This window comes from Eubacterium uniforme, from assembly GCF_900167115.1.
Taxonomy (GTDB): domain Bacteria; phylum Bacillota; class Clostridia; order Lachnospirales; family Lachnospiraceae; genus Eubacterium_S; species Eubacterium_S uniforme.
This window is the reverse complement of record NZ_FUXZ01000006.1, coordinates 112,708-170,378: the sequence shown is the minus strand read 5'-3', so window position 1 is coordinate 170,378 and position 57,671 is coordinate 112,708. Positions and strand designations below refer to the sequence as shown.

The 57,671-nt window shown below is 31.8% G+C and carries 55 protein-coding genes and 1 riboswitch (1 of these 56 running past the window's edge); of the genes, 49 read left to right on the top strand and 6 right to left on the bottom strand.

The features are described 5' to 3' along the window. Nucleotides 1-1,608, top strand: the 3' portion of a protein-coding gene (locus tag B5D16_RS05855) for a carbohydrate-binding domain-containing protein (RefSeq protein ID WP_078766046.1). It extends 1,320 nt beyond the left edge of the window; only the last 1,608 of its 2,928 coding nucleotides appear in the window; its start codon lies beyond the left edge, outside the window; its stop codon occupies nt 1,606-1,608. An 87-nt stretch (nt 1,609-1,695) separates the two neighbouring features. Here B5D16_RS05855 and B5D16_RS05850 read toward each other — a convergent pair whose 3' ends face one another. Next, nucleotides 1,696-2,613 carry a hypothetical protein gene (locus B5D16_RS05850; protein ID WP_078766045.1) on the bottom strand — a complete coding sequence of 306 codons (918 nt, stop codon included), beginning with the start codon at nt 2,611-2,613 and terminating at the stop codon, nt 1,696-1,698. 277 nt (nt 2,614-2,890) lie between these two features. On the opposite strand from B5D16_RS05850, the gene B5D16_RS05845 reads away from it, so the two are divergent. The 4 genes from B5D16_RS05845 (at nt 2,891) to B5D16_RS05830 (ending at nt 6,835) form a co-directional block, all read left to right on the top strand. Continuing rightward, the gene (locus tag B5D16_RS05845; RefSeq protein ID WP_078766044.1) at nt 2,891-4,789 is read left to right on the top strand and encodes a leucine-rich repeat protein; all 1,899 of its coding nucleotides are present in this window, start codon (nt 2,891-2,893) and stop codon (nt 4,787-4,789) included. A 233-nt stretch (nt 4,790-5,022) separates the two neighbouring features. Beyond that, nucleotides 5,023-5,799 carry a GNAT family N-acetyltransferase gene (locus B5D16_RS05840; RefSeq protein WP_078766043.1) on the top strand — a complete coding sequence of 259 codons (777 nt, stop codon included), beginning with the start codon at nt 5,023-5,025 and terminating at the stop codon, nt 5,797-5,799. 16 nt (nt 5,800-5,815) lie between these two features. Beyond that, nucleotides 5,816-6,109, top strand: coding sequence for a hypothetical protein (locus B5D16_RS05835; protein WP_078766042.1), 294 nt, complete (start codon nt 5,816-5,818; stop codon nt 6,107-6,109). Nucleotides 6,110-6,223: 114 nt separating this feature from the next. Continuing rightward, the gene (locus tag B5D16_RS05830) at nt 6,224-6,835 is read left to right on the top strand and encodes a sugar O-acetyltransferase (RefSeq protein ID WP_078766041.1); all 612 of its coding nucleotides are present in this window, start codon (nt 6,224-6,226) and stop codon (nt 6,833-6,835) included. An 837-nt stretch (nt 6,836-7,672) separates the two neighbouring features. Here the strand turns inward: B5D16_RS05830 and B5D16_RS05825 are convergent. Then, nucleotides 7,673-10,792: an HD domain-containing phosphohydrolase gene (locus B5D16_RS05825; RefSeq protein ID WP_078766040.1), complete on the bottom strand. Its 3,120-nt coding sequence runs from the start codon at nt 10,790-10,792 to the stop codon at nt 7,673-7,675. Nucleotides 10,793-11,051: 259 nt separating this feature from the next. Between B5D16_RS05825 and B5D16_RS05820 the strand changes: the two genes are divergently transcribed. The 20 genes from B5D16_RS05820 (at nt 11,052) to B5D16_RS05730 (ending at nt 28,343) form a co-directional block, all read left to right on the top strand. After that, nucleotides 11,052-11,345, top strand: a complete 294-nt coding sequence (locus B5D16_RS05820) for a hypothetical protein (RefSeq protein WP_078766039.1) — start codon at nt 11,052-11,054, stop codon at nt 11,343-11,345. Between the two features lie 86 nt (nt 11,346-11,431). Continuing rightward, on the top strand, nt 11,432-11,647 hold the full coding sequence (locus B5D16_RS05815; protein WP_078766038.1) for a hypothetical protein: 216 nt from the start codon (nt 11,432-11,434) through the stop codon (nt 11,645-11,647). A gap of 37 nt (nt 11,648-11,684) precedes the next feature. Beyond that, nucleotides 11,685-12,539 carry a hypothetical protein gene (locus B5D16_RS05810; RefSeq protein WP_078766037.1) on the top strand — a complete coding sequence of 285 codons (855 nt, stop codon included), beginning with the start codon at nt 11,685-11,687 and terminating at the stop codon, nt 12,537-12,539. A 9-nt stretch (nt 12,540-12,548) separates the two neighbouring features. Further along, nucleotides 12,549-13,187 carry an ABC transporter ATP-binding protein gene (locus B5D16_RS05805; RefSeq protein WP_078766036.1) on the top strand — a complete coding sequence of 213 codons (639 nt, stop codon included), beginning with the start codon at nt 12,549-12,551 and terminating at the stop codon, nt 13,185-13,187. A gap of 1 nt (nt 13,188) precedes the next feature. Continuing rightward, complete coding sequence (locus B5D16_RS05800; protein WP_078766035.1) at nt 13,189-13,848, top strand: hypothetical protein; 660 nt, start codon at nt 13,189-13,191, stop codon at nt 13,846-13,848. A 21-nt stretch (nt 13,849-13,869) separates the two neighbouring features. Continuing rightward, nucleotides 13,870-14,673, top strand: coding sequence for a hypothetical protein (locus B5D16_RS05795; protein WP_078766034.1), 804 nt, complete (start codon nt 13,870-13,872; stop codon nt 14,671-14,673). Between the two features lie 127 nt (nt 14,674-14,800). Further along, nucleotides 14,801-15,676: a hypothetical protein gene (locus B5D16_RS05790; protein WP_078766033.1), complete on the top strand. Its 876-nt coding sequence runs from the start codon at nt 14,801-14,803 to the stop codon at nt 15,674-15,676. 36 nt (nt 15,677-15,712) lie between these two features. After that, entirely contained in the window at nt 15,713-16,393 is a 681-nt protein-coding gene (locus B5D16_RS05785) for a hypothetical protein (RefSeq protein ID WP_078766032.1), read from the top strand. Nucleotides 16,394-16,452: 59 nt separating this feature from the next. Further along, nucleotides 16,453-16,830 carry a DUF4143 domain-containing protein gene (locus tag B5D16_RS05780; RefSeq protein WP_341465191.1) on the top strand — a complete coding sequence of 126 codons (378 nt, stop codon included), beginning with the start codon at nt 16,453-16,455 and terminating at the stop codon, nt 16,828-16,830. 49 nt (nt 16,831-16,879) lie between these two features. Next, nucleotides 16,880-18,325 (top strand): hypothetical protein, encoded by a 1,446-nt coding sequence (locus B5D16_RS05775; protein ID WP_078766030.1) that lies wholly within the window; start codon nt 16,880-16,882, stop codon nt 18,323-18,325. After that, entirely contained in the window at nt 18,303-18,920 is a 618-nt protein-coding gene (locus B5D16_RS05770) for a leucine-rich repeat protein (protein WP_143405050.1), read from the top strand. Before B5D16_RS05775 ends, B5D16_RS05770 begins: the two co-directional genes overlap by 23 nt. 209 nt (nt 18,921-19,129) lie before the next feature. Beyond that, a complete protein-coding gene (locus tag B5D16_RS12450; RefSeq protein WP_159444300.1) occupies nt 19,130-19,267 on the top strand; it encodes a hypothetical protein in 138 nt (45 codons plus the stop codon). Next, entirely contained in the window at nt 19,251-19,832 is a 582-nt protein-coding gene (locus B5D16_RS05765; RefSeq protein WP_159444299.1) for a DUF4214 domain-containing protein, read from the top strand. Before B5D16_RS12450 ends, B5D16_RS05765 begins: the two co-directional genes overlap by 17 nt. A gap of 200 nt (nt 19,833-20,032) precedes the next feature. After that, the gene (locus B5D16_RS05760; protein ID WP_078766027.1) at nt 20,033-22,108 is read left to right on the top strand and encodes a leucine-rich repeat protein; all 2,076 of its coding nucleotides are present in this window, start codon (nt 20,033-20,035) and stop codon (nt 22,106-22,108) included. A 168-nt stretch (nt 22,109-22,276) separates the two neighbouring features. Next, nucleotides 22,277-24,037: a leucine-rich repeat protein gene (locus B5D16_RS05755; protein WP_242942998.1), complete on the top strand. Its 1,761-nt coding sequence runs from the start codon at nt 22,277-22,279 to the stop codon at nt 24,035-24,037. Nucleotides 24,038-24,279: 242 nt separating this feature from the next. Next, nucleotides 24,280-24,873, top strand: coding sequence for a type IV toxin-antitoxin system AbiEi family antitoxin domain-containing protein (locus tag B5D16_RS05750; protein ID WP_078766025.1), 594 nt, complete (start codon nt 24,280-24,282; stop codon nt 24,871-24,873). A gap of 108 nt (nt 24,874-24,981) precedes the next feature. After that, nucleotides 24,982-25,257, top strand: coding sequence for a nucleotidyl transferase AbiEii/AbiGii toxin family protein (locus tag B5D16_RS05745; protein WP_078766024.1), 276 nt, complete (start codon nt 24,982-24,984; stop codon nt 25,255-25,257). A gap of 121 nt (nt 25,258-25,378) precedes the next feature. Further along, a complete protein-coding gene (locus B5D16_RS05740) occupies nt 25,379-26,635 on the top strand; it encodes an AAA family ATPase (RefSeq protein ID WP_078766023.1) in 1,257 nt (418 codons plus the stop codon). Between the two features lie 91 nt (nt 26,636-26,726). Further along, nucleotides 26,727-27,641: a ribonuclease D gene (locus B5D16_RS05735; protein ID WP_078766022.1), complete on the top strand. Its 915-nt coding sequence runs from the start codon at nt 26,727-26,729 to the stop codon at nt 27,639-27,641. Nucleotides 27,642-27,650: 9 nt separating this feature from the next. Beyond that, a complete protein-coding gene (locus tag B5D16_RS05730; protein WP_242942997.1) occupies nt 27,651-28,343 on the top strand; it encodes a hypothetical protein in 693 nt (230 codons plus the stop codon). Nucleotides 28,344-28,400: 57 nt separating this feature from the next. On the opposite strand, the gene B5D16_RS05725 is transcribed toward B5D16_RS05730, so the two are convergent. Further along, on the bottom strand, nt 28,401-29,342 hold the full coding sequence (locus tag B5D16_RS05725) for a helix-turn-helix transcriptional regulator (RefSeq protein ID WP_242942996.1): 942 nt from the start codon (nt 29,340-29,342) through the stop codon (nt 28,401-28,403). 193 nt (nt 29,343-29,535) lie between these two features. Here B5D16_RS05725 and B5D16_RS05720 point away from each other — a divergent pair, with 193 nt between their 5' ends. Both B5D16_RS05720 and B5D16_RS05715 read left to right on the top strand, forming a co-directional pair. Further along, nucleotides 29,536-30,819, top strand: a complete 1,284-nt coding sequence (locus B5D16_RS05720) for a DUF4317 domain-containing protein (protein WP_159444298.1) — start codon at nt 29,536-29,538, stop codon at nt 30,817-30,819. Between the two features lie 70 nt (nt 30,820-30,889). Beyond that, nucleotides 30,890-31,594, top strand: a complete 705-nt coding sequence (locus B5D16_RS05715) for a hypothetical protein (RefSeq protein ID WP_078766019.1) — start codon at nt 30,890-30,892, stop codon at nt 31,592-31,594. A 6-nt stretch (nt 31,595-31,600) separates the two neighbouring features. On the opposite strand, the gene B5D16_RS05710 is transcribed toward B5D16_RS05715, so the two are convergent. After that, nucleotides 31,601-32,545: a helix-turn-helix domain-containing protein gene (locus B5D16_RS05710; RefSeq protein WP_078766018.1), complete on the bottom strand. Its 945-nt coding sequence runs from the start codon at nt 32,543-32,545 to the stop codon at nt 31,601-31,603. A 188-nt stretch (nt 32,546-32,733) separates the two neighbouring features. Between B5D16_RS05710 and B5D16_RS05705 the strand changes: the two genes are divergently transcribed. From B5D16_RS05705 to B5D16_RS05625, 17 genes are all read left to right on the top strand, one after another. Continuing rightward, nucleotides 32,734-32,958: a FeoA family protein gene (locus B5D16_RS05705; RefSeq protein ID WP_078766017.1), complete on the top strand. Its 225-nt coding sequence runs from the start codon at nt 32,734-32,736 to the stop codon at nt 32,956-32,958. Next, complete coding sequence (gene feoB, locus B5D16_RS05700) at nt 32,958-34,967, top strand: ferrous iron transport protein B (RefSeq protein WP_078766016.1); 2,010 nt, start codon at nt 32,958-32,960, stop codon at nt 34,965-34,967. Before B5D16_RS05705 ends, feoB begins: the two co-directional genes overlap by 1 nt. 40 nt (nt 34,968-35,007) lie before the next feature. Further along, a complete protein-coding gene (locus tag B5D16_RS05695; protein ID WP_159444297.1) occupies nt 35,008-35,262 on the top strand; it encodes a MarR family transcriptional regulator in 255 nt (84 codons plus the stop codon). After that, on the top strand, nt 35,259-35,612 hold the full coding sequence (locus B5D16_RS05690) for a heavy-metal-associated domain-containing protein (RefSeq protein WP_078766014.1): 354 nt from the start codon (nt 35,259-35,261) through the stop codon (nt 35,610-35,612). The genes B5D16_RS05695 and B5D16_RS05690 overlap by 4 nt, the downstream gene beginning before the upstream one ends. Nucleotides 35,613-35,868: 256 nt before the next feature. Further along, nucleotides 35,869-36,318, top strand: a complete 450-nt coding sequence (locus B5D16_RS05685) for a hypothetical protein (RefSeq protein WP_078766013.1) — start codon at nt 35,869-35,871, stop codon at nt 36,316-36,318. A gap of 55 nt (nt 36,319-36,373) precedes the next feature. Further along, nucleotides 36,374-37,069 carry a DUF3592 domain-containing protein gene (locus tag B5D16_RS05680; RefSeq protein WP_078766012.1) on the top strand — a complete coding sequence of 232 codons (696 nt, stop codon included), beginning with the start codon at nt 36,374-36,376 and terminating at the stop codon, nt 37,067-37,069. A gap of 536 nt (nt 37,070-37,605) precedes the next feature. Continuing rightward, nucleotides 37,606-38,925 (top strand): group II intron reverse transcriptase/maturase, encoded by a 1,320-nt coding sequence (gene ltrA / locus B5D16_RS05675; protein WP_078766011.1) that lies wholly within the window; start codon nt 37,606-37,608, stop codon nt 38,923-38,925. A 136-nt stretch (nt 38,926-39,061) separates the two neighbouring features. Beyond that, nucleotides 39,062-39,499, top strand: a complete 438-nt coding sequence (locus B5D16_RS05670) for a DUF2442 domain-containing protein (RefSeq protein ID WP_078766010.1) — start codon at nt 39,062-39,064, stop codon at nt 39,497-39,499. 205 nt (nt 39,500-39,704) lie between these two features. Next, complete coding sequence (locus B5D16_RS05665) at nt 39,705-40,538, top strand: hypothetical protein (protein WP_159444295.1); 834 nt, start codon at nt 39,705-39,707, stop codon at nt 40,536-40,538. A gap of 457 nt (nt 40,539-40,995) precedes the next feature. After that, on the top strand, nt 40,996-41,679 hold the full coding sequence (locus tag B5D16_RS05660; protein ID WP_078766008.1) for a response regulator transcription factor: 684 nt from the start codon (nt 40,996-40,998) through the stop codon (nt 41,677-41,679). Nucleotides 41,680-41,681: 2 nt separating this feature from the next. Beyond that, nucleotides 41,682-42,611, top strand: a complete 930-nt coding sequence (locus B5D16_RS05655; protein WP_078766007.1) for a sensor histidine kinase — start codon at nt 41,682-41,684, stop codon at nt 42,609-42,611. A 64-nt stretch (nt 42,612-42,675) separates the two neighbouring features. Continuing rightward, nucleotides 42,676-43,584 (top strand): ATP-binding cassette domain-containing protein, encoded by a 909-nt coding sequence (locus B5D16_RS05650; protein ID WP_078766006.1) that lies wholly within the window; start codon nt 42,676-42,678, stop codon nt 43,582-43,584. Next, complete coding sequence (locus tag B5D16_RS05645; RefSeq protein WP_078766005.1) at nt 43,581-44,249, top strand: ABC transporter permease; 669 nt, start codon at nt 43,581-43,583, stop codon at nt 44,247-44,249. The genes B5D16_RS05650 and B5D16_RS05645 overlap by 4 nt, the downstream gene beginning before the upstream one ends. 166 nt (nt 44,250-44,415) lie before the next feature. Beyond that, complete coding sequence (gene papB / locus B5D16_RS05640) at nt 44,416-45,750, top strand: PapB family radical SAM/SPASM ranthipeptide maturase (protein ID WP_078766004.1); 1,335 nt, start codon at nt 44,416-44,418, stop codon at nt 45,748-45,750. Between the two features lie 171 nt (nt 45,751-45,921). Then, nucleotides 45,922-46,725 (top strand): PHP domain-containing protein, encoded by an 804-nt coding sequence (locus B5D16_RS05635; protein WP_078766003.1) that lies wholly within the window; start codon nt 45,922-45,924, stop codon nt 46,723-46,725. Nucleotides 46,726-46,876: 151 nt separating this feature from the next. Further along, nucleotides 46,877-48,409, top strand: a complete 1,533-nt coding sequence (locus B5D16_RS05630; RefSeq protein WP_078766002.1) for a fibronectin type III domain-containing protein — start codon at nt 46,877-46,879, stop codon at nt 48,407-48,409. A 150-nt stretch (nt 48,410-48,559) separates the two neighbouring features. Beyond that, entirely contained in the window at nt 48,560-50,083 is a 1,524-nt protein-coding gene (locus tag B5D16_RS05625; RefSeq protein ID WP_078766001.1) for a fibronectin type III domain-containing protein, read from the top strand. A gap of 67 nt (nt 50,084-50,150) precedes the next feature. On the opposite strand, the gene B5D16_RS05620 is transcribed toward B5D16_RS05625, so the two are convergent. Continuing rightward, nucleotides 50,151-51,557, bottom strand: a complete 1,407-nt coding sequence (locus B5D16_RS05620) for an SGNH/GDSL hydrolase family protein (RefSeq protein WP_078766000.1) — start codon at nt 51,555-51,557, stop codon at nt 50,151-50,153. A gap of 195 nt (nt 51,558-51,752) precedes the next feature. Here B5D16_RS05620 and B5D16_RS05615 point away from each other — a divergent pair, with 195 nt between their 5' ends. Then, nucleotides 51,753-52,364 (top strand): hypothetical protein, encoded by a 612-nt coding sequence (locus tag B5D16_RS05615; RefSeq protein ID WP_078765999.1) that lies wholly within the window; start codon nt 51,753-51,755, stop codon nt 52,362-52,364. A gap of 227 nt (nt 52,365-52,591) precedes the next feature. Continuing rightward, a complete protein-coding gene (locus B5D16_RS05610) occupies nt 52,592-53,980 on the top strand; it encodes a leucine-rich repeat protein (protein ID WP_078765998.1) in 1,389 nt (462 codons plus the stop codon). A 69-nt stretch (nt 53,981-54,049) separates the two neighbouring features. Here B5D16_RS05610 and B5D16_RS05605 read toward each other — a convergent pair whose 3' ends face one another. After that, nucleotides 54,050-54,895, bottom strand: a complete 846-nt coding sequence (locus tag B5D16_RS05605; protein ID WP_078765997.1) for a hypothetical protein — start codon at nt 54,893-54,895, stop codon at nt 54,050-54,052. 402 nt (nt 54,896-55,297) lie between these two features. Between B5D16_RS05605 and B5D16_RS05600 the strand changes: the two genes are divergently transcribed. From B5D16_RS05600 to B5D16_RS05590, 3 genes are all read left to right on the top strand, one after another. After that, nucleotides 55,298-55,846 (top strand): hypothetical protein, encoded by a 549-nt coding sequence (locus B5D16_RS05600; RefSeq protein ID WP_078765996.1) that lies wholly within the window; start codon nt 55,298-55,300, stop codon nt 55,844-55,846. Nucleotides 55,847-55,966: 120 nt separating this feature from the next. Next, nucleotides 55,967-56,072: riboswitch (TPP riboswitch) on the top strand. Between the two features lie 214 nt (nt 56,073-56,286). Further along, complete coding sequence (thiS, locus tag B5D16_RS05595; protein ID WP_078765995.1) at nt 56,287-56,481, top strand: sulfur carrier protein ThiS; 195 nt, start codon at nt 56,287-56,289, stop codon at nt 56,479-56,481. A gap of 267 nt (nt 56,482-56,748) precedes the next feature. Then, entirely contained in the window at nt 56,749-57,549 is an 801-nt protein-coding gene (locus B5D16_RS05590) for a thiazole synthase (protein ID WP_078765994.1), read from the top strand. Nucleotides 57,550-57,671: the final 122 nt, after the last annotated feature.

The window sequence follows — 57,671 nt, the reverse complement described above, 5'->3', positions numbered from 1 at the left end:
TTATATTCTGGTGATGATGCAGTTAATGCAAAAAATTATTCAGTTAATATTTCAGGTGGATACTTAAAAGCTGATAATGTTTATGGTGATGGTATTCAGGCTGAAGAAGCAAATATTTCAGGTGGTAACGTTGTAATTAAGACATATTTTGAAAATGCAGGTCTTAACTATTACAATGAGGAACTTGGTGAAGGAAATTATAATACATTAATTAAAAAAGATGGTTTCACAAGTTCAAGTAAGAGCGAATATATTAATGTAGATACAGGTAGTCATAAGGGAATTAAGGTTGGTTCAAAAGATTACTATTATATATATAAATCGGTTAAACCAATAAGTAAATTAGTTGCTGGAGAAGAGTATCATAAAGATGCAAGTGGTGGATTAAATATCACAGGTGGTTATATCAATCTTGATACAACAAATACAGGTGTTAAATATGGTGCTGAAGGAGGTATGCCTCCTATGAATGGACAGCAACCACCAAAGGATGGTTATGCAGCTAGTCCTGATGAAGATTTTGAAGAAGAACAAAAAGATAGTAACCTTACAACATGTGGTGAAAATCAGGTTATCTTAGGATGCCCAGAAGATGGTATTAAGAGCCAAAACTCATTTAATATGTCAGGCGGTAAACTTGTTATTAATGCCTCAGATGATGGTATTTCAGTAGCAAATGATACATCAATTACTGGAGACAGTAAGGTATATGTTAATAGAGCATATGAAGGTGTAGAAACTAAGAATCTTATTCTTGGTACAGATGGTGGAAATGATTCACCATATCTTTACACATACACATATGATGATGGTATTAATGCAACAGAAAAGTATAAAGTTGTTTATACATATGAAGATGAAAAAGAAGAAAAATATGCAAGAGACACATATTCACGTCCAGGTGGATGTTTTAGAATTTACACAGGTGAAATAAATGTCTACATTGCAGATGATAAAAAACATGACTATAAGTTACATGTAACTAACGGTTTTGGTGTTCTTGAAGATAATAGCGATTATGAAGGAACATTTTCAGCAAATGGTGATGGTATCGATTGTAACGGTGCATTCTATGCATATGGCGGAAAAGTACTTGCATATGGTGCTGTTGCTCCAGGTAATTCACCTATAGATTGTAATGATGATTATTACATTGGAGATGGTGTTACATTACTTTCAGTTGGTGATATGGGAATGCCAGAAGATCCAACTATACTTAAGCAACCAGTAATACAGTTTGGTGGAAATGAGCATGGTGGTCCAGGTGGACCTCCTCCAGGATTCCCAGGAGATGGCGAAGGATTTAATCCAGGCGAAGGATTTATGCCACCTCCACCACCAATGGATTTTGATAGAGGAACTTCACCTCTTGGAATTGAAGTTGGAAGTTATTATAAGATAGTTGATTCTAAAGGAAATATAGTATTTTCTGAAATTGCAAGCAAGGCACTTAGATATGTTTTATATTCTTCAGCAAATATTAAGAATGGAGAAACATATACTCTTGTATGTGGAGATACAAAGACAGAAGCAACTGCTTCAACAGAAGTTAAGGAGCACGAAGGATTTGGCCCACCACCATTTGAGGGAGCATTTCCTGCAGAATAATAAATTAATCTCATGCAAAAATAGTTTATAGATATTTAAAATAAAGAGGACTATGGTCATTGACCATAGTCCTTGTTTTATGAATAATTATTTAAAACTCTTTGTTTTGTAATTAAATGTCTTTTCTGTTCCGCCAACACTAACTGTACACTGTGTTTTCTTAACACTAAAAACGACAACGTCTTCACCGTTATTACCTTTGATAGTTCCGAGAAATTTTGTGTTCTTACCAGTCTTATTGCATCTGTATAAATCACCAGCACTAAGTTCATCATTCTTATATTCCATAAAGTAGAATTTTCCACCTACTTCACCACAATACATACCATTATCGCAGAGTTTCTTAATATTCTTAAGTCCCTTATTTGTAAACTTAACTAAATCATATTCACAAGCACTAACATCTGTTGTGAATTTCTTTTTGATTACAGCGTATTTACCATTGATTGCAGCAAATTCGCCTTTAGTTTCTTTATTAACCTTATTTGTCTTTGTATTTAAACTAAAGAGATCATTTCTATATGAACCCCAGCTATATCTTGTTAAGTAAATTCTGTTTTTAACGATTGTATTGATACCGATAAAATCTGGCTCTGACTTTAAATTCTTTTTTGTCTTCTTAACTGTAGCTACCTTTTTAAACTTCTTTGTTTTTAAGTTTAACTTATAAACTTTCATACCTTTTGTAAAATATAATGTTTTTCCATTTGTGAATGCGCTGTCCTTATTGATAGCTGTTTCTTCATATTCTTTCTCACTCTTTGAAGAAACCATTACATGTTCACCATCATAACAGAATGTATAATCTCCAACTGTTTCTGCCTTGCTTGCTTTACCAGTCTCAACACCTTCAAATAAATGTACATATGCTGAGCTCTTTGTAGCTTTCTTTTCCTTTGCGCTTACTTCATATGTTCCTGTTAAACCTGCTACTGAACAAATTGCTAATGCTGTAACTCCAATATAACCAAATACTTTTCCTATTCTTTCGTTCTTCTTAATCATTTTTATTTCTCCTTATCATACATAATTTTATTTTTTGATTTTTATTTTTTGATTTTTATTTTTTGATTTTTTTAAAGTTCAAAATAAATACGCGTTATTTACCTTTTTCACTAACTATACGATTCAAAAATCCATTTCCGGACATTTTATAAAAATTTTTTTTAAGTGCACTTTTGGGCATTTTTTTGTTATGTCACATTTGAGATTCCCTATGTGTATTTATTATGTGAAGAGATTTGATTTAATAATCTATAATAAATAAAACGTGGAGGGCGAAATGAATAAGAAAATATTTGGACTAGTATTTGCTATTTGTCTGATGATAAGTGGCGGAGTGTTTTCGCAGAATGTTAATGCTGCAGAAAATATGAAAGATGAAATTGAAGCTAATCTTGTAGGGACATTATCAAAACCTGGTGATAGCGTAGCAATTTCTATTAAGCAGGCATATGAAAATAAGTACGTAAAATATGTTTCAAGTACGGATGATACAGTAATAGTATATACTGATAGCAGTAAAATAAGACCAGATATGTATATCTATGATAAAGATGGTAATTATGTAAGAAAATGTATAGGTAACATTAATGATCCTATGAAAACAGGAAGCGAGTATAATATTGGAACTTTAGTAAAAGTTAAGAAAGGATCGACATACTATTTTGAATGTGGTATGGAGGGTGAAATTACCGATAACTACAATATTAAAGTTGCTAAAGTTCCAGAAGGATATGATTATGGATGTGGCGTATGGGTATATGAAAGAAATACAAATACTGGATATGAAACAAGTCATGCTTTGGATTTAGAAAATTATAAAAATGTCGGTCTTACATATGATAAGAAAACAAAGGTTTTTACTTTAAATAATTATAAAGGCAATAATGGATTTTATATATATGGCTATCCTGATATTCTTTCGGATGAACCAGTTGTAGAGATAAAAGTTGTTGGTGAGAACATTATAAAGAGTTCTTGTATTAATGAAGGAATAATAAAGATAGATGCTCCAGTAAAGATTACAGGAAATGGTACATTAACTTTTGATGATTATAAGGATGCTTCAGATTCGGAATCATATCAATATAGAGATGGTATTTATAGTACTTATGATTTGACTATTGATGGACCAGTCATTAATTTTGATTACGATTATTCTAATACTATAATGGAAGTATTTGGTAAATTGACTCTTCAAAATGGAAAAATTAATATAAATGGTGGCAAGGGTGGAGTCTATATAGGAATATATGCTACAACCATGGAAATAAACGGCGGAGAGATTAATTCAAATAGAGAAACTTTTTATGGAATACTTAGTGCTAGATTATTTAAAATGAATGGCGGAACTATAAATGCAGTTGTAAAGTGTACTGAAAAAACAAATACACCTAATAATAATTGCTATAGAGCAGTATTTTATGGTTCTGATATAGTTATAAATGATGGAGTTATTATTGTTCAATATGAAGATACAGATATTGATAAGGATAAGATAGATTTTGAAAATCCAATCCTTGCTGGAAAATCAGCTACTATTAATGATGGAAACATATTTATCGTAATTCCTGATAATTTAAAGGAGTTGCTCCCTAAGGATATAGTAGGAACATATGGAACAAATACTGAGAAACCAATAATAAAAATCTCAAAGAATGTAAATATCGTAACTGGTTCAAGTCGTGATATTATTAAGATTCCTAAAAAAGAAGCTGAAGTTAAGCCTGAAGGTCAAGTAGTAGTAACTAAATTTGCTGTAAAAAATCTTAAGTACAAAGTTCTTAAGGCAGGAACCAAAGATGGTAAAAATATAGGTGAAGTTTCAGTTGTTGGAGTTAAGAAAAAAACAGTTAAGAAGATAAGCGTTGGCGCTTTTGTTACATATGATGGCGTTAAATATAGAGTTGTTTCAATTGGAAATAAGGCATTTAGTAAACTTAAGAAACTAAAAAAGGTTACTATTGGAAAAAATGTTAGAAGCATTGGAGCGAAAGCATTTTACGCAGATAAGAAACTTACTAAGATTATAATTAAGTCTAAGAAACTTAAGAATGTAGGTAAGAATGCAATTAAGAAAACATCAAAGAAACTTGTAATCACAGTACCTAAGAAGAACAAGAAATCTTATGCTAAGAAGTTTAGAAAAGCAGGAAATAAAAAGGTAGTGGTTAAATAAGGATAAAGTCAGTCCGTTAGGGCTGACTTTTTTGTTTACACGACGAGGAAAGTGCTGAAAACTTGCTTTTTAGCATTTGACGACCGTGATACAATCTCAAATAAGAGAAGCGGTTTCGGCGATTAGATGAATCTTTAATAAGCTATATAGAAAAATAAGGTGTTTCATGATAACATTAGTATTATGTAATGTGAATAAGTAGTTTTGAAAATGTATTGAAAGGAATTTAACATATGACAAACAAAGAAATTCTGCAGGTTGCTATGAAACAGTCAGCAGAAGACATAGGATGTAAAACAGAAGATTTTATAAAAAAAGAAAACGTGGTGGTACCACTCAAATTAGGTACGGATGCAAAGAAATACTACGAACTACCAATTGGATGCAATTTCATATCATATGGAAGTAATATCGTTGTTGGGGCCAGTGAAGATATGTTAAAAGTTGTAAAAGAATATGTTAGTTTATATGAGTTTTATCATTGCTTTGAAACACCGAATATGTATTGGCTAAATGAAAAGATTAATCCTATGGGAAAGGGTGTCTGCTTCATGGCAGAGTACTACCTACCGGATATGAGTAGATTAAGTAATATACCATGTGATTTTGAATTGAGAGTACTAGGAAAAGAAGACTTTGAAGAATTATACCTACCGCAATGGTCAAATGCATTATGCAAAGATAGAAAGCACCTTGATGTACTCGGAGTAGGCGCATATGAAAAAGGAAAATTAGTTGGACTATCAGGATGTTCAGCAGATGCAAAAGACATGTGGCAAATAGGCGTAGATGTACTGCCAGAATACCGTAGAAAGGGAATAGCGAAATCCATAACATCAAGATTAGCATATGAAATCCTTGAAAGAGAAAAGATTCCATTCTATTGTACAGCCTGGTCAAACATTAGATCAGCACGTAATGCCATGAAAAGTGGCTTCTTGCCAGCATGGGCAGAAATGACGGTAAAACCAAAAAAAGTCATAGACGATATGAATCAAAATTTAAAATAATAAGGTGTATAAAAGAATGGATTACGATAAAAGAAAATGGGCCAAGGCCAGGGAAGAGTTAATTAGAGAAGTAGTTGCTCTTGGATTTCCAGAGGAGTTAGGCGATGCTGTGGTAAAGAATCTTGGAAGCCCACAGGCTATGTATCGCATGACGGTTTATCTTCAAAATGTTAAACCAAAGAAAGCAGAAATGGTGGTTGATGAGATGCTTGCCATATGTTCTGATATTGGAAGATGGAAAGAAAAGAAAGAAAGCGAAGCAGCTAATGCAAATTACAGTGAGTATCTCGAAAGTAAGAGATATGAATAAGTATAAATACGACGAAAAGAAACATGTATAGAAAAATAGGATGTTTCATGATGACATTAATACTATGAAATGTAAATAAGAATATTTGGAAATGTATTGAGGGGAATTTAAACTATGACACAAAAAGAAAGAATGTTAAATGGACTTCCATACAAGGCGTGGCTTGATGGATTATCAGAGGAACGTATGGAATGTAAAGAACTAATTTATGAATATAATAATTTAAGACCAAGTGAAAGAGAAAGAAAGTCTGAACTGATAAAGGAAATCCTTGGCAAGACTGGAGATTATGTGAATATTGAAGCACCTTTTCATTGTGATTATGGGAAGAATATTGAAGTAGGTGAGGAGTTTTTTGCAAATTATAATTTTACAGTTCTTGATGTCGCTAAGGTTACGATTGGAGATCACGCACAAATCGCGCCAAATGTTTCGATTTATACAGCGGGTCATCCGATTCATCCAGAATCACGTAATTCAGGATATGAGTACGGAATTCCCGTTATGATTGGAAATAATGTATGGATAGGTGGAAATAGCGTGATTTTGCCAGGTGTTACAATTGGAGATAATGTTGTTATCGGCGCAGGAAGTGTAGTTACAAAGGATATTCCTGATAACATGATAGCAGCAGGTAATCCATGCAAGGTAATAAGAGAAATCACAGAGGCAGACAGGGACTATTATTATAAGAATAAGAAGTTTGATGTCGATGATTATAAATAAATGGAAAGCATAATATGGTTGTGAAAGCATTATAAAGCTACGAAATTAAGTTGCGGAGGTGGGAATGCTTTCTTATTTGGAAAAAATTAAGAATAGGAAAGCATTTTAAGGTTTGAAAAAGCAAGTTGGGGTAGTGGAAATGCTTTCCTATTTGGGAAAAACTAAGAAAAGGAAAGCATTTTAAGGTTTGAAAAAGCAAGTTGGGGAGGTGGGAATGCTTTCTTATTGGCGAAAATATAGGATAGGAAAGCATTTTAAAGATACAAAAGCAAGCTGAGACTGTGGGAAGTCTTTCTTTTTGGCAAAAATTGAAGAAAAGAAAGCATAAAGAAGTTACAAAAGTAAGTTGTGGAGGTGGGAAGTCTTTCCTATTGGTGAAAATTTAGAATAGGAAAGCATTTTAAAGATACAAAAGCAAGTTGGGGCTGTGGGAAGTCTTTCTTGTTGGCGAAAAATTTAGGATAGGAAAGCATAATAAAGTTATGGAAGCAAGTTGGGGCTGTGGGAAGTCTTTCTTTTTTGCGAAAAATGAAGAAAAGAAAGCATAATAAAGTTACAAAAGCAAGCTGAGATTGTGGGAAGTCTTTCTTTTTGGCAAAAATTGAAGAAAAGAAAGCATAAAGAAGTTACAAAAGTAAGTTGCGGCTGTGGAAAGTCTTTCCTATTGGCAAAAATTTAGGATCGGAAAGCATTTTAAAGTTACAAAAGCAAGTTGGGAAAGTGAAACGTCTTTCTTATTGGGAAAAATTAAGAATAGGAAAGCAAAAAGCAGAGGGTATAAAATATACCCTCTGCTTTTTGATCAACTAAGAATAGTTTACAATTATTAACAAGAAACTACTCAGTTTTATCTTCCTTAACTCCATCCCCACCAGCTTTAGCTTCTTCATCCTGCTTCTTATGAATATTATTAATATCCTCAGTTGTGCCGCCACCGTCATCATCCGGAGCTCTAAATTCGCCTTTATCTACTAGGCGGAGGAAGGCATCAACTACATCAGGTTCAAGCTGGGTTCCAGAAACTTCCTTGATGATGGAAATTGCCTTTTCGAAATTCATTCGCTTTCTGTAAGGTCTGTCTGAATACATAGCATCGAATGTGTCTGCAACTGCAATAATCTGCGCAACTCTTGGAATTTCATCACCCTTAAGACCTTTAGGATAGCCATTGCCGTCGGGTCTTTCATGATGAGAACCAGCGCCAATAGCAAGCTCAGGCATAATGCTTATGTCTTTAAGAACTTGATAGCCCTTAGCTGAATGCGACTTGATGATATTAAATTCCTGATCAGTAAGTTTACCAGGTTTATTAAGTACCGAAGATGGCACCGCAATCTTACCAATGTCATGAAGTAGTGCGATATTATAATACTTATCAACGGTCTCTTCATCGTAACCTAATTCCTTCGCAAGCATCACCGTATATTCGGCAACTCGCTTTGAATGACCATTGGTATATTTATCCTTCATATCAATTGTCTTAGCAAATGCTTCAATCATCTCTCTAATGAAAAGTCTATTTTCTTTTTCCTTCTTAAGTAAGGCTTTTGTCTTTCTATGAACATAGTACATTACAGCGCATGCTACAACAGCAACAACTAAAAGTCCCATTAAGATTTTAAACCAAAGCTGTTCAAAGATTGCTTTTTTCTTTTCGATTATAACTGAAACTTCTTTATAACCTTCACCAAGTGAAGTCTGAAGTGAAATAACAAATTCATAAGTTCCGCCATCTAAATTTGTATAAACAACTGGCTCTAAATCCTTCCTGTCAACAGTAATCGTATCCTTATCAAATCCCTTTAGATGATAAGTAACTTTAGGATTAGTTAACGAGTAGGTGTAAACGTAACTGTAAATTGTGATACGCTTGACATTTGCTGGAATAACGATTTTTCCATTTTTGTCAGCATTTATGAATTCGCCATCAGCCTCAATGTATGGAACGGCAACTTTTAAATTGTCGACATTTTCATTTGGCTTATCAATATTTACTTTTACAACACCAGCGTTTCCGGCAATGTAGAGATTTCCTTCGTCACTTAAGTAGCTATATGAGTTAGCTGTCGTGATATATGGAATGCCATTATCCCTACTATAAAATACAGGTGAAATATTCTCGTTTTTAAGGAGGTCATCGGAAGAAATAACATAGATTCCGTTGCTACTAAGTATCCACATCTTGCCATCTTTATTCTCATACATATCGAAGTTGTTAGAGTATGGGAACTTGCTGATGGTTGTAATCTTGCCATCCTTAAGGTATGCAAGCGAATTACTTGTAATTATCCAGTACAGCTTTCTCTTACTATCCTTTTTGATTCTCATGACAACTTCTGAACTAAGGCCATCGTCGACACCAAGATTTCTTATATTATTTCCATCCAAAATGTAAATTCCATTACCGTCGGAACCTAGGAGAATTTTGCCATCATCACCTTCGCAAACTGTAAGTATTTCAGTATTTGAAAGTCCATTTCCTTCAGCAAATGTTTCCTTTATTTCATCATCTTTTATTAATACAAGACCACCACTAGTGGCAACCATTATGGTGCCGTCGCTTTTTTCACTAACAACTCTGATTCTGTCAGAAGGCAGGCCTCCTTTCGAAGTATAAGTTTTAACTTTACCTTTATAATATTCAACAAGTCCAAGTGAACTGTATGTTGAAAACCAAAGTTTGCCGGTTGAATCCTTGATAATGGATCTTATTCTTGTATCTTTTAATAATTCAAGAAGATTATCAGATTCTTTGAAGTTTTCAAGAGAAGTATCAATGCTTGTAATTGGAATACTTGAGAGTTTCTCGCTTTTATCTACTGCAATAAGTCCAGTATCAGTTCCGATATATAGAATGTCATCGCTTACACATGTTGAATTAACTACTGCGCTATCCAATCCGTATCTAAAACTAATATCATCAAATTGATTTGGAACAATTTTCATAACGCCCTGACGAGATGATACAAACCACATATTTCCTTCGTAATCTGCCATCATACGGTCAATTGAATTGTTGAGAGGAATGTTTTTAACAAGCTGAAATTCTCGATCTTTAAGAATTCCAATTCCTCTGTCAGAAGTAATCCATAATTGATCATGGAAATGTTCAATGGAATTAATGCTTGATAGTGGTTCAACATTAATTTCCTCAAATTTATCAAGTGTATCTCCTAGGTGGCCATAATAAATTAGAGTATTATCGCTACCTAAATAGATTTTATCTTTATTCTCTGGATCAGGAAGAATTGTAGAAATTGGTCCCATTCCCATTTTGGTTCCGTCATAGAATTCAGTAACTTTCTTATCTTTAATTAGAAAAACTGCGCCGGAAAGAGTATTGCCATAGATGGTTCCATCACTACCTTTACGTAACTCCTGAATATACTCGTCATTTAATTGACTTTCATCAATTGCATGAAGTTTCATGTTAGTATCAATCATGCCAAGACCATTTGTTGTGGCAATAAAAATGTTACCTTCATCATCTTCAACAATTGCCCTGATGGAGGAGGATTTAAGACCTTCCGTATCTTTGAACATGGTGTACTTTCCATTCTCCATAACAGCAATACCGCTATCATTAGTACCAATCCAAAGTCTGTTTTTGCTATCAACATATAAACTTACAACGCTTGCAATACCAGTGGTAGAATCAACTCTTTCAAATGTATTTCCGTCGTATCTGATAAGACCGCTGTAACTTCCAATCCAAATGAAACCTTCTTCGGTTTCTGCGATGGCATTTGCTTCAGACGTTGGTAGTCCGTTAGTGTTATCATAAAGGACTGCCGAGTATCCTTCACCGCCTGTTGGATTAATTGCTAAATCTTCATAATCGCCCCCGGAGACGTTCTCTGCATATAGTTTTGTAATATTTATTTTTGGAATTGTAATTGACATTATTGCAGCTAGAGATATAGCTGCTACCTTAGAAAAATTTCCCCATCTAACCATAATTTTGCCCCCAAAATAAAACAATGGTTTACAACAAATACCTAAGTAAATTATACAATATTTTAGGTATGATATTCAAGAAGTTCGTTAGTGAGTTTGGCGAATCTTTAGCGTGGTTATATAAGTTAAACTCTCATAAAATGCGATAAAAACGGAAAAATATGCTAGTAAAATGCAAGAGATCGACTTGAATTACCTATTTTTTTGTGATAGATTATCACAATGTAGCGATAAATTATAGGTTTTATAAGGAAAAAATATGGATTACGATAAAAGAAAATGGATTGAGGCAAAAGAAAAATTGATTAAAGAAATCATAGCACTTGGATTTCCAGAGGAATTAGGTGATGCACTTGCTAAGAATTTAGGAAGCCCACAGGTTATGTATCGTATGACAGTTTACCTACAGAATGTCAAACCCAAAAAGGTAGAAATGGTAGTTGATGAAATGCTTGCAATATGTTCTGATATTGGTAGATGGAAGGAAAAGAAAGTAAGTGAAGCAGCAAATGCAAATTATAATGAATATCTTGAAAGTAAAAGATATGAATAGGAAAATATAATGACAGTAAATTAACGCTTGTTACTATTTTTTCTTTATGGTACAATGAACAAGCTCTGAGACAGCTTAAGCTAAAAATGAGAGATAAAAAGGATGATTATACACATTGCAGAACGAATCTTAGAAAAAATGGAAAGCTTATTTCTAAAGAAAAAACTGTTTTAGATGAAGGAAAATTAAAAAAGGTAGGTATTCGTCAAGGCTATCAAGATGTGAAATCGTTTGATTTATATTTTGCAGGAAATCAACCTGATTTGGATGCCTGGATTGCATATTATTATAATGGAAATTAAAATAATTAAACTCCGATGTTAAGGCATCGGAGTTTTTATGAGAGGAAAAATGATGATTAAATCAATAAAAATGCAGTTAGCATATATGTTAAGAAGTAAAAGTGCAGTAATTATATTTTTCATATTAATGGTAGCTGTTGGAGAAAATTTTTATACTAATATAAATAGAAATTATAAAACTATTTATGTTACACAAATGTTTGATTTGGTAAAGATGCTTACATTATCTGAATGGACAAAAGTAGGATATTTCTTTATGCACTATTATCCTATATTGGTAGTTATTCCTACAGCATTTGTTTATCTTTCGGATAAAAGAAGTGGTATGGATATATATATGATTGGTAAAGTGGGTAAAAAGAATTATTTATTTGGAAAGATGATTTCAGTTTTTTTGATAACTTTTATAGTATTTACAATCCCATTTATTACTGAATTGGTTTTGAGTATGATATGCTTTGATGTTCGATCAGTAGGAGATCCATCAAATTTTGAATATTTTCAAACGATTGTTGATGATGGAAATTACTTCTTATCAAGCATATATTTACATAATAGAATATTGTACGCTGTAATATTGATTTTATTATTTGGTATTATTTCTGCTATATTGGCAGTATTTAATTTTGCAATTAATGTTCTTTTTGATTTTAGATATAGAATAGCAACTATTTGGTCTGCATATGTATTGTTATATTTGATTAAAATAATATCTAAATTTATAAAACCGAAATATACATTGTATTATGTTGATATTTTGAAGTTTTTTGATGATCATGCAATTAGAAATTATTTTGTATATACGATTATTATAGCTATGGTGTTGTTTATATCTGTTGTGATAATTGGATTTAAAACATGTAAAAGAGATTTTGATATTTTGAATGGTTAAGAGGTAGAAATGAAGTTAATAGCAAAAGATGTTTGTAAAAAAATAGGTAATAAAGATATATTAAAAAACATAGATTTGGAATTGGAAAGTGGTAAAATCTATGGGTTTGTTGGAAGAAATGGTTCTGGTAAAACAATGCTTTTTAGAGCGTTATCAGGATTAATGTCTGTTTCGTCTGGAGAAGTAATATATGATGGAAAAGTATTGAAGAAAGATATGAATGTTTTACCGAATTTGGGAATAATCATAGAGAATGCAGGTCTTTATCCAGAACTTACTGGTTTTGATAATTTAAAATTACTTACCAAGTTAAATAAAAACGTGGATAATGAAAGAATTAAATCGATAATCAGTATGGTTGGATTGGATCCAGATGATAAAAGAAAATATAGCAAATATTCTCTAGGAATGAAACAGAGAATTGTAATAGCACAGGCTCTTATGGAAAGTCCAGAAGTACTGATGTTGGATGAACCAACAAATGCCTTAGATGAGGATGGCGTGACAATGGTAAGAGACTTGATAAAAAAGGAAAAAGAAAAAGGTAGTCTTGTTCTTATTGCAAGTCATAATAAAGAGGATATAGAATTTCTAGCTGATGAAGTTTATAGAATAAAAGATGGACAGATATTAGAAAGAGAAAAATAAAATGAAAATAAGAAATGTGTTAATTATATATATAGTATTTGTTGCTATGTTATTATTTAAAGGTTTGGATAAAAAGAGAGTTTATAGAGATCTAAATTCAGAAAAAAATCCACTAGATATGTTTACTGTTGCAGTTTTGAATGATGAATTGAACGAAATTTCATTTGAATGGTTAGATGAACGTATTGATAATGCTAAGTATATATTAGCTGTTGAGTGTTTGGAAAAGACTAATTTTACAGCAAATTGCGCAACTCAGAAAGTTGAAGTTAAAAAAATTTTCAAAGGAAAGAATATTAAAAAGGGTGAAAAAATAGATGTATTAACTATTAGTTGTATATTTATGAAAGAAGAAGGCTTTGAAAGGTCAGCTTTAAATAAAAGTTATATAAATGAGTTTAAAATTGGAAAGAAATATTTGCTGTTTCTAGATGAGAAAATAAAAAATACGAATATTTATAATACAGGAGAATGTTTGTTATTACCTATGTTTGCATATGATGATATAAAAAATAAGCCTTGTAAAGCTACAATAGAGGGTGAACTTTCTGTTTATTATAAGGATTTTTCAGATAATGAATTTTTTATTGAGACTGAAGAAGGTCTTAGAAAAATGGAAGAGTATAAGAAAAAAATAATATCAAAATACCCATATGAATAGAACTAGATTTTGGAGAGAAATATGAAATTTGGAAAAACAGTAATAATAGGGATCATCGCTGGATTAATAGGAGTAATCGGTGGGGTTAATATTGAAAATATTAATATCGCTCAATATATTAGATATTTATCTTTAGTTGGAATTGGACTTTATAAGGAATATGTTGGAGAAGTCTTTTTGAGATTTATGCCATTGCTTGTATTTAACGTTGTTTATGGAATATACATATATAGACATTTCTGTTGTGCGAGTGTTTATTTCTTTACAAGAACTGATAACAGAATAAAGTGGTTTATAAAGGAAGTTGTTAGTTTATCCGTTCACGCATTTATATATTTGTTGATGTATGCACTTTGTGGAATTATAGCTATATGTCTTTTTTCAAAACCACAGTTTTCCAAGGAGGTTGTGTATTTGCTGGGATATTACCTCCTAGTGTATACGTTGTTTTTGTCAATAACCACACTTGCAATCAATATTGTGTCGATTTTATTCAATAGTAGTGTTGGTGTTTTGACATGTGAGAGTGTTTTGTTTTTTGCAATTACGATATTGATGTTTTGGGGAGAAAGATATGAAAAAACTCATATCAAAAAAATTGATTTATTTACTTTAAGGTTAAATCCTATAGCAAATATCATGTTTGCTTTGCATACATGTAAAAACAAGTCAGTTAATAAATATATAAATGAGTTAAATAACAGCTTTCCAATAGAATTTACAATTGCGTACTTTACAGCAGTATTAGTTTTATTTGTGATTATCGGAAGTATAATCGTACATAAAAAAGAATTTATTGTAAATGATATGGAAGATTTAGGATAAAACAGTATTCACAGCTCCAGCTAAGATTAAATCAGTTAAGCAGAAGGATGTGGTGATTTGTAGATATAAAAAAATATGATATACTATGAGTTGTGTAATTAAAAAGTACGTTAAAAAAGGAGTATAAATGAACAAGAGAATTTTAATAGTGGCAGTGGCGACTGTGATGGCATTTGAGACTATTGGATGTACTAAGGGGAATGATAGCAAAGTAGCTGAGGAAACGAAAGAAGAATCTAAGGAAACTTATGAAGCAGAAGAGAGCGTAACATACCAGGAGAGCACGACAAATCAGGAGAGTGAAACAAATCAGGAAAGATCCTCATCCGATGGCACAACTGGAGAAAAGGATGATTTCTGGGAAAAAATACTAGGAATGGAAGAAACAACTGAAGAAATTCAGACAGAGGAAACAACTGAAACTTCACATATAGAAAATACAACGAAGAAAGAGTCGACAACTGATACAGCTTATTCAACTGATAAGATAGCGTTTTATAAACACCTTTATAAGAAGGTTTTTAAAAGAGGATATGACAAGGTATCGGCATATTTAGAAAGTGTTTTTGGAAAAGCAACAAATGCTATTAATGAGGGAGATACAATGAATGCCTTAAATAGGATGTGTGAGAAAAATCGATTTGATTATCAGGACGGTATTTCAGTGTTAAAAGAAAGATTTAATAGCATGTCCATTGACAGTGATATTGAAAATAAAAAAGTATATACAGTAGGATTTCATAAGAATTGTGATCTTAATATTGTTGAGGATAATGATCCTTCGGCTAATGAATGTAGTGATAGTTACGACAGACTTTATAAAAAATTAGAAAAAAAGTATGGTTCACCTAATATGACATTCACACCTGAGCAGAATGGATATACAGGAGTGCTTTGGAATGATACTGCCTGTGGTGATATATGGCTTGCGTGGGGAGATGAAATATTTGGAAGCAATGAGCCAGACTGTATTTTGAGTTTCTCTAGAAAAGAATTAAATTAAGTTTGAAAGATTATTTGATGAAGGCTAGGTAGAAAGATGACAATAGATGATGCAAGAATTGAATACAACAAAGTAGTGAGAGATAATCTAAAAAATATACGTGCTGGTAAACTTAAAAGTCCGGATTGCACATATACTGAATATGTTTTAGTTGAGCATTCATTTTTATATGCAGAAGATGGAGCATATGAGATGGAAATCAGTCTAGCTCCTGATGCAATATGTGGTGATAAAACAATCGATAAGATGGTTTCATTATATCCAGATGAATACGAGCGTAAGTCATTATATAAATTGATTCGCGATAATCGTTTTGATTGCCTTATTTGGCCAACTTACGCAATAAGTATTAACCAGATGAGATACGCAGTTTACAGGGACAGAGTTGATCTTACACTTATGGATGTTGAACGCTTCTATAACATTATCGAAGATGAAGCAAAATTAGGAAATGCATTCTCTGATGTAGCATTTGATAGAATTGAAAAAGAATGCAGGCTTAGTAAGGCATATCTTAATTTTCATACACTTGCATGGATGTGTTCATTTAAGAATTTTTCGGATTTTGTTGAAAAACGCGGTCTTAAAGACTTCGTAGAATATGATGGAAAAAAGTACCATGCTACAGCTTGGGCAGGTAGCGATACACGAATAAATAGTGAAGATTTTAAAGTATATTTTGAAAGACTTGTAGATGTTATGGGTAAGATGGCATAAGGTGAGGACGGGAGTAAATCCCGTCTTTTTAATTTATTTTATAATAGTCAGGTCGGAAAATTTTAATTGATGTAGGTTTGCTTAGTGCAATGAGTGAACTGGATGCGAAAACTTTATTAGAAAAAAATGATTTATTTGTTGAGTTTAAAGGAGCGCTTACGGAGCAGTATGTATTACAACAATTGGTGAGTTATACGGAGTATACTCCATACTACTATGGTAGTGAAAAAGCTAGATATGAACAAGATTTTTTATTACAGAAAGATAAAGATATTATACCTATCGAAGTTAAGGCAGAAGGTAATATCAGATCACAAAGTTTGAAGGCTTTTAAAGATAAGTATAATCCAAAATTATCTGTAAGATTATCGGCACTAGATTATAAAGATCAGGAGTGGATGGTAAATATTCCACTTTACGCAGTTTGTAATTTGTAGTATATATATATTATGTTAGAATAGAGTATAAATTATAAGGAGATTTGTAATGAAGAATATTAAAAGTATTGTATTGATGACATGTATGGTTGCAAGTGCGTTTTTATTCTCTGGGAAAAATGTAAGTGCAAAAGAGTTTAAACCTGATGTAATAGGTACATTATCAAAGGATGGAGATAGCGTAAAAGTTAAGCCTGTTAATAAAGGAACTTCTCAATGTATTAAGTATGTTTCATCTACAGATGAATTAATGTATGTATATACAGATAGTAAAAATGATGATCCTCTTATTGGTGTTTTTGATAAGAATGGTATATTGCTAGGTAGTTATGATAACATGGTTAGCAGGGATGGAGATTATCTTGATCTGGGTAATACTGGTAATACAAATAACGCAGGATTTTTTGTTAAGATAAGAAAAGGTGAAGAGTATTATTTTGAAGCAACTTTGAATAATTTAAGTGATGTTGGAGAATATAATGTTCATCTGATTAAGACTGATAAAAAACCGCAAGTTGATGTTTATGCATATAATAATGAAGAAGGGTATATAACGTTACCAAATAAAGATATAGCAAAATTAGGGTTATCATATGATAAGGATAATTATATTTTGACTATGAATAATACAAATATTCCATATGAGATTTTTGTGAATGCTGACTATGAACATTTATTTTCAGATGGTTTGTTGGAAATTAAAATAATTGGTAAAAATACTATAACAGTTGATTACTTTTCTTTTATTATTAGCCAGGTTTCAATTGTGTTTACTGGTAATGGAACATTAAGCTTTAAAAAGGCGACGAATGATTATATCCCTATAAGTGTTTTATCTAGTGAAGGAAATGCATATCCAGTAGTATTTAGAGTAGATGGACCTACATTTGATATAAATGTAGATACAGAACAGAGTCCTATAGAAGTTGAACAATTAATTATGGATAGTGGTAAAATCATTTATTCGGGTAATTCACATAAAAGTGTTATAGAGGCTCGTATTATAAGTATAAATGGTGGTGAAATAGATGCGCTGAGTGGAAATGTTTTTTCAAGTATTTTTTCAGCAAATGCTATTTATATAAATGGAGGAATAACAAAAACCTCGGTATATAGTAATAAAGATGATACGTTTGCATTGTATGAAACTGTATTTTTGGGGCAGGAAGATATAATAATTAATGATGGAACAATAGTTGTAAAATATATTGATCCGGAAGAAAATGTTGAATCTGTTTATGTTAATCCAACATTTTCTTCAAGAGAGGAAATAAATATAAATGGTGGAAATATTTATATTATTATGTCAGATAAGTTGAAGAAATATTTTGGTGATAAACTTGCAGGTATACAAACAAATACCAGTGATAAAAAAACTCCGTTTATATCTAATAAAGCTAACATACAAAGTGGATCAACAATTGATATAAGTAAGGTTAAATGTAGCCTTGAGTATTCAGATTGTGTGTATGATGGAAAAGAAACCAGCCGTTAAAGCTGATGGCCTTGTTGAAGGAAAGGATTATATTGTTGCCTATAGTAATAACGTAAATCCAGGAACAGCTAAAGTAACAATTACTGGAAAGGGTGATTTTTCAGGTAAAAAGGAATTTAGTTTTGTAATTAATATGAAAAAGGGTGATTTTTCAGAGGTTGGTATAACTATAAAAGATAAGAATTATATCTATAAGGTAACTAAAACTGGTAATAAGTTTGGAGAAGTTGGTGAAGTTAAGGTTATAGGTCTTAAGAAGAAATCACTTAAAAAGATTAACATAGCAACTAAGGTTACAATTGGTGGTATAAAATATAAAGTTACTTCAATTGGAGTAAAAGCATTTAAAGGCAACAAAAAGATTATAAAGTTAACCATTGGAAAGAATGTTAAGACAATTGGAGCATATGCATTTGCTAATTGTAAGAAACTTAAAAAAGTAACTATTAATACAAAGAAACTTAAAAAAGTTGGTAAGAAAGCTTTCTTTAGAAAGGGTGGAAAGAACATTTCATTTAAAGTACCTAAGTCAAAAAAGAAAGCATATAAGAAATTACTTAAGAAAGCTAAGACAAATAAATACGTTGTAAAATAATTTAAAGAAAAAAGCCAAGTTGATAATTTTCAACTTGGCTTTTAAAAGCTACTAAATGTCATTTGTAACGATAATCTAACAAATCAAACACGATAGTATAATAATTGATAAAGGTTTATTTACTAGAGTATAAAGGCGATATATAATTGTCTTACTAGAAACGGGGGATATTGTGAAATCATCGGGGATGTTTTTAGGAGGACTATATAATGATAACAATATCAAAGACAATCAAGAAAGTTGCTTGTGCGGTATTAACAGCAGTTTTAGTAGTAACAGGTGTGGTTGGTCCACAGAAGGTAAATGCAGCAAATTACGTTAACATTAATGTTGGAATGCAACAATAGTGGTACAGTTTTACAGAGAGCTTCATATGATGCAAAAGGAAGTACAAGTGTGAATGTAATTAATACAGTACTTAATACACGTATTAGATTTGCATCTCTTGCTGTTGGAAGTTATCATCTTAATGTTGTGGTTGATTATTACACAGATATGGGTGGTGTTATTGGCCATGGTAGAGTTTCAGGAAGAGTTGATTTTAGAATTGTTCCTAGACCAGCAAATCGTTATACAGATTTCGTTACAAAATTATACAAAAACATTTTGTACAGAGATCCAGACCCACAGGGATTAGCAAACTGGGTAAATGCACTTAATAATGGCGCTACAGGTAGTGAAATTGCAAGAGGATTTTTAACTTCAGCTGAATATACAAATAAAAATGTAAGTGATGAATCTTTTGTTAGTACTCTTTATAATGCGTTATTAGATAGAGCACCAGATCAGCATGGTTATGATGGCTGGGTAGCAGCACTTAAAAATGGTAATTCAAGAATTAATGTTCTTAATTCATTTATGGGTGCACAGGAATTTAAGGACGTATGTGCACGTTATAATGTAAGACCATAAATTTAAAATATATAAATGACGTATAAATAAGGCTTAAAAATATTAAAATATATAATGTATTTGGGTTGTAATATATATCCTGGTTTTTAGTAGGAGCACCGTAGGTGCTCCTTTTTTGTTGTTTTATTGCGGTTAGTATTATGGTATAATTGGAAACGAACCGTTTAATGGGAATATAAATTTTTTTAGGAGGAGTTTGTATGAAGAAAATTAAAAATTTATTTTTAATTTCATGCATGGTTGCAGGTGCATTTTTGTTTTCGGATAAAAATGTAAATGCTGAAGAGTTTAAACCTAATGTAATAGGTACTCTCACAAAGGCAGGAGATAGCGTAAAGGTAAAGGATGCAAATAAGGAAAATAACAAGTATTTTAAATATGTTTCTTCAACGGATGAATTAATGTATTTATATACGGACGCTAAATCTAATGATCCAGTGATTGAAGTATTGGATAAGGATGGCAAATTAATTGAAAAATATGATTCTATGAGTCAGATTGGCGGAGAATTTATTGATTATGCAAAAACTGGAAATTATTATAATGCTGAAATCTTTATTAAGTTAAAAAAGGGTGAAGAGTATTATTTCTCCACATACTTATTTGACGAAGAAAACTTGGTTGAATATAATGTTAATTTGATTAAGGCAACTAAAAAACCAGTAGTTGATGTTTGGTATGGGGAGACCTTATATAATCCAAAAAAATTATCGCAAACAGATAATTCGATTGCGGGTTTAAAATATGATGAAAATAATTACGTATTAACAATGAATAATGCAAATATTCCATATGCACTTGGAATAGCTGCTGAAACTACCAATATTTTTTCAGATGGATTAGTTGAAATAAAAGTACTTGGAGCAAATACCATAACAGCTGATAGTGAATCATTATTATATAGTTTTGAATCAATCGTATTTACTGGAAATGGAAAATTGACTTTTAAAACTAAAACAGACGAATTTGCTCCTTATAATATTATTAATATGATAGAGGCTAATAAGGACAAAGTATGCAGAGTGAATGGTCCTACAATAGAATCAAGTGTTAGAACAAAAAATATTGTTTTTGATGTTAATATCTTCATTATGGATGGTGGAAAGTTTGTTTATTCCGGTATTCAAAAAGAAAACAACATATTAAGGACAAATTACCTATATGTTAATGGTGGTCAAATTGATGTAGCTGATGCAACATGTTATAGTGATCTTTTGAATACAAATTATGCTGAAGTTAATGGAGGAAGTATACGTGCTTCATTAAAAATATTCGGTATGTCGGGCTACGATCCATTTTATAAAACTGCTCTTTACGGAAAAGATTATGTAAGAATTAATGGTGGAACAATATTTATAAAATATGTTGAGCCAGACGGAGATGTAAAGGATGAAGATATTTCTGGGTTTAATGCAATTGAATCAATTCATGAAATCAATGTTAAAGGTGGAAATATTTATATTGTGAAGCCGGAAAGACTTCAGAAACCATTAGAGGATAAATGGATAGGCTTATATACAACAGGTGAAAAGTATAATCCTGAAAAAGCAATTTTATTTATATCTGATAAAGCCAACATCCAAAAGGGTTCAACAATTGACATGAGCAAGGTTGAATGTAGTCTTGAATATACAAAGTGTGTATATGATGGAAAAGAAAAGAAACCAGCAGTTAATGTTGATGGTCTTGTAGAAGGCACTGACTATACAGTTACATATAGCAATAATATTAATCTTGGAACAGCTAAAGTAACAGTTACTGGTAAAGGTATTTTTACAGGTAAAAAGGAACTTAGTTTTACTATAGAAAAACCAGTAGTTAAAGCAGAAACTCTAAAGGTGGGAGCAACTATTAAGAATAGTGACTATATCTACAAAGTAACTAAAGCTGGAAGCAAGGATGGTAAAGTTGGTGAAGTTAGCGTTGTAGGTCTTAACAAGAAATCACTTAAAAAGATTAAGATTGCTGCTAAGGTTACAATCGATGGTGTAACATATAAAGTAACTTCAATTGGAGCTAAGGCATTCAAGGGTAATAAGAAGATTACTTCAGTTGTAATTGGAAAGATTGTTAAGAAGATTGGAGCAAATGCATTTGCTAACTGTAAGAAACTTAAGAAAGTAATAATCAATTCAAAGGTACTTAAGAAAGTTGGTAAGAAGGCGTTCTACAGAAAGGGCGGTAAGAAACTTACTATTAAGGTTCCTAAGAAATTAAAGAAAAAATATAAGAAGCTTCTTAAGAAAGCTAAGACAAATAAATACGTTGTAAAATAATAGAAATGTTAAGAACAAGCGGCAGAAATGTCGCTTGTTTTCGGCTTTTTGAAAACTTTTTTAAAAAATTTAAAAAAAATTTTTGATTTTGTGACTTTTTGTGTTGCCTGAATGGTGTATATGGTGAAAGGCAAAAACGAAAACATTAAAAAAAAGGAGAAAAAAGTTATGAAGAAAATTAAAAATTTATTATTTGTCTTATTAATGGTTGCAGGAGCGTTTTTATTTATGAATAAAAATGTGAATGCGGAGGAGTTCAATCCTAAAGTTATAGGTACTCTTACAAAAGCAGGAGATAGTGTTAAAGTATCTAATGCGAACGGTTACAAAAATGAGAAGTATATTAAGTACATTTCATCAACAGATGATTTGATGTATGTATATACTGATGCAAAAGCTAATGCACCTGTTGTTTATGTGTATGATAAGAATGGCAATTGGATACAAACCTATGACGATAATGGTAAACTTGTTGATCCAGCAAATACTGGAAACAAAGAGAATGTAGAATTTTTTGTTAAGTTAAAAAAAGGTGAGGTTTATTATTTCAGTACATTTATTTCTAGTACAACAAAGTGTTGTGATTATAATGTTAAATTAACTAAAGCAACTAAGAAACCAAACTTTTATGTTATGGTTTATAATAATAAAATTGGATATAAATTTATTTCTGAAGTTGATTTATCAAAAAATGGTTTAACTTATGATAAAGATAATTTTGTATTAACAATGAATAATGCAAATATCCCATATGAAATTTGTGTATATACTTTAGATTCAGATATATTATCAGATGGATTATTTGAAGTTAAGGTTCTTGGAAATAATACAGTAACAGTTGATGCTAAGTCATTGTTTTATAGTAATATACCAGTTGTATTTACTGGAAATGGAAAATTAACATTTAAAACAGAAACAGAAAATTATGTTTCTAATCACGTTATTGGTACAGATAATTATTATCTTGCAGATGAAAGTATGCCTGACTTAGCATCATGCAGAATTGAAGGCCCTACAATTGAATCAAGTGTTAATACAAAAGAAAGGGCTTTTGAATTTAATGATGTATTTACTATGAATAGCGGTAAAATTGATTATTCAGGTGTTGCAAATGGTGTTATATCTGCTTCTATTGTTAACATGAATGGAGGAACTATAAGTATTTCTATGAAGGGTTTTGCTGAAGTTGATAAGTTAAATTATAATTTTGCAATTTATGGAGATAAATATGTAGGAATTAATGATGGAACAATAATCGTAAAATATTTTGAAACAGAAGTAAAGGCTGGTAATATTTCTGCTCGTAATGTAATTGAGACAGAGAATAAAATTTGCATAAATGGTGGAAATATTTATGTTATTATACCAGATACACTTAAAAATGTTTTAAAAGTTAATTTGGCAGGTGCATATAAATATGCAGATTCTAAATATGTAACTGTAAAAATATCTGATAAAGCTAATATCCAAATTGGTAATGAAGTTCCAAAGGCAGGCGAAACTATTGAAGGTAAGAATTATATCTACAAAATAACTAAAGCCGGAAGCAAGAATGGTAAAGTTGGTGAAGTTACAGTTACAGGCCTTAATAAGAAATCACTTAAGAATGTAAAGATCGCAACTAAGATTACAGTTAATGGTGTTACATACAAAGTTACATCAATCAGTGCTAAGGCATTCAAGGGTAATAAGAAGATTGCATCAGTTGTAATTGGAAAGAATGTTAAATCAATTGGAGCAAATGCATTTGCTAATTGTAAGAATCTTAAAAAAGTAACTATCAATTCAAAGGTACTTAAGAAAGTTGGTAAGAATGCTTTCTATAGAAAGAGCGGAAAGAAACTTACTATTAAGGTTCCTAAGGCTAAGAAGAATGTATATAAGAAGCTTCTTAAGAAAGCTAAGACAAATAAATATGTTGTAAAATAATACAAAGATTAAGAGCAAGCGGCAGAAATGCCGCTTGTTTTGTGGTAAGTTTTTCTTATTATATAGTTTTATTAGTAAAGTTGAAATTATAAGTTACTGCATAAAATATAAAAAAGGCAATATTTTGAAAACACCGTTATGTTATAACATGACGGTATTTTTTACTTGAATTATGTTTACAACTGTGATATAAAAATAATATAAAGTAGCACAAATGTAAACAAAAAAGAAAGGAGGATAATATGAATAAATTTGATGTTATGAATGAATTGATTAAGAAGAATAATGGATATTTGTATACTAGTGATGTTGAGAAAGAAAATATTTCTAGAACGTATTTAGCACAGTTTGTGAAAAAATATAATTTAGAGCGAGTGGCTCAGGGAATTTATATTACTTCGGATACTTGGCAAGATGATTTATTTATCTTACAGAAGTGTTATCCTAAGGCTGTGTTTTCTGGAGAGACGGCTCTTAGCTTACATGTATTAATTGATAGGGAATATAATAATATAAGAGTTAGTGTGCCTAAAGGATTCAGTGGCAGTCGGTTGAGAGAAAAAGGAGTTGTTGTTCATCAGGAGAAAGAAGAAAACTACGATTTAGGAATTACTGAAGTAAAGACCATTTTTGGAAATACGGTTAACTGTTATGATAAAGAACGTTGCATTTGTGATTTAGTAAAAAGTAGAGGGAAAATTGACGTTCAAAATTATCAGACAGCGATTTTAGAATATATGAGGAGTAAGGATAAAGACCTTTCAAGACTTGTTAAGTATGCAGAAAAACTTGGAGTTTATGATGAAATTATGATGTATGTGGAGGTGTTAGTATGATAAATAATGCCACACAGTTAAAAGCTAAGGTTAGAAATGTATCTAATGGAAATGATAATATAGCAAAAAATTCAAACCATTATTGATAGAGGTGAAGCAAATACGAGGATGAGAGATCTTTATGATGTGTATGAATTAGAAGTAAATGATGAATATTCCGTTGAAACATTAATGAAAGCTTTTGATGCTACTTGTAAAAAACGTGACACAGTATTTACGGATGAGAAGATATATGAAGAATTAAATAATATAAAGTCAAGTAAATTATTAAGGAGATTATGGAATAGTTATAAAGAGAAGAATTATTATGTAGAAGAGTTGAGTTACGATAAAGTTGTTAGAAGCGTGGAAAAACTAATAAATGATATTTATGATAAAAACTAATATTTGATATGATGGTAAATAGATTGATGATTGTAAAGGAGCACTTAGGTGCTCCTTTTTTATGTACCAAAATTAGGACATTGGTGTTGGTAGTATAAAGGTACGAAGGGAGGAGAGAGATATGAGTGAATTTGATAAAATAATTGGTTATGATGATGTGAAAATTGATTTGTTTAGGTATTGTGATATTTTGAAAAATCCTGAGAAATATATGGAACTTGGGGTTGGGATGCCAAGAGGAATTCTACTAGAAGGGATACCTGGAATTGGTAAATCTTTGATGGCGGAAGCATTTGCTAAAGAGAGTGGACGTAAGGTTGTAGTAGTAAGAAAGGATAAATCAGATGGAGCATTTTTAGATGAGATAAGGGAAGCATTTGCTAGGGCTAGAAAGAGTCCGTATAGTATTGTTTTTTTAGATGATATGGATAAGTTCGCAAATGAAGATGAATGTCATTGTGATGCTGAAGAATATGTTACCGTTCAGGCGTGTATCGATGAGTGTAGGGATGATATAGTTTTTGTTTTAGCTACGGTAAATGATAAATATTGTTTGCCGGATTCGCTTATTAGGTCGGGGCGTTTTGATAAGATAATCAGGATGAGAAAGCCTAAGAATGAAGAAGCGAGGAGAATTATTGAGCATTATCTTAGTCAGAAGAAATGTGTTGGAAAAATCAATATGGATGAAATTACAAAGATTTTTTCAGGCCTTTCTTGTGCTGAACTTGAGACAATAGTGAATGAAGCGACAATATATGCTGGATTTGATGAACGAGAAAAGATTGAGCAGGATGATTTGATAAAGGCATATTTAAGATTGATTCATAATGCACCGGAATTCATTAATCCAATAGTAGAGAAAAACATGGAAAGAGTTGCAGTACATGAGGCAGGGCATGCGTTAGTTTCTGAAATTTTAACAGCTGATTCAGTCAGTTTGATTTCAGTTTTTTGTTCAGAAAGTGGTGAAAAAGGTGTTGTGGTTATTGATCAAAATGAGGACTTTGATTATTCAGCAAATGCGCAAAGAAACGATGTTATAAGAAAACTTGCCGGTAAAGCAGCAACGGAAATTTATTATGGTGATGCTGATGTAGGATGTAGGGCGGATATAAAGATAGCAACATCCATATTAGAAAATATGATAGGTCAAAATTGTACGTCTGGATTCTCGGGATATGATTTCGGTATGCCATCAGAATATTCACGAGGAAATATGGAACGAATGGTAGTTTCAGAACTTGAAAGATGTTACAGTGACGCCAAGAAAATCATCGTAGAAAACATAGAAGTTTTATACGAATTGGTGTGTGAATTGATGTATAACAAAACCTTAACTTACAGGGAACTGAGAAAGATTTTTTCAAAGAAGTAAAGTGAAGATTTGCCGGTTGAAGATGGCTGGTGAAGGTGGTAGAGTAGAAGTATGGTAATGTTCGTAATGAATAATGAAGGAGGTAAGGTGTATGGAGTATGTTACAAGAATTAATTTGAAAACTGCTACTAATGAAAGACAAAAGTTAGTTGACTATTGTTTGGGAAATGAAAAAGAACAGTATGTCGCTATAGGATGGAGTTATATTTATGATTCTGGTAAAAAGAGTTTTAAAGATTACAAAGAATTTTGGTATGCAGTAGAAGAGAATATAAAAAGTCGTAGAGGACGTATAAATCCAGCATTAAATCTATTCTGGAATGTTAAAGAAAATGATCTTTTTTGGACGCGAGATTTAGATGGGGTTTATTGGATTTGTAGGGCTAGGGGGGAAGCTGAATCTAAATGTTTTGATGAATTAGATATAGGAGCAGTCGTTCCTGTTGAAGCCTATAAAGTAGGATTAGAAGTCCCAGGTATATTGAAAGCTTCTTTTAATCGACCAAGAGGAGGAATTGTTCATAAAATTAAAGACGATATTTTTATTAATTATTCTAAATATGTTTATAATAAGATTTCTAACACGGAAATATACAAAGATATAGCATATGGAAATGGTAATATAATAGATACTCTTCCTGATTTTGAGTTAGAGGAATTGGTAATAAGTTATATTCAAATTAAAGATAATTATTATCTTATATCCAATTCTATAGCTAATAAATCAACAACAATAAAGATAGAGTGTGAGTTTATTTCAAGAGATAAGAATAATATTAGAAAAGCTGTAGTTCAGGTCAAAGGAGGAAATGCACAAATTGATGCATCGGATTATAAAGAGTATATTAAACAAGGATATAGTGTATATTTATATGCTGGGGGAGGCGTATATTCTGTAACCGATGATTATATTGTAATAACAAAAGAACAATTAAAAGAGTTTTATTTTGAGTATAAGGATATTCTTCCTGATGATATTACAAAGTGGGAAAACTTATTTAATTAATGCATAAAAATGCTTGACATCAACTATACTAAAGAGTATCATAAAATTGAAATGATATATTTCAAGATTGTGAGAGTGAGAGATATGATATATGATTATATTATAGATAATTATAAAGATGGAGAACCGATATTTTTGAGTGAGCTTCCAGGTGATTCAAAGGATTATTTGAGACAAGAGATGAAGAAACTTGTTGATGAGGGAAAACTTGAACGTTTATATAATGGTGTTTATTTCTTATCTTATTTAACTATTTTAGGAACTAAAGGTAGAGTATCTCTTGATAGTTATATTGAAAAGAAATATTTAAAAGCCAATGGTAAAACATCAGGTTATATTACAGGACTTCAGCTGGCAAATAAGTATGGTTTTACAACGCAAAATCCTTCGTGTTATGAAGTGTGTAGTAATGAAGCATCAACCAAACAAAGAAAACAGACTGTGGATGGAAATACAATAATAGTTTATAAACCTATGGTTGAAGTAAACGAGAAGAATAAGTCAGCACTTCAGTTTTTAGATTTCATGTTAGTTATAGATAAATATAGTGAAGTATCTGGAAAAGAATTAGAAAAAAGATTAAGAAGATATGTTGAAATGATTAATCTCGATTTTTCTATGGTTAAGAAATATATATCATTATATCCAGACAAAGTATATCGAAATATATATGATGGGGGATTAATGGGTGAATTGGTATAGAGCTATTTTTATTAGATGATATTGTGTGATAATAAAAACCAGCCATAAGGCTGGTTTTTATTTATACTTCTCTGCTGCATGTATCAACGCATTCTTTACATTTTCGCGTAGATCCTTTGGTTTTGTGATTTCCATGTATTGGCAGTATTGTAATGCCCAAATGCTCATTGCCTGCTTGCTTACCATAAGTGAAACTTTGATGTGGTTATCATCAATGCAGGTTACGGTTAAGTCTTTTCCAAACCATTCGATGATGTCATCGATAAGATGGCTTTCAGCTATAAACTCAACACGTTCTGGCGTATCCGAATACATATATGGAAGCTGGGATGATATGTCTTTGTAACTTATTCCTTTTTCATATCCTTTGACTGATGTTATAGGCTCAAGTTTTTCATCTGTAATGGTCATATTAGTAATATGGTCAAGTCTATAGTAAATCAGTGATTTGTATTTTTCATTTTGCGCCATCAGATAGTATCGTTGGTTGTGAATAATAAGCTGATATGGACTAACTTGATGGTTTGCGGTTTTATGGAATTTCTTATCAATACCGTATTTATTATAATCAAAATTAAGTTGCTTTTTCTTGTTGATAGCTTCGTCAATAAGCTCAACATTATAGAAAAGCGACTGATTATCTGTCTTATTCCAATTCTTAACCGAGTGGATGTGCTTAACGTGCGAACTAAAATGTTTACTGGTCAAAGCACAAAGTTTATCGATAAGGTCTTTTGAGTATTTGCTGGGGATGTATTTGCTGGAAAGAACACTATCAATTAAAGTCCTTATTTCCGCATCAGCAAAAGCCCTCTCGCCCAAATAAGTTCCAACCTTCCCTTGTTCAATTTCATAACCTGCTTCACGCAAAAGAGAAATGTTTCTTGATATGGTTTTTCTATCAATCGAAATACCATATTCATTCTCAAGTTTTTTAGACATTTCCTCCTGAGTAAGTGTATGATCACAATCTGTATATTCTTCATATATTTGTAGCATTCTGAGCAATGCTAATTTCTTTGGCTCTAAATTATTCATAGTATACCCCCGTAAAACTATTATATAGTTTGATTGTAAATAAATTGAGTTTGAAATTCAAGAGTTATGGGTAATTTACGGGTTATTTACGATACCCATAAAAATATGGTATTATTATATGTGAAAATAAATGGGAATAAAGGATGGACAGACGATGATTAAGAAGGAAATAAGCGAGATTAAGTCGTTATATGATACTATACAGGAGTGTGGAATTAACAGGCTTGTGGGATGCTATGTTAATGGTGAGAAGAAGAAAGTTAAGACATTTAGTGATTCTTTTTATAATCTTCCTGAAGAGGAGATGCATAAGTATCTTGAAATATTTAGAAGAACTCTTTCTGGTACACCGGGTAAGAATTTGATAGATATGGAGTTTGTAACAGGTAAGGATGAAATGTCAGATGGTGCTACATCAGCTAGCATTGGCAAAGATCTACTTAACAAACTTAGAAAGTCAGAGCTTCAGGATGATGCAGTTTTAGATGAGTTTTATGATAAGGTAATTGCAAATTATAACTATACAGGTAATTACTTGATTTTACTTATATATCAGGCATATGATGTACCTGGAATTAGTTCGGATGGACTTGAAATGGATGATGCTTCTGATGAAGTATTTAAATATATTCTTTGTAGCATTTGCCCTATGAAGCTTACTAAGCCGGGACTTGGATTTGATGATGCACTTGGTGAGATTCATACATTGAAGCAAATATTTGCGGTAGAACTTCCTGATACTGGATTTCTATTTCCAGAGTTTAATGGAAGAAGTAGTGATGATAATGCGGTTTTATCTTTTTCAAAGAGAACAGATCAGTTACAGGATTCATTCCTTGAAAAAGTGTTAGGTGTTTCAGTTACTCTCCCAGCTAAGCAGCAGAAGGAAGGATTTACTGAGTTTGTATCTGAGGTTTTAGGTGATGAATCAACATTTGATACAGTCCTTTCAATCCAGGAAAACCTAAAGGAAACTGTTAAGAATAAGAAGACTGAAGCTCCGGGACAGGCTGTATTTCTTGATAAGGAATCTATGAGAGATGCTTTTGAAAGAAGTGGTGTTTCTGATAACAGACTTGAAGTTTTTGATAAGAAGTTTGATGAGCAGTTTGACATGAAGAGACTTTATGAGAAGCAGGCAAGAGTTGAAATTTCTGATGAGAATCTTGATGTAAAGCATGCTACTAAGGAAGAGTATGTGCCAACTGTAAAGGTGGAAGAAAAGTTATTTGCTGATAATGTGGCACCTACAAGGAATTTTGAAGTTAAAAATAAGAACATGCTCCTTCGTGTTAGCAGTAAGAGAACAGACATTATTAATACAAAAATGATTGATGGTAAGAAGTGCCTTGTTATTGAAATTACTGAGGATATGAAGGTTAATGGAATCCCTGTTTATTTGAATGAGGGTGAAGATGAACAGGAAAATTTATATTAAAGTGAGAGTATTGAGTAGAATAAATTTAGAGTTAGTATCGAAATGAAACTATCTAATTAGGAGGTGTTTTATGAGGGGAAATAATAGAAAGCAATTCGTAATAGGTTTTATGATTTTCTTTGTTATCATAGCGGTAACAATGGGAAAGGCTTTTATTAAACAAGAAAAACAAGCAAAAATAGAAAAGGCAAGATACGAAAAGATGGTAAATGAGGAAGGTAAGTATAAGCTTACTAAGGATGTTTTAGAGGAAGATCATGACAGATATCTTGAGGATGCTGAAGAAGGTGAAAAGATATTTAAGGATTTGATTACGGCATTTGCTGGAGCTATGATTTTGGTTTTGATATATATGTTTATGAATATTTTTGATTTTGCATCCATAGTTCCTGTTAAGAATAAAGCACTTGTAAAGGCGGGTGCGCTTATTATACTTGGTGTAATAGTTGTGTTTAGTGCAAATTTCTTTTCTGAGATCTTTCGTGTTAGTAAGAAAAGTGAGGGGAATAAAAATGCAAAGTATGATTTCTATGAACTTAATGTAGTATCGACTCATGTTGAAACTAAAACCACTACTACGGGTTCAGGATCAGATAGACGTACTACAAGAACTAACTATTATTATTTAGATCTTGAAGGTAATAAAGAAATTAAAACAAATCAGATGTATTATGAAAGAGCAAAAGACAATCCTGGCTTATACTATGCAGGTATGACAGAGAAAGGTGCATTATTTAGTTTGTATCCTGCAACTGAATTTGAACTAGTAAATTAATTATTTCTATATTTTTGAATGTCTATATTCTAATGGAAGTAAGCCAAAGTGTTCTTTGAATGCTTTGGCGAATCTTCCCTGGTTACTGTAGCCACATTTCTCTGAAATTTCGGCTATGGATATATTTGTGTTAAGCAGCAATTCAGCTGCTTTTTTTAGTCTTAGAATTCTCATATAATCTGAAACATTCATACCATACATGGAGTTGAAATAATTCTTTAAACTGGTTTCACTTATACTAGTGTGTGTTGAGATTTCACGAATTGGTATATGTTTTGATATATCAGCTGTTAATATATTATGAACATGTTTTGCAATCTTAGCTTGATTTTTAGTTAGGTATGAGCTATTTGCTCTTTCAACATTTTTTTCATGAAGTAGTTCATATAATATCTTAAGTATGTTAAGTCGAATAAGTCCAATAGGTGGGTTCTTATGATTATGAATTTCAAGCCATAGGTGCTGAATATTATTATTTGTTTCAAGTAAGGTTAAATGTTCGTCATTCTCATATTTTTGTTTTAACTTTTCTAAATCTATATTGAAATTTTCAAGTATTGTTTTAGTTTCATCTGTTAATAAATCTTCGCAAATGTATACTTCAAATCCAAGATAGTAACCAGTTGGATAGTAAAATGAATCCGTAATGGTTAAGGTTCCAATGCTGGTATAATTATTCTTCATATAGAGATATTTATCTTTAGTAACATGAAATTCACATCTACCAGATATGCAATAATTTATTAGAAAAATATCATTCTTATAATTGAAATTTTTCATGGAGATGTGATTTGTGTGAACTTCATTTGAGCATACGAATATACCTGGATAAAAAGGATAGTATGTATTATCGATATATCCAGATTTTTGATTTGTATGTACTTTTTTTATTTCTTTCAAATCATTTGCATAATGATTAAAGAAAGTATTTTTACTATCTATATATTTCATATAATTCTCCGATTTGTTAAATGCAATTATTTATAAAATAATTAGTTTTATGCTGAATAAAACTAGATGTTAAAATGTCCTTTTTTGTTATATTGGCATAGAAAGTTAGCATATGCTAACTTATAATAGTTTAGGCTAAAGAAGGCAAAATGTAAAGGGGTAATATAAAAATAACAGGAGAATTAAAAATGAATTTAACACAGTTAATGACAGGACAAAGCGCCATGATTGTAAAAATCGATGGTGACAGAAGGTACTTATCTAGAATTACATCCATAGGTTTAAATGTTGGATGTAAGATTGAGATGCTTCAGAATGTTAAAAAAAAACCTTTATTGATTTACGGTAGGGATACCATGATTGCTCTTAATCGAAAGGAATCAGAGAATATTCATGTGGAGGTGGAAAAGTAATGAGTGAACTTAGAAACATAGCTTTACTTGGACAGCCTAACTCAGGTAAATCCACAATATTCAATACACTTACTGGTATGCATCAGCATGTTGGTAACTGGCCTGGTAAAACAGTTGAGAAAAAAGAAGGTGAATTTACACATAACAATATAACTTATAAGATTGCAGACCTTCCAGGTTCATATTCACTTTCAGCAAATTCCGACGAAGAAATTGTTACAAGAGATTATATTGCTAAGGAAGACTTAGATCTTGTTTGTATCCTTGCTGATGCTTCACAGCTTGAACGTAGTTTATATATGTTATCAGATTATGTTGGTATGAAAACTCCAGCAATGCTTGTACTTACAATGACTGATGTTGCTAAGACTAAGGGTAAAAAGATTGATACTAAAAAGCTTTCAGAAAAACTTGGAATTGAAGTATGTAGCATGGTTGCATATGATAAGAAGAGTTACGATAATTATTATAATGCTATGGAAAAATCCATTAGCTTAAATAAAACGTTGAATACGGAAGTATTTGCTGAAATAGTAAGAAAAAGTGAAATTTCAGAGGAGTTTAATAAGAACTTAGAAATCGCTTCAGTTATTGCTAAGCCAAGAAGACCAAAAGAGTGGATTGCAATGAAGATGATTGAAGAGGATGAAGAAGTTTTAAGAGAACTTGCAATTAAGGGAAAGACTAATATTAAAGGAAGTGCTGATGGCGCACTTAAAACTAGTGATGTTAGATTTAAGTGGATTGAAAGTATGCTTGATGGCGTTGTTAGAAATGAAAAGACTGCTTCTGATCTTCTTACAAAGTTTGATAGAAAAGCGATTGGACCTAGAAGTGGTAAGTGGGTTGCAATTGGATTTATGGTTTTATCCTTAGCAGCTGCAATGATTGTTGCACTTCCTATTATGGCACTAGGTGGTAGTACACCTGGAATTTTAAATCCATTGATTGATAAAACAATCGCTAAGATGGGTGTTTCTGCTGAAATTGTTCATTTTATAAAAGCAACTTTGGTTACATCTCTTGGCTGGGTTATATCCATGGTTGGTTTTATATTTGCCATGAATGTTGTGTTTGGTATTTTAGAAGAAGTAGGTTATATGGCGAGAGTATCATATGTATTTGATAGAGCTATGGAAAAGATTGGACTTCAGGGTAAGGCCATTATGCCTATGATGATGGGCTTTGGTTGTACTATGGCTAGTACATCAGGTTCTAGAGTTATTGATTCACAGGGACAGAAGATTTTAACAATTTCTGTAGCTTGGGCTATTCCTTGTGGCGCAACATTTGTTGTTATTCCTACACTTGCAAGTGCGTTCTTTGGTGCTACAGGTGGTTTCTTGGTAATGCTTTTATTATTTGCAATTATGATTGGACATATTATTCTTACCGCTAAGATATTTGGTAGAAAGTTAAATCCTGTGGAGAATAGAATGGGTATTGTTATGGAATTACCTCCATATCACAAACCAAGATGGGGATTTATTTTCAAAAATTCTCTTATGAAAATGTGGGATGTATTTAAGAAAGCATTTAGTATTGAAGTTATAGTATGTGTATTATTCTTCTTCCTTAGTTATTCAAAATCAGGAATTGAGGGAAGCATACTTTATAAGGTTGGTACTGCCCTTGAACCAGTTACAACATTTATTGGCCTTAAGTGGCAGACGTTTATGTCATTTATTGCTTCAATGATTTCAAAGGAAGCAGTACTTGGTGTTCTTTCTGCTATTTACACTAACAGCGGAAGTGTAGTTGATTCAACTACAGGGCTTGCTGCAGCTTCAGATAATGTAGCTAAGGTAGTAGCTGCTGCAGTTCCTAAGGCTGAGGCGTTAGCATTCATGGTTGCAGTTACATTTAACATTCCTTGTCTTCAGGCTGTAGTTTCAACTTACAATGAAACACATTCAGTTAAGTGGACAGCGAAGATTGGTGCTTATTTCTTTGTAACAGCTTTAATTTTAGCAACTATTACATATCATGTTGCAAATCTATTTATGTAGCAAATACTTTGATTTATAATAAATGTTTTTAGGAGTCTGTATGGATGAATTATTATCGGTTTTATTAAATAAAAAAACAGTTTCAATGCCTGAATTATCTGAAGAACTACATATATCGAAGGAGTTTATATATGCTAAGCTTGAAAGATATGAGCAGCTTGGATATGTAAAAAGAGTCGTTGAAAATGGTAGTTTAGGATGCTCAGGTAATTGTAGTGGGTGTAGCGGTTGTGGAAGTACAAAATTAAATCTTTCACCAAGCGTGTATTGGATAAAAGGTGATAAACTTAAATGAAAATAATTGACGTTTTAACTATTTTAATTCTTGGAGTTATAATTTTGTTAGTTATTAAACCTTTACTAAAAAGGATATGTACTAGGCAGACTTGTTGCGGCGAAGAAAGGATTAAAATAAAAAAGAAAAAATTACATAAACCGATAGGTAGTTACAAATTAAGTGTTGAAGGAATGCATTGCATGAATTGTGCAAAAAGGATTACTGATGCAGTTAATAAACTTGAAGGTTTGTCTTGCAAAGTGAGTCTTGGAAAGAAAGAAGTTTTCATTCAGTATGAAGATAAACCAAAGAAAATTGAGGTTATTAAATTGCTAGGAGATATGGATTTCTTAGCACGAGAAGAATAAAAATAGCGAGATTGTTTTATCGACCTTCTGATGTTAGAGAAAAATAACAAAGGAAGGTCGATATTTTATTGAATAATTTAATAGTAGAAAAAGACTTTTGGGTATGATTTATGGAGAGTATTCAGATTTTGATAATATTATAGAGAGTTTACTGAAATTGCAAGAAGAAAAACATATGTTGGGAAAATAATAAAATAGTGGTAAAATAGAATATGTAGTTTTTATAAAAGTATTTAGATGTGAGGAGGATTAAACTATGATAAAAAAGTATAGTGGACTATTACTGTTTGTTGTATTATCTGTATTGATATTGAGTGAAAAAGAGGTATATGCAAAAAAAGTTAATAGACATGAATATTGGTGGGCTACTTTTACAGGTGAAAATCCAGCTGGTGGATGGTATTGTAAAGAAAATAAAGTTAAAGTTAATATAAATGGTAATAAAATTATAGTAAAGGGAAAACCAATTAAAACAACAAAGATAGACTCGGCTACAGACTCAAATACTAGTACATTAAAATATAAAAAAAGAAAATATAAAATAAATTCGAAAACTAAATATTATTTATTACATTGGAGTAGTGCTAGTAGAATTACTAAAAATAAAGCAATAACGGCTATAAAGAAGAAACAATATCAAGGGTTTCAAATTAAGTTTAAGGGAAAGAAAGTATCAAAAATATATATATTAAATCATGGAGTTTAATAATGTAGTAAGTAATAATTTATTAGAAACCTTTTTTGTATAGGGGGGTAAATTTATGAAGTATGAAAAAAATTATAGGAATCAGTTTTTTAAAGATGATAATGGCCCTATTGATTTTAAGCAAATGTTTAATTGGGATAATTTAAAGAAATGGTCTACAGGACCGAAACCACCGGGAACTAGACTTGGGAAGAAGGTCTTAAAGACATTTTTAATTATATTCCCATTAGTTTTAATTGAAACGGGTGCAGCTTTTTTTACAACTAATAGTGCGGCATTTGCTGTGATTATATTTATGGGATTATTTTTTACTATGTGTGGTGTTTTGCTTTTAGTTACATCAATAGATATGTTTGTAACTACACCTAAGTTGTGTTCCGAAAAGGTAAATGCACTATGTATTGGACATAGTTATTCAACGGGAAATAATGATTCCACACCAGGTGGTGGTATTCTTATATGTCCGGTGTTCCAATATGAATATGAGGGTAGGGAGTATACGGCATATGATGCTGTTTATGAAAACCATACCGTTGTCCCAAATGTAGGCGGAAGAGTTTCAATTAGCATTAATCCTAATGATCCAGAAGAACTGGTATGGTATGATAAAAGTGGTCGTAAAGTATTCCTTTGGGGATTTACGATTGCGGCATTTGCAATGGGACTATTCTTGATTTATGTTTCATTTGCTCAGAAGGATATAAGAGAGACTAAGGTGAGCAGTGGAATAGAAATTGAGTATAAAATATAAGGAAAAACGGGAGCTTATAAACGCTCCCGTTTTATTTATAATAAGCATTGACAATATCACGTTATCGTGATATTGTTTTTGTAGTTTGCGCGCCATGGGCGCGCTCTAACGGGTGCAAGTCCCGAACACGTCCGGATAGTGGGAAGTGTATAGCTGAACAGCAAGGGTGTCCATTGTGAGGTGGAATCTGAAGGAAGCTGTAAGCAAATCTCTGGTCCGACGGACAGAAATCACATATAAGGCTAGGCTATGAGAGACAAGTTGGCTACAAGCAACGAAGTCCAATAACTATCACATTTGTAGTAGCAGAGTAAATGTGGCGGATATATGGAGAGAAAGAGCGTGCACCTTAAGCGTGGAGGTCTCACAGAGGTTCCATTAGCCTAGTAACAACGAACTGTGAGAAGTCAGCCGAGCCCATAGTAGTGAAGAAATCTCTGTAATGGAGATGGAGTGAAGGGGCGAACAATCAATAAGTTTGAGTATGTCTCATGTTGCAGAAATGACAACATCTGCCGTAACCAATCGGGATAAAGATGGTCAAATCAAGCGAGACGGAAAGGAAAGAACGCATGGACACAAGTAGTCTAATGGAGCAGATACTATCTAGCGAAAATCTCAACAGAGCATATCTGCAAGTCGTACGAAACAAAGGTGCAGAGGGAGTGGACGGAATGAAGTACACAGAACTCAAAGAACATCTCGAAAAGAACGGCGACATCATCAGAGAACAGCTGAGGACAAGAAAATATAAACCTCAGCCAGTACGAAGAGTGGAGATACCAAAGCCTGATGGTGGTGTCAGAAACCTAGGGGTACCAACAGTAACAGACAGATTCATACAACAAGCCATAGCACAGGTATTAACACCAATCTATGAGGAACAATTCCATGACCACAGTTATGGATTCAGACCTAATAGATGTGCACAGCAAGCAATCCTAACAGCGCTCGATATGATGAATGATGGTAATGATTGGATTGTAGATATTGACTTGGAAAAGTTCTTCGACACAGTTAATCACGATAAACTTATGACTATCATAGGTAGAACCATAAAAGATGGAGATGTTATTTCTATCGTTAGAAAATACCTAGTCAGTGGAATCATGATTTATGATGAGTACGAGGACTCCATTGTGGGAACACCACAAGGAGGAAATCTCTCGCCATTATTGGCAAACATCATGTTGAATGAACTTGATAAGGAAATGGAAAAGCGAGGGCTTAACTTTGTAAGATACGCAGATGATTGTATCATCATGGTTGGTAGTGAAGTGTCTGCTAATAGAGTCATGAGAAATATCTCTCGATTCATTGAGGAGAAACTGGGACTTAAGGTCAACATGACCAAGAGTAAAGTCGATAAACCACAAGGACTTAAATACCTTGGATTCGGATTCTACTTTGATTCAAGAGCACACCAGTTTAAGGCAAAACCACATGCAAAATCAGTAGCAAAGTTTAAGAAGAGAATGAAAGAACTCACTAGCCGTAGTTGGGGCGTTAGCAACAGCTACAAAGTTGAGAAACTTAATCAGCTTATTCGAGGTTGGATAAACTACTTCAAGATAGGTAGTATGAAAACACTTTGCAAGGAAATGGACTCAAGAATTCGTTTTAGATTGCGTATGTGTATTTGGAAACATTGGAAAACTACACAGAATCGTATAAAGAATTTGATGAAGCTTGGAGTTGATAAAGACACGGCTTGGATTACAGCCTATACGGGTAAGAGGATAGCCTACGTATGTCAACGAAGAGTAATGAACTTTGCTATAAACAAAGAAAGACTAACCCGCTTTGGATTAGTCTCAATGTTAGATTACTACACCGAAAGATGTGTTACTTGTTAAGTTGATTGAACCGCCGTATACGGAACCGTACGTACGGTGGTGTGAGAGGTCGGGAAAATTTATTTAATTTTCCCTCCTACTCGATTAGAGGAGGAGTATAAAAAATTATCTCCGTTAAATTAAGTGAGGTGATGTTATGTTTCATAAAGTTAAAGCAGTTAGTGCATTAGATGATTACAAATTGATGGTACAATTTGCTGAGGGTATAACTAAAATATATGACTTAAAGCCTTTGATTAAGGAGGTACCAGTATTTAAAAGTTTAGAGGATATACCTGAATTATATGAAACTGTAGAAGTTGATTCAGGTGGATATGGAATAATTTGGAATGATGATTTAGATTTATCTTGTGATGAATTATTTGAAAATGGGAATCGAGTTAAGAGTCCTTTTGATGGTTTAATAGCTTTTACAGATGCAACTACGTTATGGGGACTTAACGAAAGTACATTACGTAAGGCGATTGCATATGGAAAACTGATAAATGGTATTGATGCATGTAAGTTTGGAAAACAGTGGGTTGTTTCAGAAAAAGCTATGGAAAGAGAGTATGGAAAGCCCAAATTTAAATAGAAAATTCATATTATGAATTTGGAAACGATTTGTTACATAATACTGTAAATGTGCCAAGAAATGCTAGTAAATTTCTAACAAAAAGAAAACTATTTTCTTAAGATTTTCTAACAAACAGTTTACAGAAATCGTTTTCTGTAATATAATTAGAAACGGTAGAAACAAGGGATATTGAAATCATAGTTAATATTTGGAGGATAATATGATGACAATATCAAAAAACTTTAAGAGATTTGCTGGTATAGCTTTATCAGCAGCGTTATTAGTAACAGGGGTAGTAGTACCTAAGAAACTACACAGTGTTGATGCAGCTAGCAACATCGATTTATCAGAAATCGCAATTGGAGATGGTAGTGCAATAAGCCTTGAGTCATTCACTGAGTATGACATTACAGGAAAGGTTAGATCTGAACGTAGCTTAGTAAGTGTAGATTGTGCAATTGTTAAGGTTGATGGAAGTATTAATGATGAATTAGGTCAGGTTGCTAATTGGCCAAGTGATGACAAGGAAGTTGAAGAGCAGAAAGCTGGAGTTAAGAAACTTAACCTTAAGAAAACAGCTATGAACAATAAACTTTCATTCAAGACTCTTGAAGAGGGAAAGTACAAACTTCTTGTTAAGGCTACAGATAAGAAAGGTTTCACTGCTTCAAAAACAATTCTTTTTGGTATTAAGTGTGATGCTAAGAGTTTTACTATTAGAACTTATAAGGTTGCGTTTAATAGAGATATTAACGATGCTGAAATGGAAAAATGGTTAGCAGTTCTAGATGAAAAGGGCGCTGCAGGTCTTGTAAAGGATATGTTTAAAACAGAAGAAGTTTCAGGTTTATATGATACTGAATATTTAAATCGTCTTTACAAAGCAACATTTAGACCTAGAGTAAAACCAGCTCCATATGAATACGATGAGTTTTTGTTCTACAAAGATGAACTTAGAAAGAAAAATGGAAAAGAAAGAGTTGCTAATATTTTTGTTGATAACTTTAGTTATTTAGAGAATGGCATCAAAAAGTTCCATGTTGACTTGAATAAGTAAGCAAAAAAGAAAAAAATAAAAATTTAGAAAAAGATTAAATTAAAGAAAAAAGAAAAAGACAAAAAAGAAAATTGACTAGAGTATAAGAATTATTAAAAAATAAGTGGGGGGATATTTTAAAAGATATCCCAGTTTCTATTAGGAGTTTAAGGAGTGCAAAATTGCACTCCTTTTTTGTTAAATACAACGTTTTTATTAGGGAAATGTTTTCAAAAAGTATATTATATTTGTTGCATATTACCATATTTTTGTATTTAATTTGACCTTGGTTTCCTACTTTGATATACTGATTATTGAGAGTAAAAAGGAAAAAGATAAATATTTTGGAGTATAGATAAGAGAATATATAGGGGCAAAAAATATAGATTTTTATGGATAAGTCATATATAATTCCTCTTGTTTTTTGCCCTTTTTTAGGTAAAAAACAAGGGGAATTTTTTAATACGGAGGTTAAGGCATGAAGAAAATATTGCTTATTGAAGACGATCCTGATATACGTGAAATGTTGCTAGATTATTTACAGGGTGAAGGATATGAGGTATTGGCTTTAAATGATGGTGTTTCTGTTTGTAAGGATATAGATGTTTCAGAATATGCATTGGTACTGGTTGATTTAATGCTTCCACATATGAATGGTTTTGAAATCATTAAAAAAATAAGAAGAGTTAGCACTATTCCGATTATTATAATTACATCAAAAAACAGTGACGCAGATAAGGCATTTGGACTATCTCTTGGTGCAGATGATTATGTGACAAAGCCATTTTCTATAGTTGAATTATCAGCACGAATTAAGGCAAATATTAGAAGAGTTTCAACATATGATAGTCATGCTTCAATTGAAAATACAATATCATTAAGAGATTTAACTATTGATTTATCTGCACGTATCGTTAAAAGAGGAACGGAACTAATTGATTTAACGCGTACAGAGTATGATATTTTGGTTTATCTTGCCAAAAACAGAAAGAGAGCTCTGTCTAAGGAAAGCATATATCAGAACATTTGGAAAGAACCATATTATGGAAATGAACATGTGCTTAATACACATATGAACCGCTTAAGAAGTAAGATAAAGAATGGTAATGATGAATATATAAAAACTATTTGGGGTATAGGTTATAAAGTTGTGGAGGATTAATTATGATTAGGGTGTTTTTGGAAATTACGCTCGTTGTGATTGTTTTTTGGCAGTTTTGTCGGATACAAAGATTTAAATCTGAGATGAATCAGTTATGTGATGAACTTGATAATCTCTTAGATGGACAAAAAGGTTTTTTACTTTTTAGGACAAATAATGAACAGGTACAAAGGTTAACTGTATCTGTGAATGGTTTTTTAGAAAGAGTTTATAAAAAAAATGCGGAGTTTAAAATTATAAAAAAAGAGTTACGAGAAATGATGGTTGATTTATCACATGATCTAAAAACACCGCTTACGACTCTTTCTGGATATGTACAACTTTTGCAATTAAGACTTAAGGAAGAACCCGAGAATATTAAGTCAGTAGAGCAAATACTTAAGAAACTTAAAATCAAAACTGAACAAACTAACAGGGGGATCATGCAATTTTTAGATATTGCAAAAATCCAATCAGGAGATATGGAAATTTCTAAACACCAGATTGATATTAATAGATTGTGTAAAGAAGTTTTAATGGAATATTATGATGTTTTAGAACTAAATGGCATTTATGTTAATGTTCAGATTGAGGATAAAGCAAGCATGATTATTTCAGATTATAATGCTATATGCTGTATCTTGCGTAATTTAATTGATAATGCACTTAAGTATGGAATGGACGGAAAGTACTTAGGTTTAGCGGTAAAAGAATCAGATGATACTATATCCATAGAGGTTACAGATCATGGTCAAGGAATCGAAAAGGATGAACAGGAATTTATTTTTGAAAGAAACTATAGGGCTAAGGCTGTAAGACAGAAGAATAATGATGGTTCAGGCCTTGGATTGTCGATTTGTAGTAAGCTTGCGGAACAGTTAAATGCTAAACTTAGAGTTAATAGTATTCCACATGAAAAGACGATTTTTAAGTTATTGTTAGAAAAAAGTTAGAATTTAGAAACAAAAAATACAAATTTTAATGTTATTATATAACTCGAAGGAGAGAACAAAACTAATGGATTATTGCGTGTTGGGAAGTGACATTGTAAAGAGGTATGGCAATAAGAAGGTAATAAATGAATTAGATATTCATGTTCCGAAACATAGTATATATGGTTTGATTGGACCAAACGGTGCTGGTAAAAGTACTTTGTTAAAAGCAATTATGAATTTAATTCCTATAGATGGTGGGGATCTTCAGGTATTGGGGAACGCTGCAGGAATGGGTATGCGTGAGTTGGAAAGAACAGGTTCTTTGATAGAGTATCCTTGCTTTTACGACAGTCTCTCAGGTAAGGAAAATTTGCATATCCATTCCAAATATATGGGGTATCATAACAAGAAAAGAATAGATGAGATTCTTGACTTAGTGGATTTAACAAAAGAAGCGGATAAGAAGGTTGAAAATTATTCAATGGGTATGAGACAACGACTTGCAATAGCAAGAGCGATTATGGTTATGCCGGAGTTACTTATTCTTGATGAACCGATTAATGCCCTAGATCCAGATGGAATAAAAAAGATGAGAGAGCTTTTTATTCATCTAAATGAGAAAATGGGAACTACAATTATTATTTCAAGTCATATACTGTCTGAGATGGATTGCCTTGCTACAGATATTGGAATAATGAATGAAGGTAGACTATTAGAAGAAAAAGCTTTAAAAGAGATACATAAAGAAAATAAAGATAAGATAGTTGCAAGAGTTGATGATTTATCAAAAGCAACCACTCTATTAGAAGAAAGAGGAATACTAGATTTTAAAGTTATAGAAGATGGACAGGTTCAAATTTATGATATGTCTTATAATACTTCTTTTTTCTCGGACTTATTTGTTAATAATAGTTTAAAACTTTATCAAATAGGTGTTGTTAAAAAGACATTAGAAGAGTACTTTTTTGAAGTGGTTGGAGAAAACATATGAAGTTATTATTGCAATTAGAATTATCTAAATTAAATAGTAAGCGATATATAGTAATTCCCCTATTTATAACAGTAATTATGTGTTATTTTACAACAGTATTATTGTTTGGTTTAGAGGATGAAAAGGCGGTTAATTATTCAAAGTACATATGGATGAGTACAGCTGCAATTATTGATTGTTATATGTTATATGCAGCAGTTTTAGTAAAAAAAGTAATAATAGATGAGTATAGTAAGAAAACCATATTAACATTATTTACTTATTCAATAAGCAGATATAAGTTGATGGTTGCGAAAATTGTTTTAATTTTGATTTTAACTATTTTAAGTGCTTTGATAACTCAGATAATATGTATAGACTTTTTAGTGTTAGTTGAACCTCATTTGAAATTGAGTTTAAATGCTTTTTCAAAAGCAGATTTCAGCAAATGGTTAGTTCAATTCGGCTGGAGTATTGTGATTATTTTTTGCTTTACATTATTGATTATTAGTATCGGTTTTATAAAGAAATCTAGTCACGCTGTATGGACATGGGTGTTGGTTTCAATATTTGTTGTACAAATAATAATGAGCCAGAATATGCAGGAATTAACACCTTTTATTGGTGCAGTAACTTTAATACTTACAGATATGGCGATTAGGAAGTGTTCATATCAAGTAGATTGATATTGAAATGTTTATATTTAGGATATGGAGGATTAAACGATGCTTAAACAAATAAATAAAAAGATGAGTGATAAGAAACCAGTTTTTAATTGGAAGTGTATCTGGTGTGATCATCAAGCTTGGGATATCATTGGCAGATAAATAGATTAGAAAGAAATAAATCTATATGAATAGGATGATTACATTTAAACCTACGAAGGTATTTGCTAGGAATGGTAGAAAATTCTTATATAGTGTTGAAGATAGTGCCTTATATGAAATAGATGATAATCTTGAATATGCTATGACACTTGGTGGAAACACAATAAATGATATTCTTTTAAATCTGGTGAATAAAAAAAACATGAGTGTTGAAGATGCAACCGAAATGATTCAGATGATTGCGGAGGCAGGACTTATTGTTGATCCGGATGAGGATGGTAATAAAAAGAAACATTTGGATATGAATCTTTCAGCCTTAACCTTAATGGTATGTCAGGAGTGTAATATGAAATGCGCATACTGTTATGGTGAAGGCGGTGAATATAAGAATAAGGGCAGAATGTCAAAGAAAACTGCATTTAGAGCAGTTGACTATCTGATTGAAAATTCTAAGGATGATGAACTTGGAATAGCATTTTTAGGTGGTGAACCTTTGATGAATTTTGAACTTATTAAAGAAGTTGTAGGTTATTGCTCTAAAAAGAGTAATGAAACTGGTAAGAAGTTTAAATTTACAATTACAACAAATGGTACATTGCTTACACCTGAGAAAGAAAAGTTTTTAATTGATAATCATATTATGACACAGATTAGTATTGATGGAACTAAAGAAGATCATGATAGTATGAGATTTTTTGAATGTAAGAAACCATCATATGATGTTGTTGTAGAAAAAACAAAGAGTATGCGTGACAAAGGATTAGTTACATCTAGGGCAACTCTTTCTTCTAAGAATGTTGATTACATTAAAACTTTTGAGCATCTTGAAAAATTAGGATTTGCTGGGATTCCTATTGAACCAGCGAAGAACTTACTTAGTGAAATGGATAAGAAAAAAGAATACGAAGAATTTGTAAAATACGCAGAATACTATAAGAAGCAAATTGAAAAGAAAAAATTTGATAGAGCTAATAAGATGACAAATTTTTCGAAAGCAATGGAAAGAGTTGATTATTCAGGAGAAAGACAATATGGATGTGGAGCATTTCATACTATGTATGCAGTTGATATCGATGGGCGCTTATATCCATGTCATAGATTTGTTGGTCATCATAGATTTGTAGTTGGTAGCATTTTTGATGATAATAAGAATTCTATTGAAGAATGGAAAAATCTTAATGAGAGAGCTAGATGCTCAAAATGCTGGATGAAAAATCTATGTAGTGGTGGGTGTGCGTATGAGAATTTTATGGGTACAGGAAGCATTAATGTTTCATTGCCTGATTTTTGTAAACGCATGGACACACTTTATAAAACGGTAATTGATGTCTATATAGACAACAAATACATAAATTCTTAATATTTTTTATATTGAAACCCCTATTTTACCCTCTTTACGTGTAACTCAAATCCTTGCACTAAAGAGGGTGACTCCTTTAAATAAAGATATTCAGTGAAGAAATTCACTGATTTTTTTTGTTAATTATAGTATAATGTATATGCTAAAGGAAAAATATTGAAAGGAGACACCATGTATCGATATGAGACGCATTTGCATACGGTAGAATCAAGTTTATGTGGAGTAACGCCAGGAAGTGAGTATCCAAGAATTTATAAGGAGAGAGGATACGATGGTATATTTATTACAGACCATTTTTATGGTGGTAATACAAGACCTAGTAGGGACCTTCCATGGGATAAGTATGTAGATGAATTTATGAAAGGATACGAGGAAGCAAAAAAGGTTGGCGATGAAATTGGCCTTAAAGTTTTCTTTGGACTTGAGGAGAATTTCGAAGCTGATGAATATTTAATTTACGGTATAGATAGAGAGTTTTTATTATCACATCCAGGGATTAGAAATTGGACGAGAGAGCAGATGTTGGAGTGGGTTCATGAAGCAGGCGGTGCAATTGTTCAGGCGCATCCATTCAGAGATCGCTACTATGTTAAGAAGATTCGTTTGTTCAAGGATGGAGTTGACGGCATCGAACTTATTAACACAGCTAACACTCCAAATGATAATAAAGCAGCAGTAGCATATGCTAGAAAGTTTGATTTATATGTTCAGGCAGGATCGGATACACACGATAAGGAAACTATTGGTGATTATAATGCAGGTATTGTTTTTGATACGCCGATTGAATCAACACAGGATTATGCAAAGAGAATTATAAATGATGAAAGACCTGGAGTATTTTATCCGAAGTCTATTATTGAGAATTTTACTGATGTTGAAGTAAAACTTCCTGTTGAAATTTACAACAATGGTAAGTGGGAATCAGTTGATGTTTCTGAAGTATATAAATGGGTAGAGGAAGCTAAGGATGCTTAGAAATAGTGTAGTATTTATAGGGAAAGAGTGTGAATTGTTTCACACTCTTTTTGGTTGTGTAAGGGTTTGACGTATAGTATAATTGATGTATCTTTGATAAATAACCGAGTGTTATTTATACGTACGTATAAAAGAAGGAGGATAATAATTTATGTTTAAGAAAACACTTGCAACTCTTATGGTTGCAACGATGATGGCAACAAGTTTTGACGGCGTTGGATTTCTTGATGGAATTGAAGTAAGTGCCGCAACTATTTTGCCAGATTCAACTATTACATCAATACCAGTTTTATCTTCAGAGCATAATTTAATACGCTACATGGATAATTCTGATACTGGTGAATATAAGCCGGTTATAACTGAAACATTCGTTGATGACTGGGAACAGGATGGTGGAGTTCATAAATACACCGCTCCAGAGGATGGAACAATCATGTGGTACACAGTGTCACGAGATGGATGTATTGAAGGAACATTTTATTCTGATTTTGAACTGACTAATGGTTTAGGTGGTTATTATGGCGCTAGCAATAGACAAGAATGCAAAAAGATTGACGTTATAAAAGGAAAGTCTTATTATTTCCGTCAGCACAGATGGAACGGTCAGAAACCTGTAGAAGGTGTTACATATATGGGATTTACTCCAAAATCAAAAAATACAGTTAGAATGAGTGTAACTCCAAAGTATGATGAAACTAATAATGTTACTGTAAAAGAGTTTTCTTCATATGATGACTATTATAAAAATATTGAATCTACTTTAACATCTGAACTATATATTAGTGAAAGCGATCAGATTTATAGTGAAACAAAGTCATTCACTGTTAAAAAATCTGGATGGTTATTTATATATGCAGCACATAAGTTAAGTCACATTGATATGGAACTTTTCTCAGATAAAGATTTAAATATTAATATTGGAGACTTTAGCAGTAGAATAAATAATGATACTGAAGGAATTGGAAAAATCTGGCTTGATGCAGGAACATATTACTATAGAGGCGAGAGATGGAATGGATATGAAGAAGAAAGTTTTTATTCTCCATTAAAAACATATTTAGGATTTGTTCCAGCAGAGAAGTATATTACAGTTTCTAATCCAGTATTAAGTGCAGATAAGAGAAGTGCAACTGTTAAGTTTACAACTCCTAATGGTGGTAATGTAAGAGTTCAGGAAGGTGCTTATGCTCCATATAAGATTAGTGATGATTTCTGGGATGTTCAAAATAGAGCTAACATGGTACAGGATAACACATTCGTTGCTAAGATTGATAGATATTACACAGCAAGAGTTGAAGATTCTAAGTCTGGTAATAGTTTCATGGTAATCTTTACAACTGAAGGTATAGGCGGTATTAGTGATGAACAGGCAGCTGCTAATAATACTGGTAAAACTACTACAGCTGTTAAAAAACTTGGAAAAGCTAAGATTAAAAAAGCAAAGAATCTTAAAGGTAGAAAGATTAAGGTAACTCTTAAGAAAGTAGCAAATGCAACAGGTTATGAAGTTCAGTATGCTACAAATAAGAAGTTTAAGAAAGCTAAAACAAAGAAGATTAAAAAGCTTACAGTTACTCTTAAGAAACTTAAGAAGAATAAGAAGTACTTCATTAGAGTAAGAGCTATTAACAAGACAACTAAGGGCGCTTGGTCTAAGGTTAAAAAAGTTAAAGTTAAAAAATAATTATATAGTTACAGAGAAAGAGTGTGAATTGTTTCACACTCTTTTGTTGTACAAGAATTGACTTTGTAGTATAATGAATTTGTTTTGTTAAATAAGATATAACTATTTAATAAAAAGGGATAGTATATTATTTAGGAGGGTAAAAAAATTATGTTTAAGAAAACACTTGCAACTATTATGGTTGCAGCAATGATGGCAACTAGTTTTAACGGCGTTGGATTTTTTGATGGAATTGAGGTAAGCGCCGCAACTATTTGGCCAGATTCAACTATTAATTCAATTCCATATTTTTCTTCGGAGTTCGACTTTGTACGTTACATGGATAATTCTGATACGGGTGAGTATAAGTCAATTATAACTGAAACACTCGTTGATTATGATCAGAATGGTGGTGTTCATAAATACACTGCACCAGAAGATGGAACAATTATGTGGGCTACATTTTCAACATATGGTAATGTTAGAGGAACATTCTATGCTGATTCTAAATTGACTAAGGAATTAAAGTGGGATAATTGGAGTTATAGTACCAGAGAAGAAACTACGCAGATTGATGTGGAAAAAGGAAAGACTTATTATTTCCAGCAACATAAATGGAATGGTCAGGATGAAATTGATAAGGCTGTTACATTTATGGGATTTATTCCAAAGTCTTCAAATACAGCTACAATGAGCGTTGAAACAAAGTATATTGAAAAAGGTAATCTTCCTATAAAAGAGTTTTCTTCATACAGTGACTATCGTACTAGATGTAATTCTCTTGTAAAATCTGGTTCTACTTTAACAACTGAATTATATGCTAGAGGCAGAGAGGGAGATACACGTTATAGTGAAGTTAAGTCATTTACTGTTAAAAAAGCGGGATGGTTATGTATATATGCAAATCAGAAGTATGATGACGTTGATTTAGAACTATTCGCAGATAAGGATTTAAATATTAATTTTGGAAGGTTTAGTACATTTGTTAATAGAGAAACTGATGGAATCGGAAAGATTTGGCTTAATCCGGGAACATACTATTTTAGAGGCAATAGATGGAGTGGAATAGATGACAGTAATTTCAATTCTCCATTAAAAGTATATTTAGGATTCATTCCAACAGAACAAATCATTAAGGTATCACCTGTAGCAATAAGTAAAGACCAGAAAACTGCAGTAGTTACATTTACAACAACTGTTCCTGGTAGCATCAGAGTTATGCCTGGTAAATATACAACATACTATATGCACGAAGATTTCTGGGATGTTAATAATACAACTAACTTGTTGAAGGGAAATACTTTTACAGCTAAGGAAAACGGATGGTATACAGCAAGATTTGAAGATACTAAGAATGGCTTAATCCATAGAATAGTATTTTCAGTTAATGGTATTGTAAAGAATGCCAGCGTAACTACTGTTAAGCTTGGTAAGGCAAAGATCAAGAGTGCTAAAAATGTTAAAGGTAAAAAGATTAAATTAACTCTTAAGAAAGTTAAGAATGCAACTGGTTATGAAGTTCAGTATGCTACAAATAAGAAGTTTAAGAAAGCGAAAACAAAGAAGATTAAAAAACTTACTGTTACTCTTAAGAAACTTAAAAAGAATAAGAAGTATTTCATCAGAGTAAGAGCATTTAACAAGACAACGAAGGGTGCTTGGTCAAAGGTTAAAAAAGTTAAAGTTAAGAAATAATTATTAAATACATAAAAGAAACAGATGCGATTTTTCGCATCTGTTTTTGTTATTAGCAATTTGAAACTTACTTAGTAAGTTTATACTTTTTAACTTCTTTCTTTGTGAACTCTTTATCTTCTTTATCAGTGTCTTTTGTTAAAGATTCCTTAGCATAAGCTTTTAATGTATCACCGTAGATTTTATATCCACCAAATGTTAAGTGACAGTAGTGATCACTACATAAATCAGCTCTAAGCTTACCAGTTGAATCAATTAAAGGTGTGTACATATCTATGAATTCCACATGCTTATGTTTTTTAGCATATTTCTTTAAAGCCTTATTAATTTCACGCATGTTGCTATTGTTAAGACCACCACGTTCATCATAAATTGGAGTTGGTGAAATAATGTATACTGTAGTCTTTGGATTCTTTCTGCAAAGCTCAGTAAGGAAAGGTTCATATGCATTAATAAATCTTGGGGCACCGCCTTCACCGATATCATTAAGGCCATAGTTTATGAAAACTTTTTTAGCTTTAAGAGCTTTAACGTGATCCTTTAATTTAGCCTTCTTACCATTAACAGTATAGTGTAATGATGAAGGAGTAACAGCCTTATTATCGTTGTATACGCCATAGCAATTCTTGCAAAGGTGACGAGCAGTTCCTAAATAACCTTTATATTGCATATTGCAGTACATTTGAAAACCGCAACCTATTGAATGACCTGCAATAATTGAACCGTTAAACCAATCATCAATTAATTTTTCAGTAATTTTAAGTTCAGGTTTTTTCTTTACACTTACAGCAAATACTATTTTAGATTCCTCAGATTCTTTCTTAACTGTTGCACTAATTAGTGCTTTACCAGTTTTCTTTGCAATGATTTTACCATCTTTTATATCTGCAATATTTTTATTTGAACTTTCAACTGTAACCTCTGAATCCTTTGTACTTGAAGTAGCTGTGATTTTATTGCTTTCATCAGGATAAATTACAAAACCTTTCTTACTTCTGTATGAGCATGCTCTTACAATTGTTTTAAATGTAAGAGTTTTCTCACAGTTTTTATATGTAAGATTCATTGAAAGATCTGCTTTACCACAGTGCTTAGCAGTTATTGTACCATCTTTTTTTATTGTAGCTACATTTTTGTTACTTGATGAAACAGTGATTTTGCTAGCGTATTTTAGATTTTTTATTTTAACTTTAGCAACGTCATCACGGAATAATCTCATGGTAACCGCAAGGTTTAAATTAAGTGGTTCGGCTTTAGCAAGTTTTTCAGTATCTGTAGACTTGCTATCTTTAGCATTAGTTTCGATTTCGTTTTTCTTTTCGGTTGGAGTTTCATTTGCTGTTCCCTCGTTAGCGCCTGTAACATAAGGCTTAGTAATGAAGATTGTTCCAACTATAACTAATACAACAAGAAGTGGTAACAAGATGTAAGTAAGTTTATGCTTGTTGGTATTAGTTTTATTATTTTTTAACATATTATAATCCTTCCTTTTTCATGCAAAAGTGCATGATTAATTCGTGTGTCAAAATACACACTTGTACATTATACGACATTTTTCAAAAAAATGGAAATAATATGCATGATATGTTAGAATATATGCGGTATAATAAGTATTGTACTTTTTGTATGATTTAATTAATTGAGATATGAAAAAATTTAGGAGTGGATGATGTTTTATAAAAGTAAAAGAATTAGACAGTTATATATGGTTGAAATTAAGTGCCTTGTAGGAGGATTGATATTTGCTATTATTGGACTTATTTTACTTAGTAGTGGATTGATACAATCTAGTAAGGCAGTTGACGGTGATTTAAGTAAAATAATAGATGTGTTTAAGGATAGTTATGTAATATATTTATTATTAGGTGGTATGTTAACTGTTATGGGCCTTACCATGTTTGGCCTTGATTTGGTGTTATTAATATGCGCAAAGAACATAAAGTCCATAAGTGGAATTACTCAGGAAGACATAGATAAAGTAGCAGATGATGAAGATTCAGTTTTACTTGCAGTTTCAAAGGTTTTACTATCTAAGGATTTTATGGTTGGCTTTAGATGTGATGTAGGAGCTCAGATATTTGATCAGGTTGCCTTTAAGTATGATGAAGTTAAAAAGATATATGGTGAACATGTAAAATCAGCATATGGAACAACTAAGTATGAAATTACTGTGGAAGCAACGGACGATAATAAGTATGTTTTATCAACTGTTTATAATTCAAAATATGAAATGGAAAGAGTTGAAGATGATATTAAGGCTATTCAGGAAAGAATAGGGTAATTAAGAAGCACGGATTATGAGGAAACTTGTATCCGTGCTTTGTTTTATTATTGGGTTAACGGTAGTTAAAAAAAGTGATTGTAAATTTACTTGTCTTGTAGTATGATGAAACGGTGAGTGTCGGTTTGGGACTTATAAAAGGAGAGTATAAGAAGATTGTCGGACTAACTTTGGCTAATAATTTATATTTTATAATATAAATAATTTAATAGGAGGTAAAAGATATTATGAAAAAATTATTAGGAACAGCACTTTCGTTAGTTATGACGATTGGGCTTGCAAGTAATGTGACAGTAAATGCTGCTGATTTCACAAAAAAAGAAGAAGTAAAAGAAGTAAATTATGTTGTTGATGATGTGGAAGAAAAACCTGAAGTTTCATATGTAAACATCCTTTTTCCACAGCCAGTACCAGGTAAGACACCTAAGGAAGTATACTTTAGTACAGAAACAGAACCACTTAATGCAATCAATAATGATGAATTAAAAACAATTGATATTTCTGAGTATTGGTATGTTTCTGAAGATGGTAAAAATTATAGTCGTATGAAGGCAGATAGCAAGTTTGAATTAGGTAAGTATTATAAATTAGATCCTATGGAATTAATAGATGTTGCATTTAGTTTATATGCAAACATGGATAAATATATTAATACTGATGTGGCTTCTGGTCTTAATAAGGATTTTAAAGCTTCAATTAATGATACACCAATTGATATGAATGGTAGTATGGCACAGTTATTTGCTGTTGTAACTAGTGCACTTGATTATGGTGTATGTACAGCTAAAGTTAATAATATTGAAGCTACAATTGCTACACCAGTTGATGGTGAAAAGCAGATTAGTGAAGTAAAACTTGTAGGTGAAGATAGTGATAAGATTGAACTTGCTAAGGAAAGCAAGCTTATCTGGATTGATGAAGCTACAGGTAAGGAAATGGCTGCTGATGAAAAGTATGTTGCAGGTAAAAGATATACAGCTAAGTTCAATGTTTCTTTAAAAGAATTTTGTGTATATTCAGATAATGTAATTGCTACAGTTAACAAAGATAATTCTGAACTTGTTAAGGTTGATGAAAAAACATACACTGTTAAGTATACATGTTATATTGAAGCACCATCAATAGTTAAGGATGCAACTAGAAAAAATGATAGTAGTAATAAGAAACTTACTGATGTGAATGCAAATAATGCTGTTCTTGCTGATAAGTCATTTACATATGTAGTAACTAAAGTAGCTACTGCTAAAAAAGCTGGTGAAGTTAAGGTTACAGGACTTGTAAAGAAGAATGTTAAAAAAGCAAACATTAAGGCAACAGTTAAATTAAATGGTTTTAAGTATAATGTTACAGCAGTTGGAGATAAGGCATTTAAGGGTGCTAAGAATCTTAAAACAGTTGTAATTGGTAAGAATATAAAATCAATTGGTGCTAAGGCATTTGCTAATTTAAAGAAACTTACTAAGGTTACAATTAAAGCTAAGAAACTTCCTAAGATTGGTAAGAACGCATTCGTAAAGAAGGGTAAGAAAGTAACAATTAAGGTTAATTCTAAACTTAAGAAGAGTGCTAAGAAGGCTTTAAAGAAAGCTAAATGTAAAGGCATAATAGTTAAATAATCATACAAAAAGAGGATGCATAATGCATCCTCTTTTTTCGAGAAAGAAAACTTATTTTATACTTGGAACTTATTTTAAACTTCCTTTTAATTTGTATTCTCTAAACCAACCGCCTGAAGCAACTTCATATGGTTCAAAGCATACTTTAACGCTACCATCTTCGTCGATGTAGAAATCAAAGTCAGTTGCTTTCTTTTTGTCGATTGCTTCTGGATAGTATGGCTCTCCTTCAACAAGAGATTTTTCAACTTTTTTCTTGATACCTTTTTTTAATCTGTCAAGATTCTTTACTTTTGTAAATTTTGTAATTTTTTTAACTTCTTTACCAGTTTTTAAATTAAATGTGTGTCCTTTTACAATAGTGTTATGAACACCACCTGCGTACCAATATGAAAATTCGCAAATACTTACATATTTCTTTCCAACATATGATACTGTCTGTCCAGCAGAATATTCATATGTATCATTTTCAGTACGTTCATTACTTATTACTTTAGCCAGATCTATAATTGATTCCTGCCCATTAGGAACAACAAAGAAGTTATTGCTATATTTTTTTAATTGCTTGTTGATTTTCTTAAGACCTGTCTGTTTTCCCTTAAGAACTACTCTTTCGTAAACGTAGTTAACATCGATAGTAGATTTAGATCCCTTTACTACTTCAGATTTATCTGTTTTTTTATAACGAATTTTAATTCCATTAATTTTTTTAGGTTTTTGATTTTCTTTGTTTGATTCTTGATTTGAAGTATTATTGTTAGTTGTGTTTTCTCCTGTGTTGTTGTTTTTGTTTGTGTTTTCTTGTGTGACTGTAACAGTTGTTGTGTTATCCTGTGCATTAACTGTTGTATCTGCAACTGGAGCAAATGCTACCATACATGCAACAGCAACAGGAATAATGTTTTTTAGTTTCATTTTAAAATCTCCTTTTCTTTATAAATTTTTATGTTAAGAATTCTTAACACGATTCGCATTATAGCACTGTGATTTTTCAAAGTCAACTTTATTACAAAACTTAATATAAAGTTAACATAATGTTAAGAAAGTTGTATAAAAAAATGAAAACTATAACAATATATGGTAATATATGTGTATGAAAAAATAGAAAAACTGAATGAACTAGTTAAGGAATTTGAATGAATTAATTAGGAAAGCTAAATATACTAATTAAGGAATTTGAATGTATTAATTAGAAAAGTTGAATATACTAATTAAGGAATTTGAATGTATTAATTAGAAAAGCTGAATATACTAATTTAAGAAATATTAATAAACTAGAAAATAAATAATAAGAAATAAGTATTAAGGAATAAGGATATGAAAAGACAGTTAACAGAAAGTGAAAGAAAATATATGACTGATAATCCGGATAAGTGCATGTACTGGCCGGATTATGGAATTAAGGAAACTAAGGATAGCGGTATATGGGGGGAGTATGGAGACATAATAAAAGTTTTATTGATCATTCCGTTGGTTGTAGCCGCAATTATGGCGGGGATTTGGTTTTTGATTGATGGATTTGGAATATTTGGAATGAAGGTTGGAGCAGTAATTTTATTTATATTATTAATTATTCCTTCTTGCATATCGCCATTTGTTGTAATGAATTTAACATCAAAGACGAAGATAAAGAAAGCAGAAAAAAAACATCTTGATTGCATTAAGAATGATACATTTGATGTGGAAGAGATAGTTATTAAGTCTGTTGTTCGAGAAAAGGCTGAAGCATATTTTGATACTGAAGATGGTGAATCTTTGATATGTTACGTTGGTGCTAGGAATGTATTTGTTCCAAAGGAAGGGGAAACTTTATATATTATAAGTAGTGATAGGCATACAATAATTATGAGAAAGTTTGAATGTTAGTAAGGTTCATTCCGAAAAATGCGCTAGATTATAAAAGTTCGTTCCGAAAAATGTGCTAGATTTCAAAAGTTCGTTCCAAAAAATGTTGACCTACCATATATGTGGTGATAAAATCATATATGGAAAAAAACAGGGAGCTTGTGTTACAGGCTGAGAGGAGGGTATAACCCTCGACCTATAACCTGATTTGGATAATGCCAACGTAGGGAAATATGAGGTAAATTATATGGAGCTACGCGTGTGCGTAGCTCTTTTTTATTTATACGACGAGGAAAATGTAGGAAATAGTTTTCCAATATTAGAAGATAGTGAAAGTGTAGGCAATTAGTTTTCTGGTATTAGAAGATAGTGAAAATGCAGGCAATTAGTTTTCTAGTATTAGAGGATAGTAAAAATGCAGGCAATTATATTTGCTATATGAATAAAAAAAGGAGTACATTATGGTTAAGATTAATGGTGAAATGTATGATTATGCTAACTTAAGTATTACAGATATGCTTAATAAATTTAACTATAATTCAAAGCGTGTTGCTGTGGAAGTTAATTTAGAAATCATACCAAAAAGTGAATATGATAATCATGTTTTAAATGATGAAGACAGCGTAGAAGTAGTTCAGTTTGTAGGTGGTGGTTGATTGGGTGAATATAAATAGTTTATGTATTCATGAGACTTGAGATTTTTTTATGGATTATTAGATATGTATGATATGTAGATATGGTATCTGAATATATGATATGAAGATATGATATGTGAATATATGATATGAAGATATGATATGTGAATATATGATATGTAGATATGGTATCTAAATGTATGATATATGGATATGTATATGTGTGTATATATGTTTTTATATATGTTATAGAAAAATATATTTATTGGAATTAGAAAGGTTTAGAAAATGACAGACATTAAGAGTATAGAAGAAACATTAAAAGATGATAAGTTAGTAATTGGAGAACATGAGTTTACTTCAAGATTTATATTAGGTTCAGGCAAGTATTCAATGAAGTTGATTGAGTCTGCAATTAAATATGCAGATGCTCAAATTATAACATTAGCACTTAGAAGAACTAACACAAAGGATAATGAAAATATCCTTGATTACATACCAGAGGGAATCACACTTTTACCTAACACATCAGGTGCAAGAAATGCTGAAGAAGCAGTTAGAATTGCAAGACTTGCAAGAGAAGTTGGTTGTGGTGATTTTGTAAAGATCGAAATTATGAGAGATTCAAAATATCTTTTGCCAGATAATGAGGAAACTGTTAAGGCTACAGAAATCCTTGCTAAAGAAGGATTTGTTGTTATGCCTTACATGTATCCAGATCTTAACATTGCAAGAGACCTGGTTGATGCTGGTGCTGCTTGTGTTATGCCACTTGCTTCACCTATTGGCTCAAACAAAGGCCTTGCAACTAAGGATTTTATTCAGATTTTAATTGATGAAATTGAACTTCCAATTATAGTAGATGCAGGTATTGGCTCTCCATCTCAGGCTTGCGAAGCTATGGAAATGGGGGCAGCAGCTGTTATGGCAAACACAGCTTTAGCTACAGCTGGTAACCTTCCGGTTATGGCTGATGCATTTAAGAGAGCAATTATTGCTGGTCGTGAAGCGTATCTTTCAGGTCTTGGTAGAGTCCTTACAAGAGGTGCATCACCATCAGATACATTAACTGGATTTTTAAGAGACTAAATTTTTAGTGATTGATTCAGGTTGGGGATATTCTTACTTTTTTGGAAAAATACTTAAAAAGTAAGAAAATCAACTTGCTAACGATGAGTGTGGGCTTGAAAAAGTTCTTACATTAGGTAAAA

Excerpts from the sequence above, each read along its gene's own strand:
- B5D16_RS05745 (WP_078766024.1), top strand. The coding sequence starts at position 24,982 with ATGAGAGATCTTTATGATGTGTATGAATTAGAAGTAAATGATGAATAT.
- B5D16_RS05660 (WP_078766008.1), top strand. The coding sequence starts at position 40,996 with ATGAAGAAAATATTGCTTATTGAAGACGATCCTGATATACGTGAAATG.
- B5D16_RS05755 (WP_242942998.1), top strand. The coding sequence starts at position 22,277 with ATGAAGAAAATTAAAAATTTATTATTTGTCTTATTAATGGTTGCAGGA.
- B5D16_RS05620 (WP_078766000.1), bottom strand. The coding sequence starts at position 51,557 with ATGTTAAAAAATAATAAAACTAATACCAACAAGCATAAACTTACTTAC.
- B5D16_RS05590 (WP_078765994.1), top strand. The coding sequence starts at position 56,749 with ATGACAGACATTAAGAGTATAGAAGAAACATTAAAAGATGATAAGTTA.
- B5D16_RS05600 (WP_078765996.1), top strand. The coding sequence starts at position 55,298 with ATGAAAAGACAGTTAACAGAAAGTGAAAGAAAATATATGACTGATAAT.
- B5D16_RS05845 (WP_078766044.1), top strand. The coding sequence starts at position 2,891 with ATGAATAAGAAAATATTTGGACTAGTATTTGCTATTTGTCTGATGATA.
- B5D16_RS05685 (WP_078766013.1), top strand. The coding sequence starts at position 35,869 with ATGATAAAAAAGTATAGTGGACTATTACTGTTTGTTGTATTATCTGTA.
- papB (WP_078766004.1), top strand. The coding sequence starts at position 44,416 with ATGAATAGGATGATTACATTTAAACCTACGAAGGTATTTGCTAGGAAT.
- B5D16_RS12450 (WP_159444300.1), top strand. The coding sequence starts at position 19,130 with ATGATAACAATATCAAAGACAATCAAGAAAGTTGCTTGTGCGGTATTA.
- B5D16_RS05805 (WP_078766036.1), top strand. The coding sequence starts at position 12,549 with ATGAAGTTAATAGCAAAAGATGTTTGTAAAAAAATAGGTAATAAAGAT.
- B5D16_RS05725 (WP_242942996.1), bottom strand. The coding sequence starts at position 29,342 with ATGCTACAAATATATGAAGAATATACAGATTGTGATCATACACTTACT.
- B5D16_RS05665 (WP_159444295.1), top strand. The coding sequence starts at position 39,705 with ATGACAATATCAAAAAACTTTAAGAGATTTGCTGGTATAGCTTTATCA.
- B5D16_RS05760 (WP_078766027.1), top strand. The coding sequence starts at position 20,033 with ATGAAGAAAATTAAAAATTTATTTTTAATTTCATGCATGGTTGCAGGT.
- B5D16_RS05830 (WP_078766041.1), top strand. The coding sequence starts at position 6,224 with ATGACACAAAAAGAAAGAATGTTAAATGGACTTCCATACAAGGCGTGG.
- B5D16_RS05825 (WP_078766040.1), bottom strand. The coding sequence starts at position 10,792 with ATGGTTAGATGGGGAAATTTTTCTAAGGTAGCAGCTATATCTCTAGCT.
- B5D16_RS05695 (WP_159444297.1), top strand. The coding sequence starts at position 35,008 with ATGGATGAATTATTATCGGTTTTATTAAATAAAAAAACAGTTTCAATG.
- B5D16_RS05835 (WP_078766042.1), top strand. The coding sequence starts at position 5,816 with ATGGATTACGATAAAAGAAAATGGGCCAAGGCCAGGGAAGAGTTAATT.
- B5D16_RS05605 (WP_078765997.1), bottom strand. The coding sequence starts at position 54,895 with ATGAAACTAAAAAACATTATTCCTGTTGCTGTTGCATGTATGGTAGCA.
- B5D16_RS05735 (WP_078766022.1), top strand. The coding sequence starts at position 26,727 with ATGGAGTATGTTACAAGAATTAATTTGAAAACTGCTACTAATGAAAGA.
- B5D16_RS05790 (WP_078766033.1), top strand. The coding sequence starts at position 14,801 with ATGAACAAGAGAATTTTAATAGTGGCAGTGGCGACTGTGATGGCATTT.
- B5D16_RS05740 (WP_078766023.1), top strand. The coding sequence starts at position 25,379 with ATGAGTGAATTTGATAAAATAATTGGTTATGATGATGTGAAAATTGAT.
- B5D16_RS05720 (WP_159444298.1), top strand. The coding sequence starts at position 29,536 with ATGATTAAGAAGGAAATAAGCGAGATTAAGTCGTTATATGATACTATA.
- B5D16_RS05630 (WP_078766002.1), top strand. The coding sequence starts at position 46,877 with ATGTTTAAGAAAACACTTGCAACTCTTATGGTTGCAACGATGATGGCA.
- B5D16_RS05705 (WP_078766017.1), top strand. The coding sequence starts at position 32,734 with ATGAATTTAACACAGTTAATGACAGGACAAAGCGCCATGATTGTAAAA.
- B5D16_RS05775 (WP_078766030.1), top strand. The coding sequence starts at position 16,880 with ATGAAGAATATTAAAAGTATTGTATTGATGACATGTATGGTTGCAAGT.
- feoB (WP_078766016.1), top strand. The coding sequence starts at position 32,958 with ATGAGTGAACTTAGAAACATAGCTTTACTTGGACAGCCTAACTCAGGT.
- B5D16_RS05785 (WP_078766032.1), top strand. The coding sequence starts at position 15,713 with ATGACAATAGATGATGCAAGAATTGAATACAACAAAGTAGTGAGAGAT.
- B5D16_RS05645 (WP_078766005.1), top strand. The coding sequence starts at position 43,581 with ATGAAGTTATTATTGCAATTAGAATTATCTAAATTAAATAGTAAGCGA.
- B5D16_RS05715 (WP_078766019.1), top strand. The coding sequence starts at position 30,890 with ATGAGGGGAAATAATAGAAAGCAATTCGTAATAGGTTTTATGATTTTC.
- thiS (WP_078765995.1), top strand. The coding sequence starts at position 56,287 with ATGGTTAAGATTAATGGTGAAATGTATGATTATGCTAACTTAAGTATT.
- B5D16_RS05625 (WP_078766001.1), top strand. The coding sequence starts at position 48,560 with ATGTTTAAGAAAACACTTGCAACTATTATGGTTGCAGCAATGATGGCA.
- B5D16_RS05615 (WP_078765999.1), top strand. The coding sequence starts at position 51,753 with ATGTTTTATAAAAGTAAAAGAATTAGACAGTTATATATGGTTGAAATT.
- B5D16_RS05680 (WP_078766012.1), top strand. The coding sequence starts at position 36,374 with ATGAAGTATGAAAAAAATTATAGGAATCAGTTTTTTAAAGATGATAAT.
- B5D16_RS05670 (WP_078766010.1), top strand. The coding sequence starts at position 39,062 with ATGTTTCATAAAGTTAAAGCAGTTAGTGCATTAGATGATTACAAATTG.
- B5D16_RS05650 (WP_078766006.1), top strand. The coding sequence starts at position 42,676 with ATGGATTATTGCGTGTTGGGAAGTGACATTGTAAAGAGGTATGGCAAT.
- B5D16_RS05750 (WP_078766025.1), top strand. The coding sequence starts at position 24,280 with ATGAATAAATTTGATGTTATGAATGAATTGATTAAGAAGAATAATGGA.
- B5D16_RS05820 (WP_078766039.1), top strand. The coding sequence starts at position 11,052 with ATGGATTACGATAAAAGAAAATGGATTGAGGCAAAAGAAAAATTGATT.
- B5D16_RS05635 (WP_078766003.1), top strand. The coding sequence starts at position 45,922 with ATGTATCGATATGAGACGCATTTGCATACGGTAGAATCAAGTTTATGT.
- B5D16_RS05730 (WP_242942997.1), top strand. The coding sequence starts at position 27,651 with ATGCTTGACATCAACTATACTAAAGAGTATCATAAAATTGAAATGATA.
- B5D16_RS05795 (WP_078766034.1), top strand. The coding sequence starts at position 13,870 with ATGAAATTTGGAAAAACAGTAATAATAGGGATCATCGCTGGATTAATA.
- B5D16_RS05690 (WP_078766014.1), top strand. The coding sequence starts at position 35,259 with ATGAAAATAATTGACGTTTTAACTATTTTAATTCTTGGAGTTATAATT.
- B5D16_RS05710 (WP_078766018.1), bottom strand. The coding sequence starts at position 32,545 with ATGAAATATATAGATAGTAAAAATACTTTCTTTAATCATTATGCAAAT.
- B5D16_RS05770 (WP_143405050.1), top strand. The coding sequence starts at position 18,303 with ATGGAAAAGAAACCAGCCGTTAAAGCTGATGGCCTTGTTGAAGGAAAG.
- ltrA (WP_078766011.1), top strand. The coding sequence starts at position 37,606 with ATGGTCAAATCAAGCGAGACGGAAAGGAAAGAACGCATGGACACAAGT.
- B5D16_RS05815 (WP_078766038.1), top strand. The coding sequence starts at position 11,432 with ATGAGAGATAAAAAGGATGATTATACACATTGCAGAACGAATCTTAGA.
- B5D16_RS05800 (WP_078766035.1), top strand. The coding sequence starts at position 13,189 with ATGAAAATAAGAAATGTGTTAATTATATATATAGTATTTGTTGCTATG.
- B5D16_RS05655 (WP_078766007.1), top strand. The coding sequence starts at position 41,682 with ATGATTAGGGTGTTTTTGGAAATTACGCTCGTTGTGATTGTTTTTTGG.
- B5D16_RS05810 (WP_078766037.1), top strand. The coding sequence starts at position 11,685 with ATGAGAGGAAAAATGATGATTAAATCAATAAAAATGCAGTTAGCATAT.
- B5D16_RS05840 (WP_078766043.1), top strand. The coding sequence starts at position 5,023 with ATGACAAACAAAGAAATTCTGCAGGTTGCTATGAAACAGTCAGCAGAA.
- B5D16_RS05610 (WP_078765998.1), top strand. The coding sequence starts at position 52,592 with ATGAAAAAATTATTAGGAACAGCACTTTCGTTAGTTATGACGATTGGG.
- B5D16_RS05850 (WP_078766045.1), bottom strand. The coding sequence starts at position 2,613 with ATGATTAAGAAGAACGAAAGAATAGGAAAAGTATTTGGTTATATTGGA.